Raw genomic sequence first — 41,115 nt, forward strand, 5'->3', positions numbered from 1 at the left:
CTCAAGAACGCCCGCCGTGTCGCCACCCGCTACGACAAGACTGCCGAAAGCTTCCTGGGTTTCATCGACATAACCTCGATCCGCCTCTGGCTCCGCCAATTGTCAACATGACCTAAAGAGTTCTTCGCCGCGCTTAGTCCAATCAACTTTGTAAACATCCATATTACCCATCCATCTTCAACGCGGAAATAAACGCCGACTGCGGGATCTCGACCTTGCCGAACTGGCGCATCTTCTTCTTGCCGGCCTTCTGCTTCTCCAGAAGCTTCTTCTTCCGGGTGACGTCGCCGCCGTAGCATTTCGCGGTCACGTCCTTGCGCATGGCCGCAATGGTCTCGCGCGCGATGACCCTCCCACCAATGGCGGCCTGGACCGGGATCTTGAACATGTGGCGCGGGATCAGCTCCTTCAGCTTCTCGCACATCACCCGGCCGCGGCTCTCGGCGCGGTCGCGGTGGACCATGATCGAGAGCGCGTCCACCGGCTCGTCGTTGACGAGGATCGACATCTTCACGAGGTTGTCCTCGCGGTATTCGAGCATCTGGTAGTCGAAGCTCGCATAGCCCTTGGTCACCGATTTCAGCCGGTCGTAGAAGTCGAAGACGACCTCGGCCAGCGGCAGGTCGTAGACCACCATCGCGCGGGAGCCGGCATAGGTCAGGTCCATCTGGATGCCGCGGCGGTCCTGGCAGAGCTTCAGCACGTCGCCGAGGTAGTCGTCGGGGACCATGATCGTCGCCTTGATCCGCGGCTCCTCGATATGGTCGACGTAAGTGAGGTCGGGCATGTCGGCGGGGTTGTGCAGCTCGCGCACCTCGCCGTCGCGCATGTGGAGCTTGAAGACCACCGAGGGCGCGGTGGTGATGAGGTCGAGATCGTATTCACGCTCGAGCCGGTCGCGGACGACCTCGAGGTGGAGAAGGCCGAGAAAGCCCATGCGGAAGCCGAAGCCGAGGGCCGCGCTGGTCTCCATCTCGTAGGAGAAGCTGGCGTCGTTGAGGGCGAGCTTCTCGATGGCGTCGCGGAGCGCCTCGAAATCGGCGGCGTCGACCGGGAAGAGGCCGCAGAAGACCACCGGCTGGGCGGGCTTGAAGCCCGGCAGCGCCTTGTCGCAGGGCTTCTTCTCATGGGTGATGGTGTCGCCGACGCGGGTGTCGCGGACCTGCTTGATCGAGGCGGTGAAGACGCCGATCTCGCCCGGGCCCAGTTCGGCGATGTCGACCATCTGCGGTTTCAGGACGGCGAGCTTGTCGACGCCGTAGAGCGCGCCGGTCTGCATCATCTTGATGCGGTCGCCCTTCTTGATCACGCCGTCCATCACGCGGATCATGACGACGACGCCGAGATAGGGGTCGTACCATGAATCGACGAGCATCGCCTTCAAGGGGGCGCTGCGGTCGCCCTTCGGCGAGGGCAGGCGGGCGACGATGGCCTCGAGCACGTCGGGGATGCCGATGCCGGTCTTGGCGGAGATCGGCACGGCCTGCGAGGCGTCGATGCCGATCACGTCCTCGATCTCGGCCTTGACCTTCTCGGGCTCGGAGGCGGGCAGGTCGATCTTGTTGAGGACCGGGACGAGCTCGTGGTCGGCGTCGATCGCCTGGTAGGCGTTGGCCAGCGTCTGGGCCTCGACACCTTGCGTCGCGTCGACGACGAGGAGCGAGCCCTCGACGGCGCGCATCGAGCGCGAGACCTCGTAGGCGAAGTCGACATGGCCCGGCGTGTCGATCAGGTTGAGGATGTAGGTCTTGCCGTCCTTCGCCGGGTACTCGATGCGGACGGTGTTGGCCTTGATGGTGATGCCGCGTTCTCGCTCGATATCCATCGAGTCCAGCAGCTGGGACTTCATGTCGCGTTCGGCGACGGTCCCGGTCAGCTGGATCAGCCGGTCGGCAAGGGTGGATTTGCCGTGGTCGATATGGGCCACGATGGAGAAATTGCGGATCTGGGCGAGCTCGGTCATGATGGCGCGGATATGCGCGGGAAATGGCGGGCGGTCAATGGGGGAGAAGGGTCCGCGCTGCGGCTGCGTCACTCCTTGCGGCGGATGAGCGCGTTGGCGATCTGGCCGACGAGTGCCACGAAGAGGCCGATGCCGAGCAGCATGAAGGCGATGGTGAAGATCTTGCCCGCATCGGTCTGGGGGGCGAAGTCGCCGTAGCCGACCGTCGACATCGTCGCCACGCAGAAGTAAAGCGCGTCGAGCCAGCTCCAGCCCTCGACATTGTGGTAGAAAACGGTGCCGCTGAGGACCGTCGCGAACACGAGGGTCACCGTCGTTCGGAAGGCCGGATCGCCCCACGATCGCCGGATCGCGCGGAAGAGCCTCGCCAGCGTGAGAAAGAACGGAACCATGCGCCCCCCTGGTCTGCGTCACTTGCGGCCAGAGACTGGCGTATGGCGCCGAGCCCCGCAAGCCCCGGCGGGCGGGGCGGTCTCGGGGAGGATCGGGGCGGATGTGACCCTGCCGCTACCGGCTTGCCCCCCACTCCCATCCCCTCCCCACCAGGGGGAGGGGAGGCGCAGGGCCGCGGTGCGGATCGCCCCGGCCCGAACGGGATCCAGGCGAAGCGCGCGCGGGTTCCCTGCGTCCTGAGCCGCGGGGCGCGGGATATCGCGAGGCCCGGCCAGCCGGAGAGTGCCTCGTCGCAGCGGTCCAGCGTCCGCACCCGGGAGGAGTTGATGAGGGCGGAAGCGGGTTTCATCGCGGCGAGCTCCGCCCTGCCGATGATGTGCCGCGTCGTATCCTTGAGCGTGCAGCGAAGCGGGACGACATCCGCCCGCAGCAGGATAGGCGCTCAGGTCATCGACCTTTTCGCCCCCCGCGCGCGGCCATCATCTCCGCGCTCCGGCCCGGATCGAGGGCGGCCACGCGGGGCGCGGACCCCCTGCCCCGCCGCCCGCGCAGGACCGCGAACCGCCGGCCGGAAAAGGAGCCGCCGCACCCCAAACGGCGCCCCATTCTGGACTCAGGATGCCTCGCAGTCTGGCCCTAACATCGGGAATCCCCACCCGCTACGGTTGCCGGATACCAAATCTCATGATCCGGGCGGCAGCGATCAGCCGCCCCAACTCACTTGACCGCAACCAAGGGAGGACCGATGAGCAATACGGTTTTGCTAGCGACAGACGGCAGCCCCGGCTCGGCCCGGGCACTCGACCACGCGATGGAGCGGGCGGGGAAATCCGGTGCGCGGGTGCTCGTCGCCTATGTCATCGAATGGTCGCCCTACTCGTTCAACACGCCGGAAGAAAACGCCCTGCGGCACACCAGGCGGGAATCCGAGATCGAGCGGGCCCGCGCCACCATCGTCGATCCGGCGCTGGCCAGGCTCAGGGCGGCCGGGATCGACTGCGAGGGGATCGTCCAGCACGGCCATCCGGCAAAGACCCTCGCCGAGATCGCGGAGGAACACGGCGCGGCGCAGATCGTCATCGGCAAGCAGGGCCAGAGCGGGCTCAAGGCGATGCTCTTCGGCAGCGTCGCGGGCAACCTGGTCCAGCTCGCGACGGTGCCGGTCATGGTCGTGCCCTAGGGGCCCGACTGCGGCCCTCGGGGTCCGGCCCGAAAGCGAAACCAAGGAAACGGAGGAACCATGTCGCGTCTGATCGCAGCCCTGCTGCCTCTCGCCGTCCTGCCGTCGCCCGCGCTCGCCGCGGGCATCGACGAGACCATCAACAACCTCACCGCCCCGCTCGCGACCCTGATCGGGCAGATCGTCTTCTTCAAGGTCACCCTCTTCGGCGCCGGCCTGCCGCTCGTCGTCCTCTGGCTCGTCGCGGGGGCGGTGTTCTTCACCTTCTACATGGGCTTCGTGAACCTGCGCGGTTTCAAGCACGCGATCGAGCTGGTTCGCGGCGACTATGCCGACCCGGATAGCGCGGGCGAGGTCAGCCACTTCCAGGCGCTGGCCACCGCCGTTTCGGGCACCGTGGGCATCGGCAACATCGGCGGCGTCGCGGTCGCCGTGACCGTCGGCGGGCCGGGGGCGACGTTCTGGCTCATTCTCGCGGGCTTCCTCGGCATGTCGACGAAGTTCGTCGAATGCACGCTCGGCGTGAAGTACCGCAACGAGAACCCCGACGGCTCGGTCTCGGGCGGGCCGATGTACTACCTGTCGAAGGGCTTCGCCGAACGCGGCATGGAAGGCTTCGGCAAGGTCATCGGTACCTTCTACGCCATCGGCATCTTCGTCGGCGCGCTCGGCATCGGCAACATGTTCCAGTCGAACCAGGCCTATGTGCAGCTCAACACCGTCGCGGGCGGCCGGCTTGACGGCTATGGCTGGCTGATCGGGCTGATCCTCGCCGCGGTGGTCTTCGCCGTGATCATCGGCGGCATCAAGTCGATCGCGCGCGTGACCGAGAAGATCGTGCCCTTCATGGCGGTCTTCTACTGCGTCTTCGCGATCATCGTGATCCTGATGAACTTCACCGCGATCCCGGAGGCCATTGCCAATGTCTTCACCGGCGCCTTCACCGGCGAGGGGGTCGCGGGCGGCGCCTTGGGCGCGCTGATCATCGGCTTCCAGCGCGCGGTCTTCTCGAACGAGGCCGGCATCGGCTCGGCCTCGATCGCCCATTCGGCGGTCAAGACCGACGAGCCGGTGACGGAAGGTTATGTCTCGCTTCTCGAGCCCTTCATCGACACGATCGTGATCTGCACCATCACCGCGATGGTGATCGGCACGAGCCAAGTCGCCGATCCGGGCTTCGCCGGCGAGGCGACCGGGGTCGCCATGACCTCGGCGGCGTTCGAGCGGCAGCTGAGCTGGTTCCCGCTGCCTCTGGCCTTCGCGGCGCTCCTGTTCGCCTTCTCGACGATGATCTCGTGGTCCTATTACGGCCTGAAGGGCTGGACCTACCTCTTCGGCGAGGGCGATGCCGGGCAGACGGTCTACAAGCTGATCTTCTGCGCCTTCGTGGCCCTCGGCTGCGTCGTCCAGCTCGGCCCGATCCTCGACATCTCGGACGCGCTCGTGTTCCTGATCTGCGTTCCGAACATCCTCGGGCTCTACTTCCTCGCCCCGATCGTCCGGCGCGAGATGGACGACTACCGGGCACGGCTCGCGCGCGGCGAGATCCGGAAATACGCCTGAGCAAGGATGCCGCCCGCCGGTCGCGCGGCGGGCGGATCACTGGCCCTCGGCCTCACCCGAAGCGCACGCCCTGTTCCTGCGCCCTGAGCCGAGGGTCGCGGGATTTCACCAGGAGCGGGCGGCCGGAGAGGGCCTCGTCGCAGCGCTCCAGCGTCTCGCGTTCGAGCCGCTCCATCGCTTCGGCCGTGTAGAAGGTCAGGTGCGGCAGCAGCAGGACGTTCGGGAGCCTGAAGAGCGGGCTCATGAGGTGGCCGGAAAGGCTCAGTGGTTCGGAAGAGAAGACGTCGAGGCCGGCGCCGGCGATCCGGCCCTCGGTCAGCGCGGCGACCAGCGCCGCCTCGTCGACGAGCGCGCCGCGGGAGGAGTTGATGAGAAAGGCCGCGGGTTTCATCGCGGCGAGTTCGGCCGCGCCGATGATGTGGCGGGTCGTTTCGTTCAGGGTGCAGTGGAGCGAGACGAAATCGGATTGCGCCAGCATCTCGTGCAGGTCCTCCACCTTCTCGACCCCGTGCGCGGCCATCTCCTCGGCGCTCATGCCTGGCGTAAAGGAGATCACGCGGGCGCGGAACCCCTGCCCCGCCATCCGCGCGAAGCTCTTGCCGATGCGGCCCAGCCCGACGATGCCCACGGTCTTGCCGGCGATGTCGCTGCCCATCCAGCGCGCCGTGGGCCAGGCCCAGCCCTCGGCCTGCATCTGGCGGTCAAGCGGCACCAGTTTCTTCGCGAGCGCGATCATCAGGGTGAAGGCGCCCTCGGCCACCGTCTCCTCGGCATATTCGGGGATGTTGACGACCGGGATGCCCTTAGCGATCGCCGCGGGGATGTCGATCGCGTCGATGCCGACGCCGTATTTGACGATGCCCCTGAGCCGGGTCGCGGCGGCGATCACCGCGGCGGTCACCGGGGTGTAGCACATCACGAGGAGGTCGGCCGAGGCGACCTCGGCGGCGAGTGCGGCCTCGCTCACGCCCTCGGGCAGGAGCACGAGTTCGCCGCGCCGGCGCAGCTCGGCATCGAGCTGCGGCGTTTCGAGTTCGCAATCGGTCCGGACGATCTTCATGTTTCCTGCCCCCCTGGCGGCCACGCACTTTGGAGTGTTTCGTGCTATGTTAGAGGGGCGACCGGCCCGGCCGCCAGAGAAAGAGCAAGCGATGAAGGAGATTGCCTACAGCGTGCGTGTCACCGGCCATGTCCAGGGCGTCGCCTACCGCGCCTGGGCGCGCTCCGAGGCGGGGCTTCTCGGCCTCAGGGGCTGGGTCCGCAACCGCGGCGACGGCTCGGTGGAAGCGCTGGTCGCGGGGCCCGAGGCGGCCGTCGAGGAGATGGTCGCGGCGATGAGCGAGGGCCCCGGCGCGGCCCAGGTCACCGATGTCTGGACCGAAGCCGCCGACCCCGCCACAGCACCTGACGGGGAGTTCCGGATCACCGGCTGACGGTCGCGCTCATTTCGGCGTGATCTTGGCCGTGAAGGTCTGGGCGACGATCTTGCCATCCTCGACAAGGAAGGTGTCGGTGGCGGTCTCGTAGGTATTGTCGGGCGTGTCGGCGTGCCAGGTGATGTAGCCGATCCGCCCGTTGTAGACCTCGCCGGTCATCTCGAAGACAACGTCGGGCTTGCCGAACTCGGCGAAGAAGGCCTCGAAGGCGGGGCGCATCTCTTCGGGGCCGGTCATGACCGTGCCGTTGGCAATCATCACCGACGTGTCGGTAAAGTCCGCGAGCATGGCGTCCATGTCGCCCGCCCCGAAGGCCGCCAGATGACGGTGCACGACCTCTTCGGTCATCGCCGCGTCGTCCGCCCATACAGGACCCGCGAGCGCCAGGATAACGGCAGTCAGAACCGCCGGCTTCGTGAGGATTGCGGTCATTTCGTCCCCCTATGTTTGATTTCGCAAGGCCGCGCTGGCCCGAGCCGCGACTATAGCACATCCGGGCCGCCACCGCCCGGCGCTCACCCGACCGGCAGGACCTGGCGCTTGACCATCGCGCGGAGCGCGAAGGAGGAGCGGGTCGAGCGGATGCCCGGCACCCGCATCAGCTTTTCTTCGAGGAAGCGGTCGAAATCGGCGAGGTCGGCCGCCACCACCCGCATCAGGATGTCGCGCGATCCGGTCATCAGGTGGCACTCCATCACCCGGTCGAAGCCCCTCACCGCGCGTTCGAAGGCCTCGATCGCGTCCTTCGACTGCTTTTCCAGCTCGACCCAGATGAAGATCGAGACCGGCAGGCCGACCCGGTGCTGGTCGATCCGCGCCGAATAGCCCTCGATCACGCCTTCGGATTCGAGTCGGGCAAGACGGCGGGCACAGGGCGTCTGCGACAGGCCGATCTCGGCGGCGAGGTCGGTCACGGTGAGGCGACCGTCGCGCTGGAGAGCCGCGAGAATCCGGCGGTCTATGGCGTCCATGGGGAATTTTACCTTCTTGACCGTTACATTTAGTTAATATCACCACATGAAAGAACATCAAAGGTGGATATTGGCGAAAACCTCCGCACGAGCGGTGGTATTCTGGACTTCGCATCATTCACGGAGCCTGCCATGCAGATCACGCCGGTCGAAACCGCCGAGCACGAGGAAGTCTATCGCGTCGAGGACAGGGAGGCGGGGCTTGTCGGCTTCATTGCCGTGCATTCGACCGCGCTCGGCCCGGCGGCGGGCGGGCTCAGGATGCGGGTCTACCGCAGCGAGGACGAGGCGCTTGGCGACGTACTCAGGCTCTCGCGCGGGATGACCTTCAAGAACGCGGCGGCGGACCTGCCGCTCGGCGGCGGCAAGGCGGTGATCCTTGGCGATCCGGCGCGCGACAAGACGCCGGAACTGCTGCGCGCGATGGGCCGCGCGGTCGAGACGCTCTCGGGCCGATACTGGACCGCCGAGGACATGGGGATGACGACCGCCGACATGGCCGTGCTGGCCGAGACGACCGCTTACGTCGCCGGGCTCGCGGGCGGGGCGTTCGCCTCCGGCGATCCCTCGCCGGTGACCGCGCGCGGCGTCTTCAACGCGGTCCGGCGGGTGGCGCAGCACCGGTTCGGGCGCGCGGATCTCGACGGGCTGACGGTGTCGGTACAGGGGCTTGGCAACGTCGGGCGGCATCTCTGCGCGCTGCTCCACGGCGAAGGGGCGCGGCTGATCGTCACCGACATCGACCCGGCGCGCGTTGCCGGAGCGGTCGCGGAATGGTCGGCCGAGGCGGTGGCCGAGAGCGAGATCTACAGCGCGGGCGCCGACATCTTCGCGCCCTGCGCGATCGGCGGCATCCTCAACGAGGGGACGATCCCCGAGCTGCGGGTCTCCGCGGTGGCGGGCGGTGCCAACAACCAGCTCGCGACGCCCGAGGACGGCGCGCGGCTGGCGGCGCGCGGCATCCTTTACGCCCCGGATTTCGTCGCCAATGGCGGCGGCATCATCAATGTCGCGGCCGAGATCCTGAAGATCGCCGACCGGCAGAGCTGGGTCGCGGCCAAGCTCGACGCGCTCGACGGCACGATGGAGGCAATCCTGAGCGCCGCCGCGGCCGAGGGGGTCGGCCCGAACGCCGTCGCCGAACGCATCGTCGCCGAGCGGATGCGCCGCGTCGCCGCCTGAGCCCTTGACGGCGGCGCCGCGCGGGCCGATCTATGCGGCAAAGCGAAGGGTAAAAGCGATGAAGTTCCTCATCCCGGACATGAGCTGCGGACACTGCAAGGCCGTGGTCGAGCGCACGATCATCGACCTCGACAGCAATGCCGACGTGGTCGTCAATGTCGCCGCCAAAACCGCCGAGGTGAAGACCACCTCGGCGCCCGAGGCGATCCTGACCGCGCTCAAGGCCGAGGGTTACCCAGCCAAGCTGGTCGGCTGAGCGTCGCACCATAATCTGTCCCGAGAGCGGTGACCGGGCGCCATTCGCCCGGTCCCGTTTCAGTCGAGCGCCGACTTGAAGGAGGGGGCCGCGTCCTGGGCCGCCTTCATCGCGGCCATCGCGTCCTCGATCGAGATGAGCTTGGTGGTGCGGCCTGCGGACATCGAGCCGGACCCCCCGACCAGCATCGAGCCGGCGATCATCGCCTTGTCGTCGGGCGCCTCGACCAGCGCGACGATGTCATCCGAGCCGAAGCAGAAGAACATGTGATGCAGCTTGCCGCCGATCGCCTCGATCATCTTCGCGGCAGCGGCCCTGCGATCCTGCGGCTTCTCGATCATCGCCTTGATCGCGGCTGGCGCGTAGCTTCCCTGAAACAGATAAAATCCCATGTCCCGTCCTCCCTTGTGTGATTGTTGAGGGCGGGATTGTATCATGCGCGGCGACAGTTTTCCGGGGAATAGGGTATCGTCGCCTCACCCCCTGTGGAGTAGCCGGGCGATGAGCGCGTCCGCGCCGGCTTCGACGAGGTCGAGCACGGTGTCGAAATCGCCGGTGTAATAGGGATCGGGCATGTCGCGCGGCGCGGAGCCCGCCACGCCGTCGAGAAAGAGTGCGAGCGGGGTGGCGTGGCCGCGGGGACGGAGCGCCTCGAGTGCTGCGTGGTTGGCGCCGTCCATCGCGAGGATGAGGTCGAAGGCGGTGAAGTCGCCCACCACGGCCTGCCGGGCGCGCAGGCCAGAGAGGTCGTAGCCGCGCCGCAGGGCGGCGGCGACCATCGGCGGATGCGGCGGATTGCCGACATGCCAGCCGCCGGTGCCGGCGCTGTCGACCGCCACCGCAAGCCCGGCGGCGGCGGCGCGGGCGGCGAAGACCGCCTCGGCGGCGGGCGAACGGCAGATGTTGCCGAGACAGACGAAGAGTATACGGTGCATCGTGGGCCTCCCGGCCCCGGGCGATGCCAGAAGGACGACAGGATGTCAAAACCCGGTGCCCATATCGTGATCCTGACCGGCGCGGGGATCTCGGCCGAGAGCGGGCTCGGCACGTTCCGCGATGTCGGCGGGCTCTGGTCGCGCTACGACTGGCGCGACCTCGCGACGCCTGAGGGATTCGCGCGCGATCCAGGTTTCGTGCTCGATTTCTACAACTGGCGGCGCGAGCGGGTGCGGGCGGCGAAGCCCAACCCGGCGCATCTGGCGCTGGCGCGGCTGCAGCGCGACTGGGAGGGCGAGGTGACGCTAGTCACCCAGAATGTCGACGACCTGCACGAGCAGGCCGGCAGCGCTCCGGTGATCCACATGCACGGCAGCCATCTGACCGCGCGCTGCGCCGCCTGCGGCCACCGCTGGCCGGCGCCGCGGGAGATGGCGCCCGAGGACCGCTGCCCCGCCTGCAGGGCGGAGGCGGCCCGCCCCGACGTGGTCTGGTTCGGCGAGACGCCGCACCATCTGGAGGCGATCGGCGCCGCACTCGCGGCGGCCGATCTCTTTGTCGCGATCGGCACCTCGGGCACGGTCTATCCGGCAGCGGGCTTTGCCGGTGCCGCCCGCGCGGCGGGCGCGCGGACGCTGATGCTGAACCTCGAACCCGCCGAGAACGCGGACATCTTCGACGAAGCCCGCCACGGCCCGGCGAGCCGGATCGTACCCGACTGGGTGGCCGCACTCTGCCCCGGCGAGGCGCCCTAGCGGGCGCTGTCGACCGGGATCTCGACCGCGACCTCGCCGGCCTTCTCGAAGGTCAGCGTGACGGCCACGGTCTCGCCTTCGGCGGGGCGGCTTTCCAGTCCCATGAACATCAGATGGTCGCCGCCGCGTTCGAGCGCATGGCTCGCCCCGGCGGGGAGCGCGATGCCGCCCTCGATCGGGTGCATCTGCATCGCGCCGTCGGCGCCAATCGTGTGGGTGTGCAGCTCGGTCTTGGCGGCGATGCCGGAGGCGACGCCGATCAGGCGGTCGTCGCTGTCGCCCTGGTTCTCGATCACCATGAAGGCGGCGCCGGCCATCGCACCGGGCATGAAGCGGGCATAGGCGTCGCTGACCACGATCGTGTCGGCGGCAGCGGCGGGAAGGGCGAAGGCGACCGCGGCGGCGGTCAGGGCGGATTTCAGGAATGTCATGTTATTTCCTCTGGTTTCGGTGTCATCGAAGGGCGATCACACCGGAACCGGAGGCCCCCGCGCGCCGAAGGGCGCAGGCGCGGCCGCGCCGGGCACCCGCTTCGCCGCGGGCAGGCTTGTCTTGACCGGCGTCACGGGGCGCGCTGCTTCCGCAGGGGCGGGATCGGTGACTGCGGCGAGGAGGCCGAGCGCGAGGTCGGGGCAGAGATGGGCGGGGCCGGAGGGCGCGCCGGTCGCGTCGCGCGGCACCTGGACAAGGCCCGCGCCGGAGCAGAGGACGAGCGCCTCGCCCCCGGCCCGGACCTGGCCGCGCGCGGCGGCGGCCGCGACGCCCATCGCGGCGAGCGCGAGGGCGAGCGTCAGGATCAGCGCGGAGCGGAACGTCGGCCGGGTCATGGCCCCGTGATACGGCGGCTCCGCAGGGAAGGGAAAGGGACAAAACGAAGCGGCCCCGCCGGGGCGGGGCCGTTTCGGGTCACGTCAGACGGTCCGCTCAGGCGGCAGCCTGGGCCTTCGCGACGTCCTTCTTGATCTTCAGCGCCTTCGCCGACAGCTCTTCGTCCTTCGCCTTGGCGAGGAAGGCGTCGAGCCCGCCGCGATGGTCGACCGAGCGCAGGGCCGCGGCCGAGATCTTCAGCTTGTACGACTGGCCAAGCACGTCGGAGATCAGCGTGACATCGTTAAGGTTCGGCAGGAAACGACGGCGCGACTTGTTGTTCGCGTGGCTCACGTTGTTGCCCGACATCGGGCCCTTACCGGTCAGTTCGCAAACGCGCGACATGGGTTCGTTCCTTGTTTCTCGGGCCTTGCGCCCGGCGTTCCGATAACATCAATGGGCGCTGCCGTGGCAGCCCCCCGAATTCCGTTCGCGCCGTTTACGGCCAAAGCCGGGCGAGGTCAAGCGATTCATCCCGCCCGTCCCGCCCGCGCGAGGCTGGACAAGGCCCGGCCGGAGGACCATCCTTCGCGCATGCCCCATGACGACCCCGATCATCCACATTCCCTGCTGCCCTCTGACCCCGCGCTGAGGGTGAAGGCGCTGGAGACGATCCTCACCGCGAAGGGGCTCGTCGATCCGGCCGCGCTCGACGCGATCCTGGAGACCTATGAGGAGAAGGTCGGCCCCCATCTCGGGGCGCGGGTGGTGGCGCGGGCCTGGAGCGATTCCGCCTTTCGCGACCGGCTCCTGGCCGACGCCACCGCCGCTGTCGCGGAGCTTGGCATTTCCGGCCGGCAGGGCGAGCATGTCGTCGCGGTGGAGAACACGCCCGAGACCCACAACATGGTCGTCTGCACGCTCTGCTCCTGCTATCCGTGGCCGCTTCTCGGCATTCCGCCGGCCTGGTACAAGTCGGACGCCTACCGCGCCCGCGCGGTGCGCGAGCCGCGCAAGGTGCTCGCGGAGTTCGGTGTCGCCCTGCCCGAGGGGCAGAGGGTGCGGGTCTGGGATTCGACCGCCGAGGTGCGCTACCTCGTGGTGCCGATGCGGCCCGAGGGGAGCGAGGGGCTGGACGAGGCGGCGCTGGCGGCGCTCGTTACCCGCGATTCGATGATCGGGACCGGATTGCCGGAGCGTCCGGCATGAGCCGGGTCCATGACATGGGCGGGCGCTACGGCGACGGCGCGGTGGTGCCCGTGCCGCAGGACGCGCCGCCCTTCGCCGCGGAGTGGCATCGCAAGGCGCTCGCGCTGACGCTCGCGGCGGGCGGGCTCGGTGCCTGGAACATCGACACCTCGCGCCATGCCCGCGAATGCCTCGCGCCGATGGATTACGCGCGCTTCTCCTATTACGAGAAATGGCTCGCCGCACTTGCCGACCTTCTCGTCGCGAAGGGGCTTGTGACGCGGGCGGAACTGGCCGCGGGCCGGGCCGATCCGGCGCCATTGCACGCGCGCGCCTTGCGCGGCGAGGCGGTCGGCGCCGCGCTCGCGCGCCGGGTGCCCTATGCGCGGCCCGGCCCCGCCCCGCGCTTTGCCGTCGGCGACCGGGTAAAGACCCGACTGCCGGCGCGGAACGCCTTCGTGGCGGGCGGGCATACCCGCCTGCCCTCCTATGCCGCCGGCCAGACCGGCACGGTGGTGCTCGTCCACGGGCCGCATGTGCTGCCGGATGCCAATGCCCACGGGCTCGGCGAGAATCCCGAGACGCTCTACACCGTCGCCTTCGCCGCCGCCGATCTCTGGGGCGCGGCCGAGGGCCCCGGCGACGAGGTGACGCTCGACCTCTGGCAAAGCTACCTGGAGGCGCCGTGACCACGCCCGCGCAGTTCGACGAGCCCTGGCAGGCGCAGCTCTTCGCGCTGACCGTGGCGCTGAACGAGGCCGGGCATTTCGGCTGGACCGACTGGACCGCAGCCTTCGGCGCCGAGTTGAAGGCGCGCGGCGCGGTGCGGGAGCTTGACGGCGGGGCGGATTACTGGGCGGCCTGGCTCGTGGCCTTGGAGGGGCTGCTCGACCGCTCCGGCATGGCGGCGCGGGGCGAGGCCGAGCGGGTCCGGGCCGACTGGGAGCGGGCCTATCTCGCGACGCCGCATGGCCAGCCGGTGCGGCTGGAGGGCTGAGCGTCAGTCCTCGATCCGGAAGAGCTTGTCGCGCGCGGTGGCGCCGCGCACCAGCGTGAGCCGCGACTTCGCGATACCGAGCGCCCTCGCGAGCAGCTTCACCACCGCGGCATTGGCCTTGCCGTCCTCGGGCACGGTGGTGACCTGCACCCGGATCGCGCCATCGACGAGCGTGACGGCGTTGCGCGAGGCCTTCGGCGTCACCCGCACCGCGATCTCGGCGCCGGGCCGGGCCAGATGGCTGAGATCGGTCATGGCGTTCTCCTCTGGCCCAAGTCCTACCCCGCCGCTAGGCTGGCCGCCAGAGCCCGGGAGGATCCGATGACCACCGCCTTCTTCACAGACGAGCGCTGCTTCTGGCATGGCGGCGGCAACTATGCCTTCACGCTGAAGACGGGCGGGCTTGTGCAGCCCGGAGCCGGTCTGCCGGAGAGTCCGGAGACCAAGCGGAGGTTGAAGAACCTTCTGGAAGTCACGGGACTTGCTCGGGAAATGGCGATTCAGTCCGCGCCGGAGGCGAGCCGGGAGGTTCTTTTGAGGGTCCACCCCGCCAGCTATCTCGACGCCTTCGAGGCGGCCTCGGAGGCGGGAGGCGGCGAGCTTGGCCTGCGCGCGCCCTTCGGGCCGGGCGGCTACGCGATCGCGGCGCTGTCGGCGGGGCTCGCGGCCGGGGCGCTGCGGGCGGTGCTCGAGGGGCGCGCGAAGAACGCCTATGCGCTGTCGCGCCCGCCGGGGCACCACTGCCTACCCGACTGGCCGAACGGCTTCTGCCTTCTCAACAACATCGGCGTCGCGATCCGCGCGGCGCAGGCAGCGGGGCTCGCGCGTCGGATCGCGGTGGTGGACTGGGACGTGCATCACGGCAACGGCACCGAGGCGGTGTTCTGGACCGATCCCGAGGTGCTGACGATCTCGCTGCACCAGGAGCGGAACTACCCGCTCGACACCGGCGGGCCGGAGGCGCGCGGCGCGGGCAAGGGCCACGGCTTCAACATCAACATTCCCCTGCCCCCGGGTACCGGCCATGCGAGCTATCTGGAGGCGATGGAGCGGATCGTGCTGCCCGCACTTCACCGTTTCCACCCCGAGGCGATCGTGGTGGCCTGCGGCTTCGACGCCTCGGCGGTCGATCCACTGGGCCGGATGCTGGCGACGGCCGAAACCTTCCGGGCGATGACCCGGCAGCTTCGCGAGGCGGCGGAGGCCTTGTGCGGCGGGCGGCTCGTCCTCGTCCACGAGGGCGGTTATTCGGAGGCGCATGTGCCCTTCTGCGGCCATGCGGTGCTGGAGGAGCTGACCGGCTCCGCGATCCGCGCGCCCGATCCCCTTGGCGAGACGCTCGCGGCGCGCCAGCCGGGGCCGGAGTGGCAGGCCCATGTCTCGGCCCATATCGCCCGGCTCGCGGCCTATTTCCTTTGACCGAAGCGGCTTGACCCCGGCGCGGCGCTGACCGACATCAGGGCGAGACCCGAACGGAGCACGACATGCCGATCCCCAATCCCGCCGCGATGGAGTTTCTCCTCACCCGCCGCTCGCGGCCCGCGAAGATCCTCACCGCTCCGGCGCCTACCCGCGAGGAGCTTCTGCCGATCCTGACCGCCGCCGCGCGGGTGCCCGATCACGGCAAGCTCGAACCCTGGCGGTTCCTCGTGCTGGAAAAGCCGGCACTTGCCCGGCTCGCGGCGCTTGCGCGGCGGCGCGGCGCCGGGATGGGGCTTGAGCCGGAGCGGATCGAGAAGGGCGTTCTGCAGCTCTCGGAAGCCGATCTCGCGGTCGCGGTCGTCCATGTGCCGCGCCCGACGGTCAAGGTGCCCGAGATCGAGCAGGTGCTGTCGGCGGGCGCGGCCTGCCTGACGCTGCTCAACGCCGCCCTCGCCTCGGGTTGGGGCGCGTCCTGGCTCACCGGCTGGCACGTCCATGACGCGGAGTTCTGCCGCGAGGGGCTCGGGCTCGGCGCGGGCGAATGGGTCGCGGGGCTGATCCACATCGGCACCGAGACCACGACCCCGCCGGACCGGCCCCGGCCCGACATCGCGGCGATCACGACGTGGGTGTCGGAATGATCCTCGGCGATTTCCTGAAGGCGCTCGGGCAGCTCGGCGACCGGCGCTTTCTCAAGGTCGTGCTCCTTGGCGTGGCGCTGTCGCTGGCGCTTCTGGTCGCGGTCTACGCGGGCTTCGCGCAGGTCGTGGCCTGGCTCGTGCCGGACGCGATCTGGCTGCCCTTCGTCGGCGAGGTCACCTGGGTCGAGACCCTGATGAGCTGGGGCTCGCTCCTCCTGATGATCGGGCTCTCGGTGTTCCTGATGGTGCCGGTCGCCTCGGCCTTCACCGGGCTTTTCCTCGACACGGTCGCCGACGCGGTGGAGGACCGGCATTATCCCAGCTTGCCGCCGGCGCCGAACGTGGCCTGGATGGACACACTCATCGACAGCATCAACTTCTTCGGCGTGCTCGTCGCGGTGAACGTGCTGGCGCTGGTCCTTTACGCCTTCGTCGGCCCCTTCGCGCCGCTGATGTTCTGGACGGTGAACGGCTACCTGCTCGGGCGCGAATATTTCCAGATGGCGGCAATGCGGCGGCTCGGGCGCGAGGGCGCGCGGGCGCTGCGGAAGCGCCATTCCGGTCAGATCTGGGTCGCCGGGATGCTGATGGCCGCGCCCTTGTCGCTGCCCGTGGTGAACCTCGTGATCCCGGTTCTCGGGGCCGCGACCTTCACGCATCTCTTCCACCGGCTGTCGCGGGAGCGGTAGGCGGGTTCATCGAGGTCCACAGTGGCCGCATCAACCGCCGTGCGGACATGACGGGCATCGCTCCCAGACGGAACGGTTTCACACGCTCGCCGTGCCTTTAAGGAGAACGATGTCGATCAACGCGGGATTACTTGGCGACACGAATGCTCAGGAGCGTCTTCCCGAGGCGCTTCTGCACCGTCGTCGTCGCGCTTTGCGCGCCGCGATTGGCGCCGTCGTAAGCCGATTGCCCGGTCTCCCTGTAAAGAGCCGCCGCGGCATCGAAGTCCTTCGCCAAAATCAAGTCCGCAATCTGAGGCGCCAATGCGATGAGCACGTTCACGTTCTCGAAGGCGGCTTCGGCGCCCTTCAACTCGTCGTCCGTGGCGAATTTGCTCTTTTTCACGCTGTTATAGGCTGTGGCGACTTCCGCCGCGGCCCTGTCCGCGTTGCTGCGGATGGCGTAGTCGTTTCCGATCTCCTTTTCCATCACGCGCCAGCCGCCGCGCTCCGCCTCGATGCTGTAGACGAGGAAATGGTTCACCTGGCTCGTCATCCTTTCAAGCACTTGTAACGAGGTCAGCAGTCGCAGTTCGTCGGATGCCTTCGCGGCGAGTTCCTTGGCGGTTTCCTGCGCGTTTGCTGACAGACCAGAGAGGGCGAGACAAAGGCCGGTTAGGACAGCCATCCAAAATGAGCGCATTTCCTGTACTCCTGTCACTAAAGCACTGACCGTGGCATGGCATCGACCTTTCTGACAACCCGAGCCCGTGTCCGGGTGGCCGCCAGCGGCGGTCCGCTCCGGGCTGGCATCCGGTGGTCTCCGGACGTGTACGACGCCTGATCGCGCGGCCGTGGCCTGCCGGGGAGCCTCAGCGGCAGTGCAGCGACATCCGTTTCACCTGCCGCTCCAGTCCGGAGGAAACGGTATAGGCCGCCCCGACGGCGACCACCTGGGCCGGTACGGATTGCTCCGCATAAAGACCGGTCGCTTGCCGGATCTCTCCGGCTTCGAGCAGCGGCACCATCGAATGGCCGACCGAGACGATTGCGTCCGCGCTCGTTTCGATCTCGGAAAGCCGCGCCTGCGCATCCTCGTCCATCGGCAGGCGGCGACCGGACGTCAGGATGGACTTGATCGCGCTCTGGCCCTTGTCCATGCGCTTGCCGAGAAACCCGGTCGGCCCGAAGAAGCCGCCGTCATCCAAGCTGCTGATGACGACCCCCTGCGCGACCTCCAGGATCGCCTCCGACTGCGCCTGCATCAGGGTCGCGATCTCCAGTTGCAGCTTGCGGAAAACGGCGACGGCGGCGTGATGGTTCGCGATGCCTTGGGGATCGCACGCGGCCGATTGTGCGGCCGAACGCAGGGGAGCCAAGCTGGCCAGTACGCCGACGAGGAGTCCTGCCAGGAGCCATAACCACCGACGCCCAAACGGATTTCTCGTCATGGAACCTCCTCCCAGCAACCATTCCGCACTCTATCACGGACGGCGGGAGGAGTCTGTTCACGGCTCGGAGCTGGTCTCGGCGCGGCCGCGACGTATACCCCCGGCGCAGCCCCCCGCGCAAAGAAAAACCGCGGGGGTTGCCCCCCGCGGTCTCATCATTGCATCCCCTGAAAGGTCAGGCCGCGCGCGACAGGAGGACGTCGTCCACCTTCTTCTGCGCGCCCGCCTCGTCGACGCCGGAGACGGCGGCGACTTCGCGGGTCAGCCGTTCGAGTGCCGCCTCGTAGAGCTGGCGCTCCGAGTAGGACTGCTCGCGCTGGTCGTCGGTGCGGTGGAGGTCGCGGACCACCTCGGCGATCGCCATGAGGTCGCCCGAGTTGATCTTCTGTTCGTATTCCTGGGCCCGGCGCGACCACATCGCGCGCTTGACCTTGGCCTTGCCCTTCAGCGTCTCGAGCGCCTTGGTGATCAGGTCGGGTGAGGAGAGCTGGCGCATGCCGATCTCGGTCGCCTTGTGCGTGGGCACGCGCAGGGTCATCTTGTCCTTCTCGAAGGAGATGACGAAGAGTTCGAGCTTCAGCCCGGCGATCTCCTGCTCTTCGATCGACATGATCTTGCCAACGCCATGCGCCGGGTAGACCACGAATTCGTTGGGGCGGAAGTCGGTCTTCTTGGTCTTGGTCATATACGCCTATCCTCGCACGGACCCCACCGTCGAGACCAAACGATACCGCCGGGGATACGCGATCTCCGGACAGCAATCATACTTGGCCTAAAACACCTTCCGCTGCGGAGGGACGCAACGGCGACGGTGAGCAATCCTCATCCAGTTGTAACGGAAATATATCAGAAAAATGGCATATCCGGAAGCGCCGCATCGCAGCGCGTCAATCAAATACGACATATGGGGTCGTCAAAACATGGTTGCGCTGGGCGGTTTTCCGCCGAAACCACAAGATATTGTCGATTCGCCGCCGCCCAGGGGGCGCGCCTCGAATCAATCGCCCGCGCCGGGGGTCTCGGAGAAGTACTTGTCGAGCTTGCCGGTCTCGCCGTCGCGTTCCTCCGCCTCGGGAAGCGGATCCTTGCGCTGCGTGATCACCGGCCACATCTCGGAGTACTTCCGGTTGAACTCGACCCAGGTCTCGAGATCGGGCTCGGTGTCGGGGCGGATCGCGTCGGCGGGGCATTCCGGCTCGCAGACGCCGCAGTCGATGCACTCGTCCGGGTGGATGACCAGCATGTTCTCGCCTTCGTAGAAGCAGTCCACCGGGCAGACTTCGACGCAGTCGGTGTATTTGCAGGCGATGCAGTTGTCGGTGACGACATAGGTCATGGCGCGGATCCGGGCTTTGGCTTCACGCTGCTACCTAGCCCCATGACGGGGATCATTCAAGACGGGCCGGGCCGGAAAGAGCGGCCAGTCGCGGCCGGGTCGCGACGCCGGGACATCATTCCTCAGGCGGGGCTTCCGGCAGCACGGTGTCGCGCGGTTCGGCGGGATCCGGGGCAAGATCGTCGTAGAGCGCCTGCGCCTCGGGCGCGGGGCCGCGGCGAGTGCCGCAGGCGCGGATGCAGACCACGCGGATCCGTCCGCCTTGCGGGAAGGTCAGCACGTCACCCGGGCCGACGGCATGGCCGGGCTTCGCGGTCTTTGCCCCGTTGAGCCGAAGATGTCCCGACGAGACCGTCGCGGCGGCGAGGCTGCGGGTCTTGAAGAACCGCGCCTGCCACAGCCACTTGTCGACGCGAATCCGCCCCTCGGCCGCCAACGCCGCCTCAGAACTTGTCCTTGAGCCCCATCAGCGCCGCGGCGAAGGGGTTGTCGGGGTCGATCCGGTCCTTCTTCGGCGGGCGCGACTCGAACTGGCGGCCGCCCTGCTCGTCGCGCTTGCCCTTGGCGCCCGGCTTACCCTTGCCGGGCTTGCCGCCGCGGTCGCCGCGCTCCGCACGGTCGCCGCGCGGCTTGCCCTCGCGCTTCTCGGCCCCCTCGCGCGGGCCGCGGTCGTTGCGGCGGCCGCGTTCCGGGCGCTCGCCACGCTCGCCGCGCGGCGCGCGCGGGCGCGGCGCCCAGGTGAAGGTGTAAAAGACCTCGGTCTCGGTCACGGTCTGGAGGGCGGCCTCCTCCTCGGTGATCGGATTGGCGCTCTGGCCCTCCTCGGCGGGCGCGGCGACGGGTTCGGAGCGCACCTTCTCGCGCTCGCCCTTCTCGCCCTTGTAGCCGAGGCCGGCCATCAGGTCGGCAAACTGCTCGAGCGTCATGCCGGTGATCGAGAGCATGTCCGGGTTGGCCTCGAAGCCGGCCTTGCTGTCCTGGCCGCGCAGGATGTCGGCGAGCCGTTCGAGCATGTCGATGCGGATCGCGCGGGCACCGGCAGGGTGATAGCCCGAGAGCGTGTAATAGCCCTTCGGCACGTCGGGGATGTTCGGCACTGTGACCAGACCCGGCGGCGGGCTTTCGGGGAACTCGTCGAGCCCCTCGTTAAGCGACCAGAGCACGAGCCGCAGCCGCGTCGGCGCGGGCTTCAGCAGGAGCGGCTGGAAGATCGTGTACTGGCCGAAGCGGACGCCGTGTTTCCTCAGCGCGCCGCGCATGTCCTGGTCGAGCGCCTTGACCTCGTCGGCCACGCCTTCGCGCGGCAGGACGCCCAGCGCCTCGACAAGACGGAAGGCGAAGCCGCGGGCGAGCCCGGCAAGCGCCTCGTCGCGCTGGAGCGTCAGCAGCGGCTCGAAGAGCGTCGCCACCTTGCGGTCAATGAAATGCTGGAGCCGGCGGCGCACCTTCTCGGCGACGTCGAAACCGGCTTCCTCGTCGACGAAAGCCTCGACCTGCGGCTTCATCGCCTCGGCGCCCTTGACGAGCTTGCCGACGGCGGAATTGCCCCACATGAGGCCGCCCTGCTCGGTGAAGTCGAGCTCGGTGTCGGGCGCGTTGTAGAAGCGGTCCGCGCGCAGGTGGAACTCGGGCTTGAGCGCCTCGTAGGCCGCCTGCTTCAGCGTCTTCGCCTCGTCGGGCGAGGCCGATCCGTCCTGCTTGAAACGGAACCCTTCGAGACGGCCGACGAATTCGCCTTCCACCGTCACCTCGCCCTTGTCGTTCACCTCGGCCACAAGGCTCTCCTTCTGCTTGAGCCGGCGAAGGAGGACGCTCGTCCGCCGGTCCACAAATCTCTGCGTCAGCGCGCCATGCAGCGCGTCCGACAGACGGTCTTCTACAGCGCGCGTCTCGTCGCGCCAATGACTTTCGTCGGCGACCCAGCCGGAACGCTGCGCGACATAGGTCCAGGTGCGGATATACGCCAATCGCTTGGAAAGCGAGTCGATGTCGCCCTCGGTCTTGTCGATGCGGCGAATTTGCGCGGCGAGCCAGTCGTCGGGGACGTGGCCGTCCTGCAGGAAGCCGAAGATCCTTTGCAGCAGATTGGCGTGTTCCTGCGACGAGATGCCCTGGAAATCCGGGATCCGGCAGACGTCCCAGAGGAGCCTCAGGTCGCGCGGATGCCGGACCCTGTCGCGGATCTGGCCGATCTCGGCGAGCGATTTCAGCGCGCGCAGATCGTCCGCCTCGCGCCCGCGCATGAGCCATTCGTTCTGGGGCGGCGCTTCGAGCGAGGAAATCAGACGGTCGATCGTGCCGAAGTCGAGTTCGCCCGAGCGCCAGTTCAGCCGCTCGATCGGGCGGAAGCGGTGGTTCTCGATCGCGTTCACGACCTCGTCGGCGAGGGGCGAGGCCTCACCGGTCACGCCGAACGTGCCGGGCGTCATGTGCCGCCCCGCCCGCCCGGCGATCTGCGCCAGTTCGTGCGGGAAGAGGTGGCGCATCCGCCAACCGTCGAACTTCGCCGTGGCCGAGAAGGCGACATGGTTGATGTCGAGGTTGAGCCCCATTCCGATCGCGTCGGTGGCGACGAGGTAATCGACGTCGCCGTTCTGGTACATCGCGACCTGCGCGTTGCGGGTGCGGGGGCTGAGCGCCCCCATCACCACCGCCGCGCCGCCCTTCTGGCGGCGGATCAGCTCGGCCATCGCATAGACATTTTCAACCGAAAACCCGACGACGGCCGACCGCGCGGGCATCCGGCTGATCTTTTTCGAACCTGCGTAGCTCAGGGTCGAGAACCGTTCGCGCTTGAGGAACTGCACCTTCGGCACCAGCGCCGCGATGGCGCCGCGCATCGTGTCGGAGCCGAGAAACAGCGTCTCGGCGAGGCCGCGGGCATGGAGCAGCCGGTCGGTGAAGACATGGCCGCGCTCGGGGTCGGCGCAGAGCTGGATCTCGTCCACGGCGAGGAAATCGGCGCCGATCTCGGTCGGCATCGCCTCGACGGTGCAGACCCAGTACTGCGCGCGGGCGCCGACGATGCGCTCCTCGCCGGTCACGAGAGCTGCGACCGCGGGGCCGCGCTGGGCGACGATGCGGTCGTAGACCTCGCGCGCAAGGAGACGCAACGGCAGGCCGATCACGCCGGTGCGGTGCGCCAGCATGCGTTCGATCGCGTAATGGGTCTTGCCGGTGTTGGTCGGGCCGAGGACCGCCGTGATCCTCGTCTCCGCCGCCATGGGATGCTCCTAGAGTCTGGTGCCGGAGGTCTTGCGCTCAAGCCGGGCGAGCGATTCCCTTATCCGTTCGTGGTGCGGATGTATAGCGAGGGCCGCGCGGTACGCCTCGATCGCGCGGGTATCATAGCCCAGTTCCTCCAAGATCAGGCCGAGCCCCGAGAGCGCGCCGAAATGGTGGTCGTTGAGCGCGAGCGTGCGGCGGATATCGGCGACCGAGGGACCGAACTGGCCGGCCATGTAATAGGCGGTGGCGCGCGCGTTCCAGCCCTCGGCAAAATCCGGCGCGTGGTCGGTGAGCGCGGTGAGATGCTCGATCGCAGCTTCGAGGTCGCCGGCCTCCATCGCCTCGCGGCCGCGCTTGAGCAGGAGGTCCATCGCGGGCGAGCCGGACTTGGACCATTCGCGGAGGATATCGGACTGGGTCCTCTGCCACTCCCGGTTGTCAGGGTCGGCGAGTTCGGCGTAAAGCTCGTCGAGCGTCGCCGCGCCGGCGGAAACCGGCAGGGCAAGCAGTAACGCGGCGGCACAGGCCGCGAAAACCGATCCGAGCGGGGTGGCGAAACGTCCCATTACACGGCAGAGTGTAGCCGATGCGCGCCGGTCAGCGAAAGGCCCCCGGCGGTCACAATTGGAGGAAGAATGAGCGACGTTGTGAATGCGGCCGTGGCCGCCCTGAGCGAGAAACTGTCGGGCGGATTCGCCGGCCGCGCGAAATTCATCATCGAGGGCGAAGGCGCTCTGATGCTCGACACCGCCGGCGTGCGCGCGGGCGACGAGGAGGCCGACGTGACGCTCACCGCCGACCGCGAGACCTTCGAGGGGATCCTCTCGGGCGACGTGAACCCGACCGCGGCCTTCATGCAAGGCAAGCTCAGCGTGGACGGCGACATGGGGCTCGCGATGCAGCTCGGCGCGGTTCTCTCGTAGGGCGATGGAACGCGCGCCGTTCCACGCGGATGTGGCCGAGGCGCCCGCAGGTGAGACCTGCGTCTGGCTTGACACCTCGGACGGCGTGCGCGTCCGCGCCGCGCATTGGCGCGAGGGAGCGAAGGGGACGGTGCTCCTGTTCCCCGGCCGCACCGAATATGTCGAGAAATACGGCCCCGCCGCGGCGGAATTCGCCGCGCGGGGCTACGCGATGGCGACGATCGACTGGCGCGGCCAAGGCATCGCCGACCGGCTCCTGGACGACCGGGCGCCGGGCCATGTCGGCGAGTTCCTCGACTACCAGAGGGATGTGGCGGCGCTGCTGGAGTTCGTCCGCGCCGAGGACCTGCCCGAGCCCTATTACCTCGTCGGCCATTCGATGGGCGGCTGCATCGGGCTAAGAGCGATCCATGACGGGCTGCCGGTCCACGCGGTGACCTTCTCGGCGCCGATGTGGGGCATCAAGATGCACTGGGCGCTGAGACCCGTCGCCTGGACGCTGGTCACGCTCGCGCCGCCCTTCGGGCAGGGCCACCGGATGGTGCCGACGACCTCGCCGATGACCTATGTGCTGGAAGCCCCATTCGAGGGCAACGTGCTGACCCGCAACGAGGAGATGTTCGCCTTCATGCGCCGCCAGCTCATCGCCCATCCCGAACTCGCGATCGGCGGGCCGACGCTGCAATGGCTCGGCGAGGCGCTGCGCGAGACGCGGGCGCTCAGGCAGATGCCCTCGCCCGCCCTGCCCTGCCTGACCGTGCTCGGCGCCGAGGAGCGCATCGTCTGCGCCCCGGCGATCCACGACCGGATGCACCGCTGGCCGGGGTCGGAGTTCGACCTCGTCGGCTCGGCCGAGCACGAGCTGATGATGGAAGGCCCCGAAATGCGGGACAAGTTCTACCGCCGCGCCACGGCGCTGTTCGACGCGAGCCGCTGAGGCGTCAGAGCGGGATCTTTCCGAAGCTCGACCGGAGCGCCTTCGACCAGGCCTCGCTGGTGCGGCGGAAATCGGCGTCGCCGGGCTCGAACCGGCGCTGCTGGGTGACGCGGCATTCGTCGCGCGCGATCACGGCGAGGTCGAGCGGCATCCCGACCGAGAGATTGGAGCGCAGCGTCGAATCCATCGACAGCAGGACCGCCTTCTGGCCGTCGGCGAGCGAGGTGTCAGGCCGCACGATGCGGTCGAGGATCGGCTTGCCGTACTTATGCTCGCCGATCTGCAGGAAGGGCGTGTCCTCGGTCGCCTCGATGAAGTTGCCCTCCGGGTAGATCAGGAACATCCGCATCACACCGCCCTTGCGCTGGCCGGCGACGATCATCGAGGCGGGGCCGAACTGGCCGCCGGTGCGGAGCCGCTGGTCGACCGCGTCGCGCACCGCCCAGAGCGTGGCGCCGACGATCTCGGCCACCTTCAGGAGCGTCGGCGCGAGGAGGATCGAGGTTTCGGGTGAGGCCTCGGGGTCCTCCACCGCCTCTTGCAGCTTGGCGATCGTGGCTTGCGTCACCGAGAGGCTGCCGGCGGTGAGGATCGCGACGACCCGCTCGCCCGGCACCTCGAAGCTGAACATCTTGCGGTAGGAGGAGATGTGGTCGATCCCGGCATTGGTGCGGGTGTCGGACAAAAGCACCATGCCCTCGTTCAGGAGAAGCCCCACGCCATAGGTCATGTCCGATATCCCCTCTGCCCCGACCGCGCCACACTAGGGCGCGGCGGGACCGCCCGCAACACCCCGCGGCGGGGCGATTTCCACCCCTTGCCGCTTGCCTTGCCCGGCCCGCCGCCCCTATGTCTTGGGCGGACAGAAAAGGAGTTTCCCATGCCCATCCGCCTGCCGCGCCCGGTCTTCGACACCCATGCCGCCGCCGGGGGGCTCGGCGATTTGCCGGAATGGGACCTGAGCGATCTCTACACCGCCCCCGACGCGCCGGAACTGGCGCGTGACATGGGCTGGCTGGAACAGGCCTGCGCCGATTTCGCCGCCAGCTACGAGGGCAAGCTCGCCACGCTCGACGCGGCCGCGATGCTCGGCTGCATCCGGGCCTACGAGCGGATCGAGGCGGTGGCGGGCCGGATCATGTCCTACGCTGGCCTGCGCTACTACCAGAACACGGTCGACGCCGCGCGCGCCAAGTTCATGTCGGACTGCCAGGACAAGGTCACCGACTTCACCACGCCGCTCGTGTTTTTCTCCTTGGAATTCAACCGAATCGAGGACGAAGCTTACACGTCGCTTTTCAACGCAAACGCCGACATCGCCCGCTACAAACCGGTCTTCGACCGGATGCGGGCGCTGCGCCCGCACCAGCTTTCGGACGAGCTCGAGCGGTTCCTGCACGACCAGTCGACGGTCGGCGCCTCGGCCTGGAACAAGCTCTTCGACGAGACGATGGCAGCGCTGGAATTCACAGTGAAGGGAGAGGCGGAGCCTCTGAGCCTCGAAGCCACGCTCAACCTCCTCTCGGAGCCCGAGCGCGGGCGGCGCGAGGCCGGGGCGCGCGCTCTCGCCGAGGTTTTCGGAAGCAATGTCAAACTCTTCGCGCGCGTACACAACACGCTCGCGAAAGAGAAGGAGATCGAGGACCGCTGGCGCAAGATGCCCACGCCCCAGCACGGCCGGCACCTGTCGAACGATGTCGAGCCGGAGGTGGTGGAGGCGCTCAGGAACGCTGTCGTCGCCGCCTATCCGAAGCTCTCGCACCGCTACTACCGGCTCAAGGCGAAGTGGATGGGGCTCGACAAGCTCCAGGTCTGGGACCGAAACGCGCCCCTGCCGATCGAGACCAAGCGCACCGTCGGCTGGGAGGAGGCGCGCAATACCGTGACCTCGGCCTATGCCGCCTTCTCGCCGGATCTCGCCGCGCTGACCGAGCCGTTCTTCGACAGGGGCTGGATCGACGCCGGCGTGAAGCCCGGCAAGGCACCCGGCGCCTTCGCCCATCCGACCGTGACCGAGGTGCATCCTTACGTGATGCTCAACTACCTCGGCAAGCCGCGCGACGTGATGACGCTGGCGCATGAGCTTGGCCACGGCGTTCATCAGGTGCTGGCGGCCCCTCAGGGCGAGATGCTGGCGTCGACGCCGCTGACGCTGGCCGAGACCGCGTCGGTCTTCGGCGAGATGCTGACCTTCCGCAAGCTCCTCGCGCAGGCGAAGGATGCAAATGAGCGCAAGGTGCTGCTGGCCGGAAAGGTCGAGGACATGATCAACACCGTGGTCCGCCAGATCGCCTTCTACGACTTCGAGTGCAAGCTCCACGCCGCACGGCGCGTGGGCGAGCTGACGCCCGAGGACATCAACGCGCTCTGGATGAGCGTGCAGGGCGAAAGCCTTGGCGACGCGTTCGAGTTCATGGAGGGCTACGAGACATTCTGGGCCTATATCCCGCATTTCGTCCACTCGCCATTCTACGTCTATGCCTATGCCTTCGGCGACGGGCTCGTGAACGCGCTCTACGCGGTCTACGAGGAGGGGCTGCCGGACTTCCAGGCGAAGTATTTCGAGATGCTGAAGGCGGGCGGCTCGAAGCACCACAAGGCGCTCCTGAAGCCCTTCGGGCTCGACGCCAGCGATCCGAAGTTCTGGGACAAGGGGCTGTCGATGATCGCCGGGATGATCGACGAGCTCGAGGCGATGGAGGGATGAACCCCGGCCGGGACGCGGGGCCGGGTCTTGTCCTGCATGTCCCGGGCCACATGCTCGACCCCGACGAGGCCGCGCTGCCGGGGCTCTTCCAGAAGCTCGCGGCCGGGTTTCGGGCGCGTGGGGTAAGGGTGGAGACCCGCTGGCGCGACCGCGTGGCGCTGGCGGAGATGGGCGAGACGGCGGACCTCCACCTGATCCACAACGGCGCGGTCCGCCACCCGCGGGCTCTGAACACCGGCCTCGCCTACGTTTTCCCGTTCTGGTACTGCGACGCGCAAGGCATCTTCGCGGACTCGAGCCTCGCGAGTGCCGCGTTCGATCCCGGCGCCGAGGATCCCGAAGCCGCGGCATCCTTCTTTGCCGCCCATGCGCGGCGGATCGTCGGGCAGCGGCTGAGCCGCTACGACCAGCCCATCCGGCGCGCGGAGTTTGCAGGCGGTGCGATCGCGGTCTTCCTGCAGGGCGACAGCGAGCCGGTCGAGCGGATGCGCCACATGCGCGAGGCCGAGATGTTCGAGGCGGTGGTCGCGGCGCGGGGCGAGCACAAGCTGATCGTCAAGGCCCATCCGCGCAACCGCACCGGCGACACCGGGGCGGTCCTGGACCGCGCCCGCGAGTTGCCCGGCGTGATCGTCACCGATGCCAATGTCCACGACATCCTCGCGGCCAGCGCGGTCACGGTCTCGATCTCGTCGGCCACGGCTCTTGAGGGGATGTTCCACCGGGTGCCGGCGGTGCTCTGCGGCCGCTCGGACCTGCATCACTGCGCCGAGACCGCGCCCGACCCCGGCGCAGTGGCGGACGCGCTCCGCACCGCGCTCGAGCGGACCTATCCGTTCGAGGCCTTCGTGCACTGGTTCCTCGGCGCGGGCATGCTCAACACCGGGCGCGACGACCTTCTCGATCGGGTGGTGGCGCGGTTCCGGGCGCGAGGCGTCGACATGGCCGCGCTCGGCCTCGGCGATTGACCGGGGTGCTGTGGTCGGGAAGAGTGGGCGCAACCTGACCGCGAGGCCCGGATGGCGAAAATCCTGCTCAGGCTGATCCTTCTGCTCGCCGTCCTCGGCGCGGCCGGGTTCTTCACGTTCGCCCCCGGCATCGTCGACCGCCGGTTGAACCCGGTCGCCGCGCATGATCCCTGGCCGGTGAGTCCGGCCGCCAAGGCGATGCACGAGCGGCTGATCATCGGCGACCTCCATGCCGACACGCTGCTGTGGGACCGCGACCTGACGCGGCGCTCAGATCGCGGCCATGTCGATCTGCCGCGCCTTGCCGAGGGCAATGTCGCGCTGCAAGTGTTTACCACCGTTACCAAAAGCCCCTCCGGCCTTAACTACGCAAAGAACACCGCCGATGCGCCCGACGACATCACCCGGCTATTCATCGGCCAGTTGCGCCCCCTGCGGGCCTGGCGCGACCTGACCGAGCGCGCGCTGGTGCAGGCCGATGCGCTGGCGGCGGCCGAGGCGGCGGCGCCCGGCGCCTTGAAGATCGTCCGCACCCGCGCCGACCTCGCCGAGGTTCTCGCGCGCCGGGACGCGGGCGAGCGGGTCACCGGCGGCATCCTCGGCGCCGAGGGTGGCCACGCGTTGTTGGGCGATCTGGCCAGTCTCGACCGGCTTTACGACGCCGGGTTCCGGCTGATCGGGCTCACCCATTTCTTCGACAACGCGCTCGGCGCCTCGCTGCACGGTGAGGCCGGGGGCGGGTTGACGCCGTTCGGTCGCGAGGCGGTGCGGGCGATGGTCGAGCGCCACATGATCATCGACCTCGCCCATGCTTCGCCACAGGTGGCGCGCGAGGTCCTGGCGATGGTCGATGTCCCGGTCGTGGTCAGTCATACCGGCATCCGCTCGCACTGCGAGACGGTGCGGAACTATCCCGACGCGCTGATGCAGGCGATCGCGGCGAAGGGCGGATTGATCGGCATCGGCTTCTGGAAGGACGTGACCTGCGACGACAGCCCGGCGGGCATCGCTGCGACGATCGTCGCCGCGATCCGGCTTGTCGGCGAGGACCATGTCGCGCTCGGCTCGGACTGGGACGGCTCGGTCGGGGTCGCCTTCGACGTCTCGGAGCTTGCCGCGCTGACCGGGGCGCTGATCGACGCCGGGCTTTCGGAGCCGGTCATCGCCAAGGTGATGGGCGGCAACATGCTGCGCTTTTTGGAGTCGGCGTTGCCTGACCGCTGAGGGCGGGCCTCACATCGGCTGGATATCGGCGAAATGCGGCGGCAGGTCGTGCACCGGCACCTTCACGAGGTCCTTGGCGAGATCGCCGTGCAGCGCCGCGGCGGGGGCACCGGTCAGCTTGGCGCGCAAGGCGCCGAGCATCTTCGGCGGTGCGGCAACGATCAGCCGATCGGGCTTGACGCGCGCCCAGGTCTCCTGCACCGCCTCGACCACATGCTGGGCGAAGTTCGAGCGGGCGATCTCCTGATCGTGTCCGTGAGTGTCGAACCCGTGGCGCGCGGTACCGCCGGGGCCTCCGGTCTGGCGCCCGGGCCGGTCTTCGTACTCGATCTGGGCATCAGCAAACTGGGCGACCGACAGTCCGGCGCGTTCCGTCAGCCCCTTGCCGATTCCGTCGTTGATGAGAAGCCGGGCATTTTCCTCGCCGGCGACGAGTACAAGCGTGCGTACTGGCTTCATGACCATCCTCCGCTTTTTCGTATGCCCTTCAATATAGGGCAAACCCGCGTTCATTACACCGCGACGCACGCGGCGGCGTCACTCCGCCGCGGCGAAAACCCGGTCGATCATCGCCTGGGTGCCCTGCGCGTCCTCGAGCCGCCAGGGAAAGGGCGCGCCGCCCCGGACCGCGCGGCCGAAGGCCTCGACCTGGAGGCAGTATTGCCGCGCGCCGGGGAAGCGTTCGAGATGGTCGGGCTGTCCCGCGCGAAAAAGGTGCAGCTGCGCCTCTCCGAAAAGCCCGGCGTTGAACGGCGCGGTGAGCCGGAGGAGCCCAGCCTCGCCTTGGAACACCACCTCCTGGCGCGGAAAGAGCCGCATCGAGGTCATCGCGTGGAAACTGAATCGCCCGCCCGGTCCCTCCATGTCGCCCGAGACGAGCGCGAAGGTGTCGACGCCGTTCTCGCGTTCGATCCGGGTGCGGAGCGTCACCGGCTCGGCCCCGGTCGCCCAGCGCAGCGAGCCGTAGGTGTAGACGCCGATATCGGGGATCGAGCCGCCGCCGGTCTCGGGACGGTTGCGGATATTGCCGGGATCGGCGCGGTTGTCATAGCTGAAATGGGCATCCGCATGGAGCACGCGCCCGATCGCCCCCTCGGCGATGAGCGCCTGCGCCCGCTGCCATTGCGGGTGGTGGACGATCATGTAGGCCTCGGCAGCGAGAAGCCCGGTGGCGTCGCGAAGCGCGATCAGCGCTTCGATCTCGTCCGCCGTCATCGCGATCGGCTTTTCGGTCAGTACATGCTTGCCGGCCTGCAGCGCCTTCCTTGTCCATTCGACGTGAAGGTGGTTCGGTAGCGGGATATAGACCGCTTCGATGCCGGGATCGGCGAGCAGCGCCTCGTAGCTCGGGTAGACTGTCAGGTCCGGGCAGAAGGCCCGGAACCCCTCGGCCTTGGCGGGATGCGCGGTCGCGAGAGCGGCGAGCCGCGCGCCCTCGGCCTCGTGGATCGCGCGGGCCATGTGCTCGCGGGCGAAATTCGCGGCGCCGAGAACGCCCCAGTTGACGGTGGTCATGCCTACCCTCCCGCAGCCTGCGCTGTCGCTGACAGCTACCCGACGGCCCCGCGTCCGGCAAGCAAGGGCGGCGCGGGCCGGGGGATCGGTGGTGCCGCCCGGTCAGGCCGGCACCACCATGCCCTTGTCCTTGGCGAGCTTGCGCATCTCGTTTTGCAGCTTCTCGAAGGCGCGGACCTCGATCTGGCGGATCCGCTCGCGGCTCACGTCGTACTGGCCGGAGAGATCCTCGAGCGTCACCGGATCGTCCTGCAGCCGGCGCTGGATCAGGATGTCGCGCTCGCGGTCGTTCAGGACCGCCATCGCCGCCTCCAGAAGCTCGCGCCGGATCGCCAGCTCGTCGGCCGCCTCGTAGTCGCCCGCCTGGTCGGCATCCTCGTCCTCAAGCCAGTCCTGCCACTGCGCCGTGCCCTCGCCCTCCGAACCGATCGTCGCGTTCAGCGAGGCGTCGGAACCGGCGAGCCGGCGGTTCATGTCGATCACCTCGTCCTCGGTGACATTGAGGTCATGGGCGATCTTGGCGACATGCTCGGGCCTGAGATCGCCGTCCTCCAGCGCGCCGATCTTCGACTTCGCCTTGCGCAGGTTGAAGAACAGCTTCTTCTGCGCCGAGGTGGTGCCGAGCTTCACGAGGCTCCAGGACCTGAGGATGTATTCCTGGATCGAGGCGCGGATCCACCACATCGCGTAGGTCGCAAGCCGGAAACCCTTTTCCGGGTCGAAGCGTTTGACCGCCTGCATCAGGCCGACATTGGCCTCCGAGATCACCTCGGCCTGCGGCAGTCCGTAGCCGCGATAGCCCATCGCGATCTTCGCGGCGAGGCGCAGGTGCGAGGTGACCATCTTGTGGGCGGCCGAGCTGTCCTCGTGGTCCACCCAGCGCTTGGCCAGCATGTATTCCTCTTCGGGCTCCAGAAGCGGGAACTTGCGGATTTCCTGCAAGTACCGGTTCAGCCCCTGTTCGGGGCTCGGAGCGGGAAGATTGGCGTAACTCGTCATTCAGACCCCCTGTTCCTTACAAGGACCAAGCAACCTAGGCGCGCATGGATATCCGCGCAAGGCGCAAGGCCTATCATCGGTAGTTTTACGTCAGATGAGCCGGTTTCCGTCGCTCTGCCAGATTTGTGTCGGTCCGATCACGGTCTTGTCAGAAATTGTAAAGCATTTTAGTCGGAATTGCGCGAGTTGTCACCGAGAACCGCGAGGAGCCCGGCGAAATCCTCCGGCAGCGGGCTTTCGAATTCGAGCCGTTCGCCCGTCACCGGATGGTCGAAGCCGAGCGTCGCGGCATGGAGCGCCTGGCGCGGGAAGGCGATGACGGCTTCCGCCGCCCCCTGCCCGAGCGCCTTTGCCGCCGGCTTGCGTCGGCCGCCATAGGTCTGGTCGCCCACGAGCCCGTGGCCGACATGGGCCATGTGGACGCGGATCTGGTGGGTGCGCCCGGTTTCGAGCCAGCATTCGACGAGCGCCACCGACGGCGGGGTGCCGAAGCGGTCGAGGACGCGCACCCGCGTCACCGCGTGGCGACCGCCGTGGAACAGCACCGCCTGGCGCTGACGGTCGGTTTTGTGGCGCGCGAGCTGGGTGGTGATCTTGAGAATCCCGCCCGCCTCGAAATTCGTGCCCTTCACGCCGTGCAGCCGCGGGTCGGCGGCATCGGGCGCGCCATGCACCAGCGCGAGGTAGCGCCGGGTGACGCTGTGCTTCTCGAATTGTTTCGCAAGCCCGTAATGCGCCCGGTCGGACTTCGCCACGACGAGAAGCCCGGTCGTGTCCTTGTCGATGCGGTGGACGATGCCCGGCCGCCGCTCGCCGCCGATGCCCGAGAGCGTCTCGCCGCAATGATGGAGGAGCGCGTTGACGAGCGTACCCGCGGGCGAGCCCGGCGCGGGATGGACCACCATGCCGGCGGGCTTGTCGATGACGATGAGGTCGTCGTCCTCCCAGATGACATTCAGCGGAATCGCCTCGGGCCGGGTCTCGACCGCCTCGGCGGGGCCGAGCGCGATCTCGAAGACCTCGCCCTCGGCCACCTTCACCTTGGCGTCTGTGACGGGGGCGCCGGCGTGCGTCACCGCGCCCTCGGCGAGAAGCTTCGCGAGCCGCGAGCGCGACAGGGCGGCTTCCTCTGGCACATCGCGGGCGAGCGCCTTATCAAGGCGGTCGGGCGGGTTCTCCCCGATCACGACGGTAAGGACAGGGCCGGTGGCATCCGACATCAATCAAGCTCCGAACGACGAGGGCACCGGCACGCCGCCGGAGCTCCGCTTCCTGAAAGTTCTGGTCTCGGTTCTGGCCGGGACCATGATCGTCGGCCTGATAACGATCATCGGGCTGCTTGTCATCCGCTTCCCGAAGGCGCTGGAGCCGCGCCCGGCGCTGCCCTCGGCGATCGCCCTGCCCGACGGCGCCAAGGCCGAGGCAGTAACGATGGGCCGCGGCTGGGTCGCGGTGGTGACCGAGGCGGACGAGATCCTGATCCTCGACGCCGAGACCGGCGAGCTGCGCCAGCGCGTGGCGATCACTCCGGCGGAGTGACGCCGCCCTGCCGGCCGGCCGCCCAGCGGTTGAGCCAGGCGAGTGCCGCGAGCGAAAGGCCGAGGGCGAGGAACGAGGCGACCCGCGTCAGGCCGGACAACCCCGAGGCGTCGATCAGGAAGACCTTGGCGATGGTCAGGGCGATCACCGTCATGGCGATGCGCCTCAGGTCCTGCGAGCGCCGGGCGATGGCCTGGTAAAGGAGGACCGCGCCCACCAGCATCAGCGCGATCGTGTAGCTGTAGAGTTCTCCTTGCGTGACGCCCGGCACCGAGAGGTCGTCGCCGCGCCAGAGCCTGCGGATCTCGAGCCCGGCATAGAGCGCCGCGAAGGCCACGCCGACCGCGCCGAGGCCGATCCGCAGCCAGCGGTTCAGATGGCCGAGCCGCGCCGCGCCCAGAAGCAGGAGGAGCCCCGGCAGGCCATAGGCGACGAGGAGCGTGTCGAGGACCGGCGGGCCGTAGACGCGCCATTCCGGCGCGCCCGGCCCGCCGATGAAACGGGCGAAGAGCGGGTTCGCCGGCCCGGTCGCGAGCAGAAGTCCGCCGAAGCCGATCAGCGCCGCGATCCCCGCAATGGCCCAGCGCAGCCAGCGGAGCACGCCGCCAAGCTGCAACCGGTAGAGCTGCACCAGCATCAGCACCAGCCAGGGCATCGCGTTGAGCGCGAGCCCCCAATGCGACAAGACCCACTCGCCGGTTCCGCGCGTCGTCAGCCAGCGGGTCAGGAGAACGTTGACCGTGAGCGCCGTATAGCCGGCAAAGGCGCTTTCGAGAAAGACCCGCGCCGCGCGCCGCTCGAGCCCGGAGAGGAGGAAAAGCCCCGCCGCCATCGCCGCCGCGGCGCCGCCATAGGAGGCGATGACCTCCCAGAGAGCCGCTCCGTCCACCGCCCAGGCGAGCCCGGGGTCGATCACGAGCCGCCACGACAGCACGATCACCGCGGCCTGGATGAAGAGCCCCATCTCCGGCAGCCGGAACCGCCGGTCAAGCGCGGCGGCCGCGACGACGAGGGCCGAGAGCGCCAGCGTCAGCGCGCCCTTGGTGGTGATCAGGAACAGCGCGAGCGCGATCAGCGACAGTGCCGAGAGCGTGGCATAGGCCGCGCGGCGGCGGTCCTCGCCGTCGGCGCGGGCGAAGCCCAGCGCCAGCGCCACCATGATCGCGGCGAGGCCGATGACATGGAGCGCCCAGGTATAGGTCCCGAGCACCGCCGAGGGCGCCCAGAAGAGTTCCATCACCAACGCGGTGAGCGGCGCGGCGAGGGCCGCGCCCGCCGCCCAGAACGGTTTCAGCCGCCCCGCCCCGCCGCTCGCCCAGGCCGCAGCCAGCGTCACCGCGAGCGCGAGCGCGAGGAGGAGCGTCGCGGTCAGCGGCGGCGCGGTCTCGGGTTCGCGCAGATGGATGGCGCGGGCGGCGAACTCGCGGGCGAGCGGCCAGCGGTCGAGCCCCTCCAGCCCAAGCCGCAGGAGGAACCCCGCCACGGGCAGGAGCGTCAGGTCGGAAAGCGCGGGCGCGGGGCCCGACCAGGTGGTGAGCGCGAGCGCCAGCGCCGCGAGGCAGAGGAAGACGAGGAGGCTTTCCGCCCCGGTCTCGGCGGGCAGGAGCGTGAGGATGACCGCCGCCGCCGCCACCGCGCCGCCGGCGAGCCGGGTCGGGAAGTGGGGCCAGCCGCCCTGCCCCTTGCGCCAGAGCGCCTCGGCGAGCATCGGCCCCTGATGGTCGGGCAGGATCCCGCGCGCCGGGATCAGGATGGCGAGCGCCACGAGGACGGTGAGCGTCAGCGCGTACCAGCCGCCCCCGCCGGTTCCGGCGAAGGTGAGCCAGGCCCCGGCATGACCGAGAACCAGCGCGAGCACCGAGACCCAGGCCCAGCGCCGGATCGTGTCGATGGCGAGCCCTGCGCCCGCGATCACCGCGAAATAGCCATAGAGCCAGTAGGGCGCCTCGCTCTCGCCGCCGACGAGGAAGGGCGCGGCGGCGGCGCCAAGGAGGCCTACGGCGGCGAGGAACGGTCCGTGGAACCAGCCGAGAACGACCGCGAGCGCGGCGGTGGCCAGAAGCCCGGCAAAGGCGACCTCCGGCCCGATCAACTCGTAGAGCTGGCGCGCTGCGAGGACGCCGCCGAAGATCGAGACGAGCCCGGCCCCGGAGAAGGTCGAGGGAAGATAGGCGGTGGCCGAGTGCTCGCTGTCGCCCCAGCGCCGGCGCAGCCACTCGCCCGCGCCGATAAGCGCGAGGCCGAGGAGGATCGCCGCGGCGACCCGCATCGGCGGCGGCAGGAGCCCGTTCTCGACCCCGTATTGCACGAGGAAGATCCCGGCAAGCGCCAGCGACAGCGCCGAGACCGCGTAGACCCAGTTCGCGACCAGCCAATCGCCGAGGGTCGAGCCCCGCTCGGGCCGCGCCACCACGACCGGCTCAGAGCTCCGCGCGGCGGCGGGGGGCAGGTTCTCCCAGGGGCCGGGCGCAATCGGTGGTGCCTCGGCCGCTTCCGGCAGTTCGGGCGCCGGAGGTTGTGGCGGCGCGGGCATTTCGGGCAGGTCCGGCACGGCCGGCGTCGCGGGCACCTCGGGAGGCGCCGCGCGGGACCTTGCGCGCAGGTCCTTCACCTCGTGTTCCAGCATGGCCGCGCGCCGTTCCAGCAGCGCGAACTGGCGCCTGAGACCCGAGACCGCGACCAAAAGCACGATCACGAGGACCGGGATCGCGAGCGCTACGAGTGCCGCAAATACGAGCAGAGCTTCCATGCCTCATCTCTCCTGCCGCCCCGGATCTGCGTCCGGGCTCATCGCCTCCATTGATACCGAAGGCGGCCCGCGAGGAAAGTCAGGAATTCCCCTTGGTCTCTCCCGCCCCACCGAAAAGCCCCGCGAGGCCGCGGCTGACGAGGTTCGTGACCTTGGGCTTCGGCAGGGCGGCGAAGGGCAAGGGCCGGCAGACCTCGATCGCCGCGACCCCGACCCGTGCGGTCAGCGCGCCGTTGATCACCCCCTCGCCGAAGCGGCGCGAGAGCTTCGAGAGAAGCCCGCCGCCCGCAACCGACTGGATCAGGTCATCGCCGACCGCGACCGCGCCGGTCGCGACGAGATGGGCAAGGACCGCGCGCAGGAGCCGCCAGCTGCCGATCGTGCCGGCGCGGCCGCCGTAGATCTCGGCGATGCGGCGCACCATGCGCAGATTGGCGATGAGCGCGGCCGCGACATCGGCGAGCGCCAGCGGCACGATCGCGGTCACCGTCGCGACCTGCCGCGACGAGGCCTCGATCTCGGCCCGCGCGGCGCGGTCGAGGGGCGCCATCAGCTCGGCCTCGGCGAGCGTGAGGAGCGCGTCGGCGTCGAAGACCTCGCCCCGCCGCTCGGCGAGCCGGGAACGGCCCCAGGCGGTGTCCTCGCGGGCCTCGTAAAGCGCGACGAGCCGGTCGGCGACGCGGTTCGCCTGTTTCAGATCGCCCGAGGCGAGGGCATCGAGAGCGGCGCGGTGCACCCGGTCGAGCCGCGCGAGGCGGCCATAGGCGGCCCATTCCCGGAGGGCAATCAGGACGGCCGCGAGAAGGAAGAGCCCGACCAGCGCCGCCGCGATGCCGCCGAGGAGCGGGTTCTGGCTGAGGAGGGTCTCGACGAAGCGCCAGGCGGAGATCGACAGCACGAAGCCGAAGAGCGCACCGGCCGTGGTCCAGAAGAACCGGCCGAGCGGCGACCGGCGCCGGGCCCCGAGCGCCGCCACCGTCTGCATCGATTGGCCCTCGGGCTGCAGCTCGGGAACCGGCGGCGCCTCAGCCGGACCCTCCGCGGCGGGCCGCTCCATCTCGATCAGCACCGGACCCTTGGGTTTCGTCATGCCGCACCTCCCGCCTTCCGCACCAGCCGGACATCCGGCAGCCGCTCCGCATTGCCGCTGCCGTCCGTGCGTTCCGTTTCCACAAATCCGCGCGCAGAATAGAACCGCAGCGCCCCGGCATTCGCCTGAAAAGTCCAAAGCGAAAGATCGGACTCCGCCGCCCCCGCCGCCGCCAGCAGCGCCGATCCGACGCCCCGTCCGCGCGCCGTAGCGGCCACATAGAGCGCGTCGATCTCGCCGCCCTGACGGGCGAGAAAGCCCACGACCCAGTTTGCCCGCGCCACCAGGACCTCGTGGCTGGCGAGAAGTCCCGCGACGAAGCCGCGGTCCTCTGCCATGCTGTGGAGCCGCGGCATCCAGGGGGTCGCGTCGATCCAGTCCGACAGGATCGACGCCATCGCCGGAACGTCCTCCGGCCCCGCGCTCTCGACCACGATCCTCACAGCCGGTCCCCGATCAGGAATTCCGCCGCGCGGTCGAGCCGGATATGCGGCGGTCCCTCGCCCGGCTTCAGCTTCAGCACCGCCGGCGCGAAGGCCATCACCGCGTAATCGGCGTCGAGCCATTGGGTCGCCCCCTCCCGTGCGGGGGCCAGGAGGGCGGCGGGATTGTCGGGCAGTTCGCCGGGATAGAACGCCGCCTCGCGCCCGCCGTCGAGGAGGCGGCCCCGCACGCAGTCGAGCACGCGGCCCTCGTGGCGGACACTCTCCTCGACGGTGGCGCGCAGGGAGCCGATCGCCATCGCAGCGGTCTCGGCGCCGGCGAATTCGGCCCGGTCCTTGGCCTCGCGCATCAGCGCCGCCATGATCCGGGTCAGCTTGGCGTGTTCGGAATGGTGCAGGTGGTCGGCCTTGGTCGCGGCGAAGAGAATGCGTTCCACCCGGCGCAAACCCAGAAGCCCGGTGAGCCAGCCGGTGCGGCCCGGCCGGAACGCCGCGAGGATGCCGGCCATCGCCCGGCGCATATCCTCGACCGCGCGGGGGCCGGCATGGATCGCGCCGAGTGCGTCGACCAGCACGACCTGACGGTCGATCCTGGCGAAATGGTCGCGGAAGAAGGGCTTCACCACCATGGCCTTGTAGGCCTCGAAGCGCCGCTCCATCTCGCGCCAGAGCGCGCCGCGCGGGGTCTCGGCGGGCTTCGGGAGGGGCGCGAAGGTCAGGACCGGGGAGCCGGCAAGCTCGCCCGGCAGAAGGAACCGGCCCGGCGTACAGTCCGAATAGCCCGCCGCCCGCGCGGCGCCGAGATAGGAAGCGAAGCCCTCGGCCAGCGCCTTCGCCCGCATCTCGTCATGCGCCGCCGCCGCATCGAGCCCGGCGATCTGCGCCATGTAGCCGGCCGCCTCGACGCGGGGCTCTATCCGGGTGAGCACCTCGGCGCTCCATCCGGCATAGTCCTGTTCCATAAGCGCGAGGTCTAAAAGCCACTCGCCGGGATAGTCGACGATGTCGAGATGGAGCGTACGCGGCCCCCGCATCCCGCCGAAGAGCCCCGCCTCGGCGAGCCGGAACGACAGCCGCAACTCGCTGACGGCCCGGGTGCTTTCGGGCCAGCGCGGCGCGGGTCCGGTGAGCTCGTCGAGGTGCACCTCGTAGTCGAAGCGCGGCACGGTGTCGTCGGGCTGGGGCTGGAGGAAGGCCGAGAGGATCCGCCCCTCGGCGGCGGCCCTGAGCCCCGGCATCCGGCCGCGATCCATCAGGTTGGCGACGAGCGAGGTGATGAAGACGGTCTTGCCGGCCCGCGAAAGCCCGGTGACGCCGAGCCGGATCACCGGGTCGGAAAAGGCCTCGGTCAGCCCCGAGCCGAGCCCGCCGAGCCCGCGCAGAAGATCGTCCGCGATGTCACCGATACCCAAGACCTGCCCCTCGCCTTTCCGCCCAAGATAGGCACCCCGGCCACGGCTGTGTAGGGGCGATTGCCAAGCCGCGTCTCGGCGGCTAGGGAGGGCCATGCCCCGCTACGCGCTTCTGATCGACTATCACGGCGGCCCGTTTTCGGGCTGGCAGCGGCAATCCGGCCAGCCCTCGGTGCAGGAGGCGGTGGAAACCGCGCTCCGGAAGCTCGAAGCGGAAGCCCCCGGCATCGCGGCGGCGGGGCGCACCGATGCCGGTGTCCACGCCACGGGCCAGGTCGCGCATTGCGACCTCGCGAAGGACTGGGACCCGTTCCGTCTATCCGAGGCCTTGAACTTCCACCTGAAACCCGCCCCGGTGGCGATCCTCAAGGCCGCCCGCGTCGCCGACGACTTCCACGCCCGCTTCTCGGCCAACGAGCGGCGCTACCTCTTCCGGCTGATCGCGCGCCGCGCGCCGCTCACCCATGACGCGGGGCTGGCGTGGCGGGTGCTGAACCGGCTCGACGCGGAAGCGATGCGCGCGGGCGCCGCCCATCTCGTCGGCCATCACGACTTCACCACCTTCCGCTCGACTCTCTGCCAGTCGAAGAGCCCGGTGAAAACACTCGACGAGATCACGATCACCGAGCACGCGATCCCGCAGGGAACCGAGTACCGTTTCCAGCTTCGTGCCCGGAGCTTCCTGCACAACCAGGTCCGCTCCATCGTCGGCACGCTCGAACGTGTCGGCGCCGGGTCCTGGGCGCCCGAGGACGTGCGCGCCGCGCTCGAGGCCCGCGACCGCACCGCCTGCGGGCCGGTCTCGCCGCCCGACGGGCTCTATCTCACCGGCGTTGGCTATCCCGAGAACCCCTTCGTGTGAGTCTATTGCGTCGCGGTTCCGGGGCGCCGAACGCCGCCCTGGGGATGGCGCGCGCGGAAACTGACGCTCGATTGCCGGAGATTTCACGACGGCGCGCCCGACGGTCTGACGTCGCGCTGACAGGTCCGTTGCAGGATGAACCATCGAAACCCAGCAAGGAAAGGCCAGACCGATGCCCCGCCCCCAGCCCCGCCGCGAAACGCCCCGCATCTACCGCCCCGCGCCGCCGCCCGGTCCGCGCATGCCCAGGACCTACCGCTTCACCGACTTCGCGATGATCTGACCCCCGCAAACGCCAGCGCGGACCCTTTACCCTCCGCCCGCTCTCCGCATAGGCTTTCAGGACCACAGTCAGCCCCGGGTGGAGCGCATGTTTCAGGACGACTTTCCCCTTCTTGGTACCCCGAGCCTCCTCGCGCTGATCCTGCACGGGGCGGAGGCCGGACCGGTGACCCTCGACGACTGCGCCGCCCGTCTCGACGCGCTTTTCCGCGAGGCGAACGAACGCCCCGCCCTGCCGCCCGATGCCATCCGCGACCGGCTCGCGCGCCACGTCCGCCAGCTCGAGATTGCCCGGCTCCTCGAGCCGGTCGGGGACAGCGCCTATCGGCTCACCGACCGCGGCAGCGAGACGCTGCGGCACCGGACCGGCCGGATCGACCTGCCCGACCTGATGTCATACCCCGAATACGCCGCGCATATCGGCGAGAGCGGCGGCCATGCGCCGCGTGCGGATACCCGCGGCGCGAGCTACGACGAAGGCTACGAGGCCCGGCGCGCCGGCCGGAGGTTCACCGCCAATCCGTACACGGTCAATTCCGTCGACCACCTCTGCTGGGAGAACGGCTGGATGGAGGCGCTCGACGACGAGCAGCCCTGATCCCGCGTGGATGGCGCGCCCGCACCGGACGGTCAGTCCGCAGGGTCGGGATTTCCCGACCTGTCGCGCGGAACCACAAATGCTATCCTTTCCGTATTGACGAAAGGCATTTTGAAGGGGCCGACGGGTGGCAAAGGCCGGGGTCCCGACATTCAACGCGGATCCCGGCCGGCAACACATGATCTCACGTCCCCGCCAGCGGACCGACACATTTCTGGATCCGCGCCGGCCGGCCCCCATGTCCTTCCGTGAACGAAGGAGAGAGTCATGAATCGACAAGCCCCGCGCCCGCCCGTTCCGAAGCCCCGCACCGGAGACCGCAAGCCGCGTCCGCCGCGCGCCCCGCGCGTCACCTACCGGTTCACCGACTGGGCCGCGATCTAGGTCATGTTGACAATTGGCGGAGCCAGAGGCGGATCGAGGTTATGTCGATGAAACCCAGGAAGCTTTCGGCAGTCTTGTCGTAGCGGGTGGCGACACGGCGGGCGTTCTTG

The 41,115-nt window shown here is 68.9% G+C and carries 48 protein-coding genes and 2 pseudogenes; 21 read left to right on the top strand and 29 right to left on the bottom strand.

Annotation, left to right across the window (positions count from 1 at the left end; translation table 11 throughout):
• Positions 1-111: pseudogene (locus OM960_RS21155) on the top strand (IS5/IS1182 family transposase); the annotation flags it as partial.
• A 52-nt stretch (positions 112-163) separates the two neighbouring features.
• Here the strand turns inward: OM960_RS21155 and lepA are convergent.
• The 3 genes from lepA to OM960_RS25590 form a co-directional block, all read right to left on the bottom strand.
• Positions 164-1,963 carry a translation elongation factor 4 gene (gene lepA / locus OM960_RS21160; RefSeq protein WP_264773368.1) on the bottom strand — a complete coding sequence of 600 codons (1,800 nt, stop codon included), beginning with the start codon at positions 1,961-1,963 and terminating at the stop codon, positions 164-166.
• Between the two features lie 68 nt (positions 1,964-2,031).
• Positions 2,032-2,355, bottom strand: a complete 324-nt coding sequence (locus OM960_RS21165) for a potassium channel family protein (RefSeq protein ID WP_263338984.1) — start codon at positions 2,353-2,355, stop codon at positions 2,032-2,034.
• On the bottom strand, positions 2,271-2,792 hold the full coding sequence (locus OM960_RS25590; protein ID WP_354003570.1) for an NAD(P)-dependent oxidoreductase: 522 nt from the start codon (positions 2,790-2,792) through the stop codon (positions 2,271-2,273). Before OM960_RS25590 ends, OM960_RS21165 begins: the two co-directional genes overlap by 85 nt.
• A 309-nt stretch (positions 2,793-3,101) precedes the next feature.
• Between OM960_RS25590 and OM960_RS21170 the strand changes: the two genes are divergently transcribed.
• Together OM960_RS21170 and OM960_RS21175 are read left to right on the top strand one after the other, a co-directional pair.
• Entirely contained in the window at positions 3,102-3,536 is a 435-nt protein-coding gene (locus OM960_RS21170; RefSeq protein ID WP_263338986.1) for a universal stress protein, read from the top strand.
• A 60-nt stretch (positions 3,537-3,596) separates the two neighbouring features.
• Positions 3,597-5,099 (top strand): alanine/glycine:cation symporter family protein, encoded by a 1,503-nt coding sequence (locus tag OM960_RS21175; protein ID WP_263338988.1) that lies wholly within the window; start codon positions 3,597-3,599, stop codon positions 5,097-5,099.
• A 52-nt stretch (positions 5,100-5,151) separates the two neighbouring features.
• Here OM960_RS21175 and OM960_RS21180 read toward each other — a convergent pair whose 3' ends face one another.
• A complete protein-coding gene (locus OM960_RS21180; RefSeq protein ID WP_264773369.1) occupies positions 5,152-6,159 on the bottom strand; it encodes a C-terminal binding protein in 1,008 nt (335 codons plus the stop codon).
• A 91-nt stretch (positions 6,160-6,250) separates the two neighbouring features.
• Between OM960_RS21180 and OM960_RS21185 the strand changes: the two genes are divergently transcribed.
• Positions 6,251-6,532: an acylphosphatase gene (locus OM960_RS21185; protein ID WP_263338992.1), complete on the top strand. Its 282-nt coding sequence runs from the start codon at positions 6,251-6,253 to the stop codon at positions 6,530-6,532.
• 9 nt (positions 6,533-6,541) lie between these two features.
• On the opposite strand, the gene OM960_RS21190 is transcribed toward OM960_RS21185, so the two are convergent.
• Complete coding sequence (locus OM960_RS21190) at positions 6,542-6,967, bottom strand: nuclear transport factor 2 family protein (protein WP_264773370.1); 426 nt, start codon at positions 6,965-6,967, stop codon at positions 6,542-6,544.
• Positions 6,968-7,050: 83 nt separating this feature from the next.
• Complete coding sequence (locus OM960_RS21195; RefSeq protein WP_263338996.1) at positions 7,051-7,506, bottom strand: Lrp/AsnC family transcriptional regulator; 456 nt, start codon at positions 7,504-7,506, stop codon at positions 7,051-7,053.
• A gap of 132 nt (positions 7,507-7,638) precedes the next feature.
• Between OM960_RS21195 and OM960_RS21200 the strand changes: the two genes are divergently transcribed.
• Both OM960_RS21200 and OM960_RS21205 read left to right on the top strand, forming a co-directional pair.
• Positions 7,639-8,688 carry a Glu/Leu/Phe/Val family dehydrogenase gene (locus tag OM960_RS21200; RefSeq protein WP_263338998.1) on the top strand — a complete coding sequence of 350 codons (1,050 nt, stop codon included), beginning with the start codon at positions 7,639-7,641 and terminating at the stop codon, positions 8,686-8,688.
• 58 nt (positions 8,689-8,746) lie between these two features.
• On the top strand, positions 8,747-8,944 hold the full coding sequence (locus OM960_RS21205) for a heavy-metal-associated domain-containing protein (RefSeq protein WP_263339000.1): 198 nt from the start codon (positions 8,747-8,749) through the stop codon (positions 8,942-8,944).
• A 59-nt stretch (positions 8,945-9,003) separates the two neighbouring features.
• On the opposite strand, the gene OM960_RS21210 is transcribed toward OM960_RS21205, so the two are convergent.
• Both OM960_RS21210 and OM960_RS21215 read right to left on the bottom strand, forming a co-directional pair.
• Complete coding sequence (locus OM960_RS21210; protein ID WP_263339002.1) at positions 9,004-9,336, bottom strand: GYD domain-containing protein; 333 nt, start codon at positions 9,334-9,336, stop codon at positions 9,004-9,006.
• Positions 9,337-9,420: 84 nt separating this feature from the next.
• Positions 9,421-9,879, bottom strand: coding sequence for a low molecular weight protein-tyrosine-phosphatase (locus tag OM960_RS21215; RefSeq protein WP_264773371.1), 459 nt, complete (start codon positions 9,877-9,879; stop codon positions 9,421-9,423).
• Positions 9,880-9,921: 42 nt separating this feature from the next.
• On the opposite strand from OM960_RS21215, the gene OM960_RS21220 reads away from it, so the two are divergent.
• Positions 9,922-10,635: an NAD-dependent deacylase gene (locus OM960_RS21220; protein WP_264773372.1), complete on the top strand. Its 714-nt coding sequence runs from the start codon at positions 9,922-9,924 to the stop codon at positions 10,633-10,635.
• On the opposite strand, the gene OM960_RS21225 is transcribed toward OM960_RS21220, so the two are convergent.
• The 3 genes from OM960_RS21225 to rpmB form a co-directional block, all read right to left on the bottom strand.
• On the bottom strand, positions 10,632-11,066 hold the full coding sequence (locus OM960_RS21225) for a copper chaperone PCu(A)C (protein WP_264773373.1): 435 nt from the start codon (positions 11,064-11,066) through the stop codon (positions 10,632-10,634). The genes OM960_RS21220 and OM960_RS21225 overlap by 4 nt on opposite strands.
• A 36-nt stretch (positions 11,067-11,102) precedes the next feature.
• Positions 11,103-11,462: a hypothetical protein gene (locus OM960_RS21230; RefSeq protein ID WP_263339010.1), complete on the bottom strand. Its 360-nt coding sequence runs from the start codon at positions 11,460-11,462 to the stop codon at positions 11,103-11,105.
• A gap of 97 nt (positions 11,463-11,559) precedes the next feature.
• Entirely contained in the window at positions 11,560-11,847 is a 288-nt protein-coding gene (gene rpmB / locus OM960_RS21235) for a 50S ribosomal protein L28 (RefSeq protein ID WP_263339012.1), read from the bottom strand.
• A gap of 189 nt (positions 11,848-12,036) precedes the next feature.
• On the opposite strand from rpmB, the gene nthA reads away from it, so the two are divergent.
• Genes nthA through OM960_RS21250 form a run of 3 tightly spaced genes read left to right on the top strand, consistent with a single transcriptional unit; the run spans position 12,037 to position 13,627 of the window.
• Complete coding sequence (gene nthA / locus OM960_RS21240) at positions 12,037-12,651, top strand: nitrile hydratase subunit alpha (RefSeq protein WP_263339014.1); 615 nt, start codon at positions 12,037-12,039, stop codon at positions 12,649-12,651.
• Positions 12,648-13,319 (top strand): nitrile hydratase subunit beta, encoded by a 672-nt coding sequence (gene nthB, locus OM960_RS21245; RefSeq protein ID WP_264773374.1) that lies wholly within the window; start codon positions 12,648-12,650, stop codon positions 13,317-13,319. Before nthA ends, nthB begins: the two co-directional genes overlap by 4 nt.
• Complete coding sequence (locus OM960_RS21250; RefSeq protein WP_264773375.1) at positions 13,316-13,627, top strand: nitrile hydratase accessory protein; 312 nt, start codon at positions 13,316-13,318, stop codon at positions 13,625-13,627. The genes nthB and OM960_RS21250 overlap by 4 nt, the downstream gene beginning before the upstream one ends.
• Before the next feature lie 3 nt (positions 13,628-13,630).
• On the opposite strand, the gene OM960_RS21255 is transcribed toward OM960_RS21250, so the two are convergent.
• Positions 13,631-13,882, bottom strand: a complete 252-nt coding sequence (locus tag OM960_RS21255) for a DUF167 domain-containing protein (RefSeq protein WP_263339019.1) — start codon at positions 13,880-13,882, stop codon at positions 13,631-13,633.
• Between the two features lie 66 nt (positions 13,883-13,948).
• On the opposite strand from OM960_RS21255, the gene OM960_RS21260 reads away from it, so the two are divergent.
• The 3 genes from OM960_RS21260 (at position 13,949) to OM960_RS21270 (ending at position 16,379) form a co-directional block, all read left to right on the top strand.
• A complete protein-coding gene (locus tag OM960_RS21260; protein WP_264773376.1) occupies positions 13,949-15,046 on the top strand; it encodes a class II histone deacetylase in 1,098 nt (365 codons plus the stop codon).
• A gap of 65 nt (positions 15,047-15,111) precedes the next feature.
• Positions 15,112-15,690 (top strand): nitroreductase family protein, encoded by a 579-nt coding sequence (locus OM960_RS21265; protein WP_264773377.1) that lies wholly within the window; start codon positions 15,112-15,114, stop codon positions 15,688-15,690.
• Positions 15,690-16,379, top strand: a complete 690-nt coding sequence (locus OM960_RS21270) for an EI24 domain-containing protein (protein ID WP_264773391.1) — start codon at positions 15,690-15,692, stop codon at positions 16,377-16,379. The genes OM960_RS21265 and OM960_RS21270 overlap by 1 nt, the downstream gene beginning before the upstream one ends.
• 127 nt (positions 16,380-16,506) lie before the next feature.
• On the opposite strand, the gene OM960_RS21275 is transcribed toward OM960_RS21270, so the two are convergent.
• The 7 genes from OM960_RS21275 to OM960_RS21305 form a co-directional block, all read right to left on the bottom strand.
• Positions 16,507-17,061: a hypothetical protein gene (locus OM960_RS21275; protein ID WP_264773378.1), complete on the bottom strand. Its 555-nt coding sequence runs from the start codon at positions 17,059-17,061 to the stop codon at positions 16,507-16,509.
• Positions 17,062-17,230: 169 nt separating this feature from the next.
• A complete protein-coding gene (locus OM960_RS21280) occupies positions 17,231-17,809 on the bottom strand; it encodes a hypothetical protein (protein WP_263339027.1) in 579 nt (192 codons plus the stop codon).
• Positions 17,810-17,984: 175 nt separating this feature from the next.
• The gene (locus tag OM960_RS21285; RefSeq protein WP_263339030.1) at positions 17,985-18,494 is read right to left on the bottom strand and encodes a CarD family transcriptional regulator; all 510 of its coding nucleotides are present in this window, start codon (positions 18,492-18,494) and stop codon (positions 17,985-17,987) included.
• 312 nt (positions 18,495-18,806) lie between these two features.
• Positions 18,807-19,145 carry a ferredoxin FdxA gene (gene fdxA, locus OM960_RS21290; protein WP_263339033.1) on the bottom strand — a complete coding sequence of 113 codons (339 nt, stop codon included), beginning with the start codon at positions 19,143-19,145 and terminating at the stop codon, positions 18,807-18,809.
• Between the two features lie 115 nt (positions 19,146-19,260).
• The gene (locus tag OM960_RS21295; RefSeq protein WP_263339036.1) at positions 19,261-19,581 is read right to left on the bottom strand and encodes an RNA-binding S4 domain-containing protein; all 321 of its coding nucleotides are present in this window, start codon (positions 19,579-19,581) and stop codon (positions 19,261-19,263) included.
• A 7-nt stretch (positions 19,582-19,588) separates the two neighbouring features.
• On the bottom strand, positions 19,589-22,369 hold the full coding sequence (locus OM960_RS21300; RefSeq protein ID WP_264773379.1) for a helicase-related protein: 2,781 nt from the start codon (positions 22,367-22,369) through the stop codon (positions 19,589-19,591).
• A 9-nt stretch (positions 22,370-22,378) separates the two neighbouring features.
• Positions 22,379-22,939, bottom strand: coding sequence for a tetratricopeptide repeat protein (locus OM960_RS21305; protein ID WP_263339040.1), 561 nt, complete (start codon positions 22,937-22,939; stop codon positions 22,379-22,381).
• A gap of 69 nt (positions 22,940-23,008) precedes the next feature.
• Here OM960_RS21305 and OM960_RS21310 point away from each other — a divergent pair, with 69 nt between their 5' ends.
• Positions 23,009-23,296, top strand: coding sequence for an SCP2 sterol-binding domain-containing protein (locus tag OM960_RS21310; RefSeq protein ID WP_263339042.1), 288 nt, complete (start codon positions 23,009-23,011; stop codon positions 23,294-23,296).
• A gap of 4 nt (positions 23,297-23,300) precedes the next feature.
• Positions 23,301-24,233 carry an alpha/beta fold hydrolase gene (locus OM960_RS21315; protein ID WP_264773380.1) on the top strand — a complete coding sequence of 311 codons (933 nt, stop codon included), beginning with the start codon at positions 23,301-23,303 and terminating at the stop codon, positions 24,231-24,233.
• A gap of 4 nt (positions 24,234-24,237) precedes the next feature.
• Here OM960_RS21315 and OM960_RS21320 read toward each other — a convergent pair whose 3' ends face one another.
• On the bottom strand, positions 24,238-24,963 hold the full coding sequence (locus OM960_RS21320; protein ID WP_263339047.1) for a proteasome-type protease: 726 nt from the start codon (positions 24,961-24,963) through the stop codon (positions 24,238-24,240).
• A 150-nt stretch (positions 24,964-25,113) separates the two neighbouring features.
• On the opposite strand from OM960_RS21320, the gene OM960_RS21325 reads away from it, so the two are divergent.
• From OM960_RS21325 to OM960_RS21335, 3 genes are read left to right on the top strand one after another with little or no spacing between them, the layout of a single operon-like run.
• Positions 25,114-26,940 (top strand): M3 family oligoendopeptidase, encoded by a 1,827-nt coding sequence (locus OM960_RS21325; RefSeq protein WP_264773381.1) that lies wholly within the window; start codon positions 25,114-25,116, stop codon positions 26,938-26,940.
• Positions 26,937-27,908 (top strand): hypothetical protein, encoded by a 972-nt coding sequence (locus tag OM960_RS21330; RefSeq protein WP_264773382.1) that lies wholly within the window; start codon positions 26,937-26,939, stop codon positions 27,906-27,908. The genes OM960_RS21325 and OM960_RS21330 overlap by 4 nt, the downstream gene beginning before the upstream one ends.
• Positions 27,909-27,959: 51 nt before the next feature.
• A complete protein-coding gene (locus tag OM960_RS21335) occupies positions 27,960-29,132 on the top strand; it encodes a dipeptidase (protein WP_264773383.1) in 1,173 nt (390 codons plus the stop codon).
• A gap of 9 nt (positions 29,133-29,141) precedes the next feature.
• Here OM960_RS21335 and OM960_RS21340 read toward each other — a convergent pair whose 3' ends face one another.
• The 4 genes from OM960_RS21340 to OM960_RS21355 form a co-directional block, all read right to left on the bottom strand.
• A complete protein-coding gene (locus OM960_RS21340; RefSeq protein WP_263339056.1) occupies positions 29,142-29,591 on the bottom strand; it encodes a host attachment family protein in 450 nt (149 codons plus the stop codon).
• 78 nt (positions 29,592-29,669) lie between these two features.
• The gene (locus OM960_RS21345) at positions 29,670-30,647 is read right to left on the bottom strand and encodes a Gfo/Idh/MocA family protein (RefSeq protein WP_264773384.1); all 978 of its coding nucleotides are present in this window, start codon (positions 30,645-30,647) and stop codon (positions 29,670-29,672) included.
• A 102-nt stretch (positions 30,648-30,749) separates the two neighbouring features.
• Entirely contained in the window at positions 30,750-31,646 is an 897-nt protein-coding gene (gene rpoH / locus OM960_RS21350; RefSeq protein WP_263339060.1) for an RNA polymerase sigma factor RpoH, read from the bottom strand.
• 167 nt (positions 31,647-31,813) lie between these two features.
• Positions 31,814-32,866, bottom strand: coding sequence for an RluA family pseudouridine synthase (locus OM960_RS21355; RefSeq protein ID WP_264773385.1), 1,053 nt, complete (start codon positions 32,864-32,866; stop codon positions 31,814-31,816).
• Here OM960_RS21355 and OM960_RS21360 point away from each other — a divergent pair.
• Positions 32,853-33,185 (top strand): DUF6476 family protein, encoded by a 333-nt coding sequence (locus tag OM960_RS21360; protein ID WP_263339063.1) that lies wholly within the window; start codon positions 32,853-32,855, stop codon positions 33,183-33,185. The genes OM960_RS21355 and OM960_RS21360 overlap by 14 nt on opposite strands.
• Here OM960_RS21360 and OM960_RS21365 read toward each other — a convergent pair.
• The 4 genes from OM960_RS21365 to OM960_RS21380 all read right to left on the bottom strand — a co-directional run bounded on the left by OM960_RS21365 (position 33,169) and on the right by OM960_RS21380 (position 38,879).
• Positions 33,169-35,934 (bottom strand): DUF2339 domain-containing protein, encoded by a 2,766-nt coding sequence (locus OM960_RS21365; RefSeq protein WP_264773386.1) that lies wholly within the window; start codon positions 35,932-35,934, stop codon positions 33,169-33,171. The two genes, OM960_RS21360 and OM960_RS21365, sit on opposite strands and share 17 nt — an antisense overlap.
• Before the next feature lie 79 nt (positions 35,935-36,013).
• Positions 36,014-37,024, bottom strand: a complete 1,011-nt coding sequence (locus OM960_RS21370) for a YcjF family protein (protein WP_264773387.1) — start codon at positions 37,022-37,024, stop codon at positions 36,014-36,016.
• A complete protein-coding gene (locus OM960_RS21375; RefSeq protein WP_264773388.1) occupies positions 37,021-37,467 on the bottom strand; it encodes a GNAT family N-acetyltransferase in 447 nt (148 codons plus the stop codon). The genes OM960_RS21370 and OM960_RS21375 overlap by 4 nt, the downstream gene beginning before the upstream one ends.
• Entirely contained in the window at positions 37,464-38,879 is a 1,416-nt protein-coding gene (locus tag OM960_RS21380) for a YcjX family GTP-binding protein (protein ID WP_264773389.1), read from the bottom strand. The genes OM960_RS21375 and OM960_RS21380 overlap by 4 nt, the downstream gene beginning before the upstream one ends.
• A gap of 94 nt (positions 38,880-38,973) precedes the next feature.
• Here OM960_RS21380 and truA point away from each other — a divergent pair, with 94 nt between their 5' ends.
• The gene (gene truA, locus OM960_RS21385) at positions 38,974-39,741 is read left to right on the top strand and encodes a tRNA pseudouridine(38-40) synthase TruA (RefSeq protein ID WP_263339075.1); all 768 of its coding nucleotides are present in this window, start codon (positions 38,974-38,976) and stop codon (positions 39,739-39,741) included.
• Between the two features lie 370 nt (positions 39,742-40,111).
• Positions 40,112-40,621, top strand: coding sequence for a ribosome modulation factor (locus tag OM960_RS21390; RefSeq protein WP_264773390.1), 510 nt, complete (start codon positions 40,112-40,114; stop codon positions 40,619-40,621).
• 385 nt (positions 40,622-41,006) lie between these two features.
• Here the strand turns inward: OM960_RS21390 and OM960_RS21395 are convergent.
• Positions 41,007-41,115 (bottom strand): annotated as a pseudogene (locus OM960_RS21395) (IS5/IS1182 family transposase); the annotation flags it as partial.

Source organism: Defluviimonas salinarum (assembly GCF_026013545.1).
GTDB lineage: Bacteria > Pseudomonadota > Alphaproteobacteria > Rhodobacterales > Rhodobacteraceae > Albidovulum > Albidovulum salinarum.

Excerpts from the sequence above, each read along its gene's own strand:
- truA (WP_263339075.1), top strand. The coding sequence starts at position 38,974 with ATGCCCCGCTACGCGCTTCTGATCGACTATCACGGCGGCCCGTTTTCG.
- rpoH (WP_263339060.1), bottom strand. The coding sequence starts at position 31,646 with ATGACGAGTTACGCCAATCTTCCCGCTCCGAGCCCCGAACAGGGGCTG.
- OM960_RS21305 (WP_263339040.1), bottom strand. The coding sequence starts at position 22,939 with ATGGGACGTTTCGCCACCCCGCTCGGATCGGTTTTCGCGGCCTGTGCC.
- OM960_RS21355 (WP_264773385.1), bottom strand. The coding sequence starts at position 32,866 with ATGTCGGATGCCACCGGCCCTGTCCTTACCGTCGTGATCGGGGAGAAC.
- OM960_RS21215 (WP_264773371.1), bottom strand. The coding sequence starts at position 9,879 with ATGCACCGTATACTCTTCGTCTGTCTCGGCAACATCTGCCGTTCGCCC.
- lepA (WP_264773368.1), bottom strand. The coding sequence starts at position 1,963 with ATGACCGAGCTCGCCCAGATCCGCAATTTCTCCATCGTGGCCCATATC.
- OM960_RS21340 (WP_263339056.1), bottom strand. The coding sequence starts at position 29,591 with ATGAAGCCAGTACGCACGCTTGTACTCGTCGCCGGCGAGGAAAATGCC.
- OM960_RS21200 (WP_263338998.1), top strand. The coding sequence starts at position 7,639 with ATGCAGATCACGCCGGTCGAAACCGCCGAGCACGAGGAAGTCTATCGC.
- OM960_RS21265 (WP_264773377.1), top strand. The coding sequence starts at position 15,112 with ATGCCGATCCCCAATCCCGCCGCGATGGAGTTTCTCCTCACCCGCCGC.
- OM960_RS21165 (WP_263338984.1), bottom strand. The coding sequence starts at position 2,355 with ATGGTTCCGTTCTTTCTCACGCTGGCGAGGCTCTTCCGCGCGATCCGG.
- OM960_RS21170 (WP_263338986.1), top strand. The coding sequence starts at position 3,102 with ATGAGCAATACGGTTTTGCTAGCGACAGACGGCAGCCCCGGCTCGGCC.
- OM960_RS21345 (WP_264773384.1), bottom strand. The coding sequence starts at position 30,647 with ATGACCACCGTCAACTGGGGCGTTCTCGGCGCCGCGAATTTCGCCCGC.
- OM960_RS21190 (WP_264773370.1), bottom strand. The coding sequence starts at position 6,967 with ATGACCGCAATCCTCACGAAGCCGGCGGTTCTGACTGCCGTTATCCTG.
- OM960_RS21365 (WP_264773386.1), bottom strand. The coding sequence starts at position 35,934 with ATGGAAGCTCTGCTCGTATTTGCGGCACTCGTAGCGCTCGCGATCCCG.
- OM960_RS21260 (WP_264773376.1), top strand. The coding sequence starts at position 13,949 with ATGACCACCGCCTTCTTCACAGACGAGCGCTGCTTCTGGCATGGCGGC.
- OM960_RS21195 (WP_263338996.1), bottom strand. The coding sequence starts at position 7,506 with ATGGACGCCATAGACCGCCGGATTCTCGCGGCTCTCCAGCGCGACGGT.
- OM960_RS21330 (WP_264773382.1), top strand. The coding sequence starts at position 26,937 with ATGAACCCCGGCCGGGACGCGGGGCCGGGTCTTGTCCTGCATGTCCCG.
- OM960_RS21185 (WP_263338992.1), top strand. The coding sequence starts at position 6,251 with ATGAAGGAGATTGCCTACAGCGTGCGTGTCACCGGCCATGTCCAGGGC.
- OM960_RS21255 (WP_263339019.1), bottom strand. The coding sequence starts at position 13,882 with ATGACCGATCTCAGCCATCTGGCCCGGCCCGGCGCCGAGATCGCGGTG.
- OM960_RS21320 (WP_263339047.1), bottom strand. The coding sequence starts at position 24,963 with ATGACCTATGGCGTGGGGCTTCTCCTGAACGAGGGCATGGTGCTTTTG.
- nthA (WP_263339014.1), top strand. The coding sequence starts at position 12,037 with ATGCCCCATGACGACCCCGATCATCCACATTCCCTGCTGCCCTCTGAC.
- OM960_RS21325 (WP_264773381.1), top strand. The coding sequence starts at position 25,114 with ATGCCCATCCGCCTGCCGCGCCCGGTCTTCGACACCCATGCCGCCGCC.
- OM960_RS21230 (WP_263339010.1), bottom strand. The coding sequence starts at position 11,462 with ATGACCCGGCCGACGTTCCGCTCCGCGCTGATCCTGACGCTCGCCCTC.
- OM960_RS21280 (WP_263339027.1), bottom strand. The coding sequence starts at position 17,809 with ATGACGAGAAATCCGTTTGGGCGTCGGTGGTTATGGCTCCTGGCAGGA.
- OM960_RS21220 (WP_264773372.1), top strand. The coding sequence starts at position 9,922 with ATGTCAAAACCCGGTGCCCATATCGTGATCCTGACCGGCGCGGGGATC.
- OM960_RS21225 (WP_264773373.1), bottom strand. The coding sequence starts at position 11,066 with ATGACATTCCTGAAATCCGCCCTGACCGCCGCCGCGGTCGCCTTCGCC.
- OM960_RS21205 (WP_263339000.1), top strand. The coding sequence starts at position 8,747 with ATGAAGTTCCTCATCCCGGACATGAGCTGCGGACACTGCAAGGCCGTG.
- OM960_RS21300 (WP_264773379.1), bottom strand. The coding sequence starts at position 22,369 with ATGGCGGCGGAGACGAGGATCACGGCGGTCCTCGGCCCGACCAACACC.
- OM960_RS21370 (WP_264773387.1), bottom strand. The coding sequence starts at position 37,024 with ATGACGAAACCCAAGGGTCCGGTGCTGATCGAGATGGAGCGGCCCGCC.
- OM960_RS21310 (WP_263339042.1), top strand. The coding sequence starts at position 23,009 with ATGAGCGACGTTGTGAATGCGGCCGTGGCCGCCCTGAGCGAGAAACTG.
- OM960_RS21210 (WP_263339002.1), bottom strand. The coding sequence starts at position 9,336 with ATGGGATTTTATCTGTTTCAGGGAAGCTACGCGCCAGCCGCGATCAAG.
- OM960_RS21390 (WP_264773390.1), top strand. The coding sequence starts at position 40,112 with ATGTTTCAGGACGACTTTCCCCTTCTTGGTACCCCGAGCCTCCTCGCG.
- OM960_RS21315 (WP_264773380.1), top strand. The coding sequence starts at position 23,301 with ATGGAACGCGCGCCGTTCCACGCGGATGTGGCCGAGGCGCCCGCAGGT.
- OM960_RS21285 (WP_263339030.1), bottom strand. The coding sequence starts at position 18,494 with ATGACCAAGACCAAGAAGACCGACTTCCGCCCCAACGAATTCGTGGTC.
- OM960_RS21275 (WP_264773378.1), bottom strand. The coding sequence starts at position 17,061 with ATGCGCTCATTTTGGATGGCTGTCCTAACCGGCCTTTGTCTCGCCCTC.
- OM960_RS21335 (WP_264773383.1), top strand. The coding sequence starts at position 27,960 with ATGGCGAAAATCCTGCTCAGGCTGATCCTTCTGCTCGCCGTCCTCGGC.
- OM960_RS21180 (WP_264773369.1), bottom strand. The coding sequence starts at position 6,159 with ATGAAGATCGTCCGGACCGATTGCGAACTCGAAACGCCGCAGCTCGAT.
- fdxA (WP_263339033.1), bottom strand. The coding sequence starts at position 19,145 with ATGACCTATGTCGTCACCGACAACTGCATCGCCTGCAAATACACCGAC.
- OM960_RS21175 (WP_263338988.1), top strand. The coding sequence starts at position 3,597 with ATGTCGCGTCTGATCGCAGCCCTGCTGCCTCTCGCCGTCCTGCCGTCG.
- nthB (WP_264773374.1), top strand. The coding sequence starts at position 12,648 with ATGAGCCGGGTCCATGACATGGGCGGGCGCTACGGCGACGGCGCGGTG.
- rpmB (WP_263339012.1), bottom strand. The coding sequence starts at position 11,847 with ATGTCGCGCGTTTGCGAACTGACCGGTAAGGGCCCGATGTCGGGCAAC.